This is a genomic window from Streptomyces sp. NPDC097981 (assembly GCF_040302565.1).
Classification (GTDB): Bacteria; Actinomycetota; Actinomycetes; order Streptomycetales; family Streptomycetaceae; genus Streptomyces.
The window spans coordinates 1-46,875 of sequence record NZ_JBEORW010000042.1; the positions used below are offsets into that span (position 1 = coordinate 1).

General features: G+C 72.6%; 40 protein-coding genes and 3 pseudogenes. 21 read left to right on the top strand and 22 right to left on the bottom strand.

Annotation, left to right across the window (positions count from 1 at the left end):
* The 10 genes and pseudogenes from ABTY04_RS31335 to ABTY04_RS31380 form a co-directional block, all read right to left on the bottom strand.
* Nucleotides 1-362, bottom strand: a pseudogene (locus ABTY04_RS31335) (IS200/IS605 family accessory protein TnpB-related protein); the annotation flags it as partial.
* 456 nt (nucleotides 363-818) lie between these two features.
* Complete coding sequence (locus ABTY04_RS31340) at nucleotides 819-2,039, bottom strand: FAD-dependent oxidoreductase (RefSeq protein WP_352216808.1); 1,221 nt, start codon at nucleotides 2,037-2,039, stop codon at nucleotides 819-821.
* Complete coding sequence (locus tag ABTY04_RS31345; protein ID WP_352216809.1) at nucleotides 2,036-3,448, bottom strand: FAD-dependent oxidoreductase; 1,413 nt, start codon at nucleotides 3,446-3,448, stop codon at nucleotides 2,036-2,038. Before ABTY04_RS31345 ends, ABTY04_RS31340 begins: the two co-directional genes overlap by 4 nt.
* Entirely contained in the window at nucleotides 3,445-5,619 is a 2,175-nt protein-coding gene (locus ABTY04_RS31350; RefSeq protein ID WP_352216810.1) for a molybdopterin oxidoreductase family protein, read from the bottom strand. Before ABTY04_RS31350 ends, ABTY04_RS31345 begins: the two co-directional genes overlap by 4 nt.
* Nucleotides 5,612-7,024: an MFS transporter gene (locus tag ABTY04_RS31355; protein WP_352216811.1), complete on the bottom strand. Its 1,413-nt coding sequence runs from the start codon at nucleotides 7,022-7,024 to the stop codon at nucleotides 5,612-5,614. Before ABTY04_RS31355 ends, ABTY04_RS31350 begins: the two co-directional genes overlap by 8 nt.
* Nucleotides 7,025-7,076: 52 nt before the next feature.
* Nucleotides 7,077-8,516: a nitrosuccinate lyase gene (locus ABTY04_RS31360; RefSeq protein ID WP_352216812.1), complete on the bottom strand. Its 1,440-nt coding sequence runs from the start codon at nucleotides 8,514-8,516 to the stop codon at nucleotides 7,077-7,079.
* Nucleotides 8,513-10,510: an FAD/NAD(P)-binding protein gene (locus ABTY04_RS31365; protein ID WP_352216813.1), complete on the bottom strand. Its 1,998-nt coding sequence runs from the start codon at nucleotides 10,508-10,510 to the stop codon at nucleotides 8,513-8,515. The genes ABTY04_RS31360 and ABTY04_RS31365 overlap by 4 nt, the downstream gene beginning before the upstream one ends.
* The gene (locus ABTY04_RS31370) at nucleotides 10,507-11,712 is read right to left on the bottom strand and encodes an FAD-dependent oxidoreductase (RefSeq protein ID WP_352216814.1); all 1,206 of its coding nucleotides are present in this window, start codon (nucleotides 11,710-11,712) and stop codon (nucleotides 10,507-10,509) included. Before ABTY04_RS31370 ends, ABTY04_RS31365 begins: the two co-directional genes overlap by 4 nt.
* The gene (locus ABTY04_RS31375) at nucleotides 11,712-13,301 is read right to left on the bottom strand and encodes a class I adenylate-forming enzyme family protein (protein WP_352216815.1); all 1,590 of its coding nucleotides are present in this window, start codon (nucleotides 13,299-13,301) and stop codon (nucleotides 11,712-11,714) included. The genes ABTY04_RS31370 and ABTY04_RS31375 overlap by 1 nt, the downstream gene beginning before the upstream one ends.
* 54 nt (nucleotides 13,302-13,355) lie before the next feature.
* Nucleotides 13,356-13,925, bottom strand: coding sequence for an SRPBCC family protein (locus ABTY04_RS31380; RefSeq protein WP_352216816.1), 570 nt, complete (start codon nucleotides 13,923-13,925; stop codon nucleotides 13,356-13,358).
* 163 nt (nucleotides 13,926-14,088) lie between these two features.
* On the opposite strand from ABTY04_RS31380, the gene ABTY04_RS31385 reads away from it, so the two are divergent.
* A complete protein-coding gene (locus ABTY04_RS31385) occupies nucleotides 14,089-14,745 on the top strand; it encodes a TetR/AcrR family transcriptional regulator (protein WP_352216817.1) in 657 nt (218 codons plus the stop codon).
* 155 nt (nucleotides 14,746-14,900) lie between these two features.
* Here ABTY04_RS31385 and ABTY04_RS31390 read toward each other — a convergent pair whose 3' ends face one another.
* On the bottom strand, nucleotides 14,901-15,092 hold the full coding sequence (locus ABTY04_RS31390) for a hypothetical protein (protein WP_352216818.1): 192 nt from the start codon (nucleotides 15,090-15,092) through the stop codon (nucleotides 14,901-14,903).
* Nucleotides 15,093-15,296: 204 nt separating this feature from the next.
* The gene (locus ABTY04_RS31395) at nucleotides 15,297-16,190 is read right to left on the bottom strand and encodes a pirin family protein (RefSeq protein WP_352216819.1); all 894 of its coding nucleotides are present in this window, start codon (nucleotides 16,188-16,190) and stop codon (nucleotides 15,297-15,299) included.
* 271 nt (nucleotides 16,191-16,461) lie between these two features.
* Here ABTY04_RS31395 and ABTY04_RS31400 point away from each other — a divergent pair, with 271 nt between their 5' ends.
* The 6 genes from ABTY04_RS31400 to ABTY04_RS31425 all read left to right on the top strand — a co-directional run bounded on the left by ABTY04_RS31400 (nucleotide 16,462) and on the right by ABTY04_RS31425 (nucleotide 23,540).
* Nucleotides 16,462-17,040, top strand: a complete 579-nt coding sequence (locus ABTY04_RS31400) for an NADPH-dependent FMN reductase (protein ID WP_352216820.1) — start codon at nucleotides 16,462-16,464, stop codon at nucleotides 17,038-17,040.
* 214 nt (nucleotides 17,041-17,254) lie between these two features.
* Nucleotides 17,255-18,238, top strand: a complete 984-nt coding sequence (locus ABTY04_RS31405) for an NADPH:quinone reductase (RefSeq protein WP_352216821.1) — start codon at nucleotides 17,255-17,257, stop codon at nucleotides 18,236-18,238.
* 54 nt (nucleotides 18,239-18,292) lie between these two features.
* Nucleotides 18,293-19,786, top strand: coding sequence for an MFS transporter (locus ABTY04_RS31410; RefSeq protein WP_352216822.1), 1,494 nt, complete (start codon nucleotides 18,293-18,295; stop codon nucleotides 19,784-19,786).
* Nucleotides 19,787-20,067: 281 nt separating this feature from the next.
* Nucleotides 20,068-21,111 carry a hypothetical protein gene (locus ABTY04_RS31415; protein ID WP_352216823.1) on the top strand — a complete coding sequence of 348 codons (1,044 nt, stop codon included), beginning with the start codon at nucleotides 20,068-20,070 and terminating at the stop codon, nucleotides 21,109-21,111.
* Between the two features lie 176 nt (nucleotides 21,112-21,287).
* Complete coding sequence (locus tag ABTY04_RS31420) at nucleotides 21,288-23,186, top strand: C1 family peptidase (RefSeq protein ID WP_352216824.1); 1,899 nt, start codon at nucleotides 21,288-21,290, stop codon at nucleotides 23,184-23,186.
* An 18-nt stretch (nucleotides 23,187-23,204) separates the two neighbouring features.
* Nucleotides 23,205-23,540 carry a protease inhibitor I42 family protein gene (locus tag ABTY04_RS31425; protein ID WP_352216825.1) on the top strand — a complete coding sequence of 112 codons (336 nt, stop codon included), beginning with the start codon at nucleotides 23,205-23,207 and terminating at the stop codon, nucleotides 23,538-23,540.
* Here ABTY04_RS31425 and ABTY04_RS31430 read toward each other — a convergent pair.
* On the bottom strand, nucleotides 23,503-24,696 hold the full coding sequence (locus ABTY04_RS31430; RefSeq protein ID WP_352216826.1) for a DUF418 domain-containing protein: 1,194 nt from the start codon (nucleotides 24,694-24,696) through the stop codon (nucleotides 23,503-23,505). The two genes, ABTY04_RS31425 and ABTY04_RS31430, sit on opposite strands and share 38 nt — an antisense overlap.
* Before the next feature lie 145 nt (nucleotides 24,697-24,841).
* Between ABTY04_RS31430 and ABTY04_RS31435 the strand changes: the two genes are divergently transcribed.
* A complete protein-coding gene (locus tag ABTY04_RS31435) occupies nucleotides 24,842-25,516 on the top strand; it encodes a GntR family transcriptional regulator (RefSeq protein ID WP_352216827.1) in 675 nt (224 codons plus the stop codon).
* 8 nt (nucleotides 25,517-25,524) lie between these two features.
* Entirely contained in the window at nucleotides 25,525-26,832 is a 1,308-nt protein-coding gene (locus tag ABTY04_RS31440; protein WP_502996753.1) for an MFS transporter, read from the top strand.
* Nucleotides 26,833-26,950: 118 nt separating this feature from the next.
* On the opposite strand, the gene ABTY04_RS31445 is transcribed toward ABTY04_RS31440, so the two are convergent.
* Both ABTY04_RS31445 and ABTY04_RS31450 read right to left on the bottom strand, forming a co-directional pair.
* Entirely contained in the window at nucleotides 26,951-27,970 is a 1,020-nt protein-coding gene (locus ABTY04_RS31445; RefSeq protein ID WP_352216828.1) for an AraC-like ligand-binding domain-containing protein, read from the bottom strand.
* 158 nt (nucleotides 27,971-28,128) lie between these two features.
* The gene (locus ABTY04_RS31450; protein WP_352216829.1) at nucleotides 28,129-28,959 is read right to left on the bottom strand and encodes a maleylpyruvate isomerase family mycothiol-dependent enzyme; all 831 of its coding nucleotides are present in this window, start codon (nucleotides 28,957-28,959) and stop codon (nucleotides 28,129-28,131) included.
* A gap of 149 nt (nucleotides 28,960-29,108) precedes the next feature.
* Between ABTY04_RS31450 and ABTY04_RS31455 the strand changes: the two genes are divergently transcribed.
* Nucleotides 29,109-29,888 (top strand): carbon-nitrogen family hydrolase, encoded by a 780-nt coding sequence (locus tag ABTY04_RS31455; RefSeq protein WP_352216830.1) that lies wholly within the window; start codon nucleotides 29,109-29,111, stop codon nucleotides 29,886-29,888.
* Here ABTY04_RS31455 and ABTY04_RS31460 read toward each other — a convergent pair.
* Complete coding sequence (locus ABTY04_RS31460; RefSeq protein ID WP_352216831.1) at nucleotides 29,885-30,049, bottom strand: hypothetical protein; 165 nt, start codon at nucleotides 30,047-30,049, stop codon at nucleotides 29,885-29,887. The genes ABTY04_RS31455 and ABTY04_RS31460 overlap by 4 nt on opposite strands.
* Before the next feature lie 32 nt (nucleotides 30,050-30,081).
* On the opposite strand from ABTY04_RS31460, the gene ABTY04_RS31465 reads away from it, so the two are divergent.
* The 6 genes and pseudogenes from ABTY04_RS31465 to ABTY04_RS31490 all read left to right on the top strand — a co-directional run bounded on the left by ABTY04_RS31465 (nucleotide 30,082) and on the right by ABTY04_RS31490 (nucleotide 34,790).
* The gene (locus tag ABTY04_RS31465; RefSeq protein WP_352216832.1) at nucleotides 30,082-30,885 is read left to right on the top strand and encodes an ATP-grasp domain-containing protein; all 804 of its coding nucleotides are present in this window, start codon (nucleotides 30,082-30,084) and stop codon (nucleotides 30,883-30,885) included.
* Nucleotides 30,886-30,913: 28 nt separating this feature from the next.
* Nucleotides 30,914-31,435, top strand: coding sequence for a DUF4240 domain-containing protein (locus ABTY04_RS31470; RefSeq protein WP_352216833.1), 522 nt, complete (start codon nucleotides 30,914-30,916; stop codon nucleotides 31,433-31,435).
* A 243-nt stretch (nucleotides 31,436-31,678) separates the two neighbouring features.
* Nucleotides 31,679-31,906, top strand: a complete 228-nt coding sequence (locus ABTY04_RS31475; RefSeq protein WP_352216834.1) for a hypothetical protein — start codon at nucleotides 31,679-31,681, stop codon at nucleotides 31,904-31,906.
* A 43-nt stretch (nucleotides 31,907-31,949) separates the two neighbouring features.
* Entirely contained in the window at nucleotides 31,950-32,393 is a 444-nt protein-coding gene (locus tag ABTY04_RS31480; protein ID WP_352216835.1) for a DUF6879 family protein, read from the top strand.
* A gap of 81 nt (nucleotides 32,394-32,474) precedes the next feature.
* Nucleotides 32,475-32,696: pseudogene (locus ABTY04_RS31485) on the top strand (transcriptional regulator); the annotation flags it as partial.
* Between the two features lie 246 nt (nucleotides 32,697-32,942).
* Nucleotides 32,943-34,790: an NHL domain-containing thioredoxin family protein gene (locus ABTY04_RS31490; protein WP_352216836.1), complete on the top strand. Its 1,848-nt coding sequence runs from the start codon at nucleotides 32,943-32,945 to the stop codon at nucleotides 34,788-34,790.
* Between the two features lie 90 nt (nucleotides 34,791-34,880).
* Here ABTY04_RS31490 and ABTY04_RS31495 read toward each other — a convergent pair whose 3' ends face one another.
* From ABTY04_RS31495 to ABTY04_RS31505, 3 genes are all read right to left on the bottom strand, one after another.
* A complete protein-coding gene (locus ABTY04_RS31495) occupies nucleotides 34,881-36,173 on the bottom strand; it encodes a M18 family aminopeptidase (RefSeq protein ID WP_352216837.1) in 1,293 nt (430 codons plus the stop codon).
* Nucleotides 36,174-36,273: 100 nt separating this feature from the next.
* A complete protein-coding gene (locus tag ABTY04_RS31500; protein ID WP_352216838.1) occupies nucleotides 36,274-37,023 on the bottom strand; it encodes a hypothetical protein in 750 nt (249 codons plus the stop codon).
* Nucleotides 37,024-37,297: 274 nt separating this feature from the next.
* Nucleotides 37,298-39,124, bottom strand: a complete 1,827-nt coding sequence (locus tag ABTY04_RS31505) for an acyl-CoA dehydrogenase (RefSeq protein ID WP_352216881.1) — start codon at nucleotides 39,122-39,124, stop codon at nucleotides 37,298-37,300.
* A gap of 106 nt (nucleotides 39,125-39,230) precedes the next feature.
* Here ABTY04_RS31505 and ABTY04_RS31510 point away from each other — a divergent pair, with 106 nt between their 5' ends.
* Both ABTY04_RS31510 and ABTY04_RS31515 read left to right on the top strand, forming a co-directional pair.
* A complete protein-coding gene (locus ABTY04_RS31510; RefSeq protein ID WP_352216839.1) occupies nucleotides 39,231-39,431 on the top strand; it encodes a DUF397 domain-containing protein in 201 nt (66 codons plus the stop codon).
* Between the two features lie 48 nt (nucleotides 39,432-39,479).
* Nucleotides 39,480-39,938: an SseB family protein gene (locus ABTY04_RS31515; RefSeq protein ID WP_328926694.1), complete on the top strand. Its 459-nt coding sequence runs from the start codon at nucleotides 39,480-39,482 to the stop codon at nucleotides 39,936-39,938.
* Nucleotides 39,939-39,993: 55 nt separating this feature from the next.
* On the opposite strand, the gene ABTY04_RS31520 is transcribed toward ABTY04_RS31515, so the two are convergent.
* The gene (locus ABTY04_RS31520; RefSeq protein WP_502996754.1) at nucleotides 39,994-41,712 is read right to left on the bottom strand and encodes a helix-turn-helix domain-containing protein; all 1,719 of its coding nucleotides are present in this window, start codon (nucleotides 41,710-41,712) and stop codon (nucleotides 39,994-39,996) included.
* A 191-nt stretch (nucleotides 41,713-41,903) separates the two neighbouring features.
* Here ABTY04_RS31520 and ABTY04_RS31525 point away from each other — a divergent pair, with 191 nt between their 5' ends.
* Together ABTY04_RS31525 and ABTY04_RS31530 are read left to right on the top strand one after the other, a co-directional pair.
* Nucleotides 41,904-42,323: a hypothetical protein gene (locus ABTY04_RS31525; RefSeq protein ID WP_352216840.1), complete on the top strand. Its 420-nt coding sequence runs from the start codon at nucleotides 41,904-41,906 to the stop codon at nucleotides 42,321-42,323.
* A 247-nt stretch (nucleotides 42,324-42,570) separates the two neighbouring features.
* The gene (locus ABTY04_RS31530) at nucleotides 42,571-43,557 is read left to right on the top strand and encodes a pirin family protein (RefSeq protein ID WP_352216841.1); all 987 of its coding nucleotides are present in this window, start codon (nucleotides 42,571-42,573) and stop codon (nucleotides 43,555-43,557) included.
* Nucleotides 43,558-43,685: 128 nt separating this feature from the next.
* Here the strand turns inward: ABTY04_RS31530 and ABTY04_RS31535 are convergent.
* Nucleotides 43,686-43,987: pseudogene (locus ABTY04_RS31535) on the bottom strand (phosphatase); the annotation flags it as partial.
* A gap of 115 nt (nucleotides 43,988-44,102) precedes the next feature.
* Here ABTY04_RS31535 and aspS point away from each other — a divergent pair.
* Nucleotides 44,103-45,920, top strand: a complete 1,818-nt coding sequence (gene aspS, locus ABTY04_RS31540; protein ID WP_352216842.1) for an aspartate--tRNA ligase — start codon at nucleotides 44,103-44,105, stop codon at nucleotides 45,918-45,920.
* A gap of 81 nt (nucleotides 45,921-46,001) precedes the next feature.
* Here aspS and ABTY04_RS31545 read toward each other — a convergent pair.
* Nucleotides 46,002-46,875: VWA domain-containing protein (locus ABTY04_RS31545; protein WP_352216843.1), on the bottom strand; the 874-nt coding region annotated here is incomplete at its 5' end.

Genomic DNA, 46,875 nt, shown 5'->3' on the forward strand with positions numbered 1-46,875 from the left:
AGGTCGAAGTGGAAGCGGCGCGGACTGCCGGTCGGGTTTCCGTGCCGGTCGAGGCGCCAGGCGGCGAGGTGATCGGCGTTGGTGTCCACGCCGATGACACCGTGCGCGAGAGCGGCCTCGATCGGGATTGTTTTGGCCGGCGCGTACTGCCACGAGGCGGTCAGGTACCAGCGCCTGCGCTGCACGTCGTGGTGGATGCGGTAGGCCACGGCCCGGTTCGCTTCGATCCGGTCGGCCCACTCCGTGCCCCGGTGCGGGAAGCGCGCCTTCGCGGCGAGGACGTACCGGCCGTGTTTCGCGTTGGCCAGGTGGGCGAGCGGGGCGGGGAGCTTGATGCTCACCTCGCCGTCCGGCGTGACACGTGTCAGCACACCGCGTCTTGAGGTCCTTCGAGGCGAGGGCGCCGAGGTGCGCGCCGACCAGGGCCAGCACCTCCTCATCCCGCGGCAGAGGTCCTTCAGCCGGGTCCGCACCGCGACTCCGGTGGGCCCGAGCGCGACGAACGGCGCCGACAACTCCCGCAGCCCGCCCACCCCTTCTCACCCCCTCGCACACCGATCAACCCGCCCCCACGCCCAACGACCACCACCAGCGAAGGTCACCCATTCGACGCAGGAACCCCCATTCCCACCCGGCATCGACCCACGGCCACAGACCAGGACGAGGCACTCGCTCATACACGCCAGAACACACCCAAACCCAGCCAACAGGCAGCAGTTCCAACCCCCACAGCTTCCCGCCGCGCCGCCCCACCGGCCCGGTCCCGCGCCGCCCTTCGGGTTCCCGGAACCCGGAGGGCGGTGTCGTGCGCGTGCGGCTCAGGCCGCGGGGGCCAGCAGCCGGTGCCCCGCCGCCGGCAGGCCCCGGCCGACGTACGGCAGCAGCTCGCCGTAGGCGCGGGCGTCACCGACGAGGATGCCGCCGAGCAGGGTGCGGCAGTCCGCGTCCAGCACGAGCTTCGCGTACGTCCCCGCCGCCTCGTCCAGCCGGCTCAGCTCCACCGCGCCCACGGCGGCCGCATGGGCGTCGCCGAAGCTCGCCACCTCCACGCCGAGCAGCTTGAGGCGGGTGGACAGGTCCGCCTCCCCGAACGGCTCCCCGCCCTCGCCCAGCAGCTGCCGGGCCACGGAGGCAGCCATCCGGTACCCCGGTGCGGCCAGCCCGTGGCAGCGCCCCGACACGGCCGCGCATTCGCCGATCGCCCAGATCCGCTCGTCCCCCGTCCGGCACAGCTCGTCGACCAGGAACCCGCCGCGCTCGCCGGTGGCCAGGCCCGCCGGGCCCGCGAGCTCGTCCCGAGGCCGCACTCCCGCCGAGAACACCACGACGTCCGCGTCGAGGGTGCTGCCGTCGGCCAGGGCCACCGAGGCCACCGCGCCGTCCGGGCCGGCTTCCAGCGCCGCCGTCGCCACACCGCAGTGGACCCGCAGCCCCCGCTCCGCCACGCGCCGGCCGAGGACACCGCCGCCGGCCGCATCCACCTGCAACGGCATCAGCCGCGGGGCGAGTTCCACCACGTGCGGCTCCATGCCGAGCAGCCGCAGCGCGTTGGCGGCCTCCAGGCCGAGCAGCCCGCCGCCGATCACCACGCCGGGGCGGCCCGGCACCGCGGCGGCGCGGATCGCGTCGAGGTCGCCGAGCGAGCGGTAGCCGAAGCAGCCGGGCAGGTCGTGGCCCGGCACGGGCGGGATGAACGGCCGCGAGCCGGTGGCCAGGACGAGAGCGTCGTAGGCGACCGCATCGCCGGCTGTGGTGGTCACCGTCCGCGCCGCCCGGTCCACGGCTGCCACGCCGGTGCTCAGCCTCAGCTGCAGCAGCGGGTCGTCCCGCAGGCCCGGCCCGGCCAGGGCGAGGTCCGCGGCGCTCTTGCCGTCGAGGTACGAGGACAGCGCCACCCGGTCGTACGCGGGGTGCGGCTCCTCCCCGAGGACCACGATCCGCCAGGAGCCGGCGGCATCGAGGGAACGCAACTCCGCCACGAGGCGGTGCCCGGCCATGCCGTGCCCGGCGACGACGAGAGTACGAGCGGTACGGGTCATGACGTGCTGCTCCCTTCGGTACCCACGGATCCGCACAGGGCGCGGACGGCGTCCGTGCAGCCGCCGCAGCCGGTCGTGGCCCGGGTGGTCGCGGCGATCCGTGGCAGGTCGGCGGCGCCGGCCCGGCAGGCCTCGGTGATGGTGTGCTTCGTGACGTTGTTGCAGCGGCAGACCACCGCGTCGTCGGGGAGCTCCTCGGCCCCCGGCGCGGCCGGCGCGATGCCGAGCAGGAACTCCAGCCGGCCGGCCGGCACCGGCAGGCCGAGCTCGTAGAGCCGGCTCACGGCGGCGATGGCCCGCGGCAGCCCCAGCAGCACCGCCCCGGTGATCCGCCGGCCGTCCAGGGTGAGACGGGCGTACCGGCCGCGTGCCGGGTCGGCGAAGGCGACCACCTCCGCGCCCTCGGGGGCCGGCCCGCCCCGCCCCAGGCGGACGAGGTCGATGCCGGGCACCCGCAGCCGGGTGATCTGCCGGGTCCCGGTGTGCCGTACGGGGGCCCCGGTGAGATGCCGGGCCAGCGACTCCGCCTGCGCCCACGCGGGTTCGAGGTGCCCGGCGGCGTCCTGCGGGTGCTCGGCGCAGTCGCCGATGGCGTGGATGTGCGGGTCGTCGGTGCGCAGCAGGTCGTCGACGACCACGCCGGAGCGGACGGTGAGCCCGGCCCGCCGGGCGAGCCCGGTCTCGGGGACGGCGCCGGTGCACAGCAGCAGCGTGTCGGCCGCGAGGACCAGGCCGTCGTCGAGGGTGAGTTTGCCGGTGCAGTGCGCGACCGCCGTGCGGCCCGCGTGGACCTCGACGCCGAGGCTTTCCAGGCTCCGGGTGAGCAGCGCGCCCGCGGCGGCGTCCAGGTGCCGGTCCAGCGGATGCGGTCCGCGGTGGACGAGGGCCACCTCGTGCCCGGCCCGGCGCAGCGAGGCGGCCGCCTCGACCCCGAGCAGCCCGCCGCCCAGGACGACGGCGGACCCCGGGGGCTCCGCCGCGCACCGCTCGGCGTCGGCGAGGGTCCGCAGCGCCACCGCGCCCTCCGCACCCCCGGGCTGCGGGAGTTCCGGGAGCCCCGGGATCCGGGGGACGGCCGGGCGGGACCCGGTGGCCAGGACCAGCGTGTCGTAGCGGTGCACGGAGCCGGCCGTGCCGTCGGTGGAGTGGACGAGGCGGCGCGCGCGGTCGATCCGGGTCACCGTGACCCCGGTGTGCAGGCGGGTGCCCTCGGGCAGTGCGGGGAGGGCGAGGGCGGGGGCCGGCAGTGTCCCGTCCAGGACGGAGGACAGCAGCGGCCGGTGGTACGGCGCCCGCGGCTCGGCGCCGAGGACGGTCACGCCGCCCCGGTGTCCGTGGTGGTGCAGCCGTTCCACGAACCGCTGCCCGGCCGGGCCGGCGCCGACCACGAGAACCTCGCCCGCGCTCACGGCGCCACCTCTTCCGCGGGCCCGGCCACCGGCTCGATCCGCACCGCGCAGACCTTGAACTCGGGCATCTTGCTGCGCGGGTCGAGCGCCGTGCCGGTGATCAGGTTGGCCCGGCCCGCCCCGGCGAAGTGGAACGGCAGGAACACCGTGTCCGTCCGCAGCGAGGGGACCAGCCGGACCCGTGCGAGCGTGCTGCCGCGTGCCGAAGTGACCCGCGCCGCCCCGCCGTCGGCCAGCCCGTACCGCGCGGCCGTGTCGGGGTGCACCTCCACGAACGCCTCGGGCGCGGCCGCGGCCAGCTCCGGGACCCGGCGGGTCTGGGCGCCCGACTGGTACTGGGCGAGCACCCGCCCGGTCGTGGCGTACAGCGGGAACGCGGCACCGGGCGTCTCGGCGCCGTCGCGGTGCTCGACCTCGGCGAAGCGGGCCAGCCCGTCCGGGTGCGCGAAGGCGTCGAGGAACAATCGCGGGGTGCCGGGGTGCGCCGCCTCGCCGTCGGGGGTCTCGGGGCACGGCCAGTGCAGGGCCTCGCCCGCGTCGAGCCGTTCGTAGCTGATGCCGGAGTAGTCGGCGCGCCCGCCCTGCGAGGCCCGCCGCAGCTCCTCGAAGACCTCCCGCGGTGCGGTCGGGAAGCGGCCCGCGGGCTGGCCGAGGCGGACCGCGAGGCCGTGCAGCACCTCCAGGTCGCCGCGTGCCTCGCCGGGCGCGGACAGCAGCCGCCGACGGCGCAGGATCCGGCCTTCGAGGCTGGTCATCGTGCCCTCCTCCTCGGCCCACTGGGTCACGGGGAGGACGACGTCCGCCATCTGCGCGGTCTCGGACGGCACGAAGTCGGCCACCACGAGCAGGTCCAGGGACTTCAGCCGCTCCCCGATCCGGGCCGCGTGCGGCGCCGAGACCACCGGGTTCGAGCCGAACACCAGCAGGGCCCGCGGCCCGCCGTCCGTGCCGAGCGCGTCGAGGAGTTCGTACGCGCTGCGGCCGGGGCCGGGCAGCGCATCGGGCTCCACCCCCCACACCGCGGCGACATGGGCGCGCGCGGCCGGGTCGGTCAGCATGCGGTAGCCGGGCAGCTGGTCGGCCTTCTGGCCGTGTTCGCGGCCGCCTTGGCCGTTGCCCTGGCCGGTCAGGCAGCCGTAGCCGCCGCCTTCGCGGCCGGGCAGGCCGAGGGTGAGGGCGAGGTTGATGAACGCGGCGACCGTGTCGGTGCCCTTGCTGTGCTGCTCGGCGCCGCGCCCGGTCAGCACGTACGCCCGCTCCGCGCCGGCCAGCAGCCGCACCGCGTCGCGCATGTCGGCGACGGGGACCCCGGTGACCCGCTCCACCCGCTCGGGCCACCAGGAGGCGGCCCGCGCCCAGGCGGCGTCGAAGCCGGTGGTCCGCTTGTTCAGGTAGCCCTGGTCCGCGTGGCCCTCGACGACCGCGAGGTGGAACAGCCCCAGGGCCAGGGCGAGATCGGTGCCGGGCGCCGGCTGGAGGTGCAGGGCGGCGCCCTCGGCGGTGGGGGTGCGGCGCGGGTCGATGACGATGAGCCGGGCCCGGTTCAGGTGGCGCATCAGCGGCGGCATGGTCTCGGCCGGGTTGGCTCCGGCGAGCAGGATCACGTCGGCGTCGCCGAGGTCGGTGACGGGGAACGGCAGGCCCCGGTCGAGTCCGAAGGCCGCGGAGCCGGCGGCCGCCGCCGAGGACATGCAGAACCGGCCGTTGTAGTCGATCTGGCTGGTGCCGAGCGCGACGCGGGCGAACTTGCCGAGCTGGTAGGCCTTTTCGTTGGTGAGCCCGCCGCCGCCGAACACGCCCACCGCGTCGGGGCCGTGCGCGGCGCGGATCTCCCGCAGCCGGGCGGCGATCGTGTCGAGCGCGGTCTCCCAGGTGGCGGGGGCGAGCCGGCCGTCTGCGCCGCGCACCAGGGGCCGGGTGATCCGCCCCGGGGTGTCGAGCAGTGCGGGCGCCGTCCAGCCCTTCTGGCACAGGCCGCCCTGGTTCACCGGGAACGTGGTCGGGGCGACGGCGGTGCGCCCGCCCTGGTGGGTGAGCCGGGTGCCGCACTGGAGGGCGCAGTACGGGCAGTGGGTGGTGACCTCACCGGCTGCGGTGGCGCCGGTGAGCTCGGTGGCCGGGGTGGTCCCGGTGGCATGGGCGGTCTCGGTGACCTCGCGGGGGTCAGACACGGGAGGCCTCCGCGCGGACCGTCGCGGCGGCCGTCGTTCCGCCGGCCGTTCCGTCGGCCGCCCCCGGGCCCGGGCGGCGCCGCAGGTACACCGCCCAGGTGACCAGGACGCACACCAGGTAGAAGCCGAGGAAGGCGACGAAGGCGGGCTCGCCGGACTGCTCGGGGCCGCTGTAGGCGCTGCGGAAGAGCAGGTTGACGCCGACTCCGCCGAGGGCGCCGACCGCGCCGGCGATGCCGATGACCGCGCCGGAGAGCCGGCGGGCCCTGGCGAAGGCCGCAGCCGCGTCGTGGCCGGAGGTGACGTCGTCCTGGGCCTGCCGGGCGAAGACCGCCGGGATCATCTTGTACGTGGAGCCGTTCCCGATGCCGGTCAGGACGAACAGGGCGGTGAAGCCGGCGACGAAGAGCCCGAAGGAGCCGTTCGCAGAGGCCAGGAGGAGCACGCCGGTCCCGGCGGCCATCGCGCAGAACGCGGCCAGCGTGACCCGGGCCCCGCCCCACCGGTCGGAGAGCAGTCCGCCCACCGGCCGGAACAGGGAGCCGAGCAGCGGTCCGAGGAAGGTGTACGAGGCGGACTGGAGCGGGGTGGCGCCGAACTGGCTCTGGAGCACGAGGCCGAAGGCGAAGCCGTAGCCGATGAAGGAGCCGAAGGTGCCGACGTAGAGAAGGGAGATGAACCAGGTGTGCGGGTTGCGGGCGGCCTCGCGCTGGGCGCCGGGCGCGCTGCGCACCACGGCGAAGTTGTCCATGTACAGGGCGGCGAGGAGCGAGGCCAGCACGATCAGCGGCAGGTAGAGGGCGATGACGTACGCGGGGTGGGTGCTGCCGGCGGTGGCGATGACCAGCAGGCCGATCAGCTGGACCGCGGCGACCCCGAGGTTCCCGCCGCCCGCGTTGATGCCGAGGGCCCAGCCCTGGAGGCGCTGCGGGAAGAGGGCGGTGATGTTGGTCATCGAGGAGGCGAAGTTGCCGCCGCCTACCCCGCCGATGGCGCCGATCAGCAGGAACACCCACAGCGGGGTCCCGGGTCTCTGTACGAAGTACAGGGCGGCGAGGGTGGGGACGAGCAGGACGGACGAGGCGAACACGGTCCAGTTGCGGCCGCCGAAGCGGGTCACGGCGTAGCTGTAGGGGAGCCGGAGGGCGGCGCCGACCAGGGTGGGGACCACGACGAGCAGGAACTTCTGGGCGGGGGGGAAGCCCAGGCCGATCGCGGGTGACATGAAGAGCACCAGGACCGACCACATGCTCCACACCGAGAAGCCGATGTGCTCGGAGAGGACGGAGAGGATCAGGTTGCGGCGGGCGGTCAGTTTGCCGGAGCGCTGCCAGAACTCCTCGTTCTCGGGGTCCCAGTCCTCGATCCAGCGTCGGGTGGCGGGCCGTGCGGGCGGCGGCGTCATGGCTCCTCGGCTTTCTGTTCGGCGGCCAACTCCGTGAACTATACAGTTCAGTTCAGTTGAGGCGCAACGGTTCGGCCGGCCCGGCCAGCGCGGCGTCCACCAGCGGACCCGCACCGCCCGTGTACGTACCGGGATCGCACAGCCGCTCCAGCTCGTCCTTGCTCCGGCGCCCGCCCAGCACCGGCTCCTCGGCGAGCAGTTCGTACAGGGGCCGCCCGCTCTCCTCGGCCGCGGCCGAGACCCGGGTCAGCAGCTGCTTCGCCGCGGCCTTGCCCAACTCCGGTGCGAGCACGGCCGCGATCCGCTCGGAGACCACCTGGCTGCCGGTCAGCAGCAGGTTGGCCCGCATCCGTTCCGGCCGGGCGGTCAGCCCCTCGGCGAGCTCGACCGCGGTGTGGGCGGCGCCGCCGACCAGCCGCAGGGACTCGCGCAGCAGCTGCCATTCGGCGTGCCAGGCCCCGGCCGAACGCTCGTCCTCCGAGATCAGGCACTGCACGAGCCCGGTGGCGAGGACCGGGACCTGGAGGGCGGCGCTGCGCAGCAGCGTGCTCAGGACCGGGTTGCGCTTGTGGGGCATGGCCGAGGAGCTGCCACGGCCGGACACGGCGGGTTCGGCGACCTCGGCGACCTCGGTCCGGGCCAGGTTCTGCACGTCGACCGCGATCTTCCCGAGGGCCCCGGCGGTGAAGGCGAGCGCGGCGGCGAGATCGGCGATCGGAGTGCGCAGCACGTGCCAGGGCAGTGCGGGGCGGGCGAGTCCGGTCTCGGCGGCGAACGCCCCGGCCAGGTCGTCCAGGTACGCGCCCGGCTCCAGGGGGCGGTCGGCGCCGTCGATCCGGGCGTATTCGAGGTAGCCGGCCAGCGTGCCCGCCGCACCGCCGAGGGACACCGGCAGCCCGCCGTCCTGCACCCGGGCCAGGCGCCGGTCGGCGTCCAGGACCAGTTGGCGCCAGCCGGCCGCCTTCAGCCCGAAGGTGGTGGGTACGGCCTGGAGGGCCAGCGTGCGTCCCGCCATCGCCGTGTCCCGGTGCTCGCCGGCCAGCCGGGCCAGGGCGTCGGCGGTGCGGGCCAGGTCGGCCCGGATCAGCTTCAGGGTCCGGGCGGCCACCAGCATGGCGCCGGTGTCGAAGATGTCCTGGCTGGTGGAGCCGCGGTGCACGTACTCGGCTGCCCCGGTGCCCTGTGTGTCCTGCTCCGCGACCACCCGGGTCAGCGCCTGCACCAGCCCGACCACCGGGTTCGCGGTCTCCCGGGCGGCCAGGGCCAGGGCCCGCAGGTCGAGGTGCTCGGCCCGGGCCGCCCGGGTGATGGCTTCGGCGGCCGCCACGGGGAGGGTGCCGAGTCCGGCCTGGGCCCGGGCCAGTGCGGCCTCGGCGTCGAGCATGGCCTGGAGCCAGGCCAGGTCGCCGACGGCCGCCTCGGCGGGGGTGCCGGCCCGTACCGGCGACAGCAGCCCCGCGTCGGTGAGCTCGTCCCGGTCCGCCCGGCTCATACGAGGACCCCGGTGAGGTCGGTCTCGGCCGGCAGCGGCGCGACACCGGTCGGGACCATGCTCGTGGCCGGCAGGGCCAGCACGGAGCGGGCGATGGCGTCGGAGTCCCCGAGGGTGACCGAGTCGACGCCCGGCCGGATGCCGGCCGCGGTGACCCAGTGCACGGACTCGGTGGGCACCCCGTACGCGAACCGGCGCGGGTGGGCCCGGCCGCGGGCGTCGAGCAGCCGGTACGGGCGCTCGGTGACGGCGAGGCCGCCCGACTCGTAGCTGCTGCCGTCGGAGCCGGCGATCCGGTACGTGGTGCACTGCTCGGTGTCGAGCAGGTGGCGCAGCAGCGGGTCGTCGGTGCGCCGCAGGTCGGGCTCGGGCAGCCGGGCCTCGATCAGGACGGTGGCGCGGACCGCCGGGCCGGGCACGGTGCGGGACTGCGCGATGAAGGTCGCGTCGTCGCCGGCGGCGGTGTCGACGCGGATCTCGGTTCCCGGACCGGTCAGGACGAGCACCCCGGCGTCGATCAGGGCGATCATCTCCTCGATGCGGGAGGCCGGCGGGCCGATGGAGAGGAAGGCGTTGAGCGGGGTGTACCAGCCTTCGAGGTCGTCGCGGTGCGAGTCGCCGTCCAGACCGCCGTGGTCGACGGCGAGGCGGATCTCGTTGCGCAGGTCGCGCATCACGTCCAGGGCCGCCTTGAGCGGGCCGCTGAGGTTGCCGGCCCTGGCCTCCGCGACGTCCTTGGCCAGGTACCCGACCAGCCAGTCCCGGAACTCCTCGCGGCTGGTGAACTCGCGGTCGCCGTACGGGCGGGAGAGCTTCTCCCAGTCCCAGCGGTGCTCGTCCTCGATGCCGTAGACGTCCAGCAGCGAGCCGCGGTCCTCGGCCGACTCCAGCGACAGGAACCGCTTGGTGAAGCCCTCGCGCTCGGCGCCGCGGCCACGGGCCTCCAGCAGGGTGCCGTAGTACACGCTCTCCGTCTCGCGGGAGATGAGCGGCCACAGGTCCTCGGAGAAGCTGATGCCCTCGCCGTCCTCGGAGCGGCGGCGCATATCGGCGATCTTCTGCGGGGTGAGCAGGCGGGGCAGGTAGCGGCCGTACGCGCCCTTCTCGTTCTCGCCGCGGGCGTGGTACGGGATGCCGCGCCGGGAACTCGCGTACAGGACGGGCTCCTTGCCGGAGGCCCGGTAGACCAGGCGGCCGTCCTCGGCGCGGACGAAGGTGCCGCCGCGGCCGGCGGTGAAGAGCGCCATGTGGTCGAAGAAGTTCAGGCCGAGGCCGCGCAGCAGGACGTTCTCGCCGGGCCCCACGACGTTCAGGTTCAGGTCCGCCGGGTTGGCGGGCGTGACGTACGTGAGGTGGTGGATCCGGGCGAGGCTCGCGGTCTTCGCCTCGCGGGGGGTCAGCCGGGCCGGTACGTGCCCCTGCGCCATCACGATCGCGTCGAGCTTGTTGAGCCGGGTGCCGTTCTCCAGGCGGACGCCCTGCTGTCCGCCGGGGGTGCCGTGCGTGTCGGCCATGGCCACGGCCCGGGAGCGGTGCACCTCGATGCCGACGTGGGCGGGGGCGTTGCGCACGACGCGTTCGAAGGTGGCGCGCAGGTAGCTGCCGTAGAAGGCGCGGGTCGGGTACGTGTTCGGGCCCAGCCGGCGGGCCTCGGCGAGGGTCGCCTCGTCCGCGGAGTCGCAGGCGATGTCCTTGGCCCATTCGTACAGGCTCGGGCCCGGCTCGATGGGGCCCTCGGTGCGGACGCTGTCGTCGGTGTAGATGGTGATCTGGGAGGCGACCGTGTTCATCAGCAGGTGCTGGGACTGGTCGGAGCGCCAGACCTGGCCGGCGCCGGGCGCCGAGGGGTCGACCACGTGGACGGTGACCGCGGAGTGGGTGGGGTTGCGTCGCTCGTTGGCGCACAGCCGTTCCAGGACCGACAGGCCGCGGGGGCCTGCGCCGATGATGGCGATCTGGATCCGTCCGGCCTTCTTCGCCTGGTCCGCGTTCATCGCTGCTCTCCGTCCGGGGTGGTGTTCTCGTCGAGGGTGCGGGCGCCGTGCATCCAGGCCACGTAGTCGTGGAGCTGGTCGGGGGTGAGGGCCGAGAGGTACTCGTTGCGGGCGGGGACTGCCTCCCCGGCGGTGTGCCAGAGCTTGATGCTCTCCCTGGCGAGGAGCTGGATCTTCGCGGTGCGCTCGCGCCGCTCGGCATTGAACTTCTCGAAGCGCTGCGGGAGTTCATCGGAACCGCAGTCGAGCAGGTCGCCCAGGACCACGGCGTCCTCAAGGCCCTGGCAGGCGCCCTGCGCCACGTAGTGGAGCATCGGGTGGGCGGCGTCGCCGAGGAGGGCGACCCGGCCGTCGGTCCAGGTGTCGACCGGGTCCCGGTCGACCAGGACCCAGGACTTCCAGCCTTCGCCGAGGGCCAGCAGGCGCTGTGCGTCCTCGCCGAGGGAGGCGAACTCGCGGCGGATGTCGCCCTGGGCGGCGGGGACGCCGGCGAGGGTGTCGGTGGCGTGGTTGTCGCTGCTGGCCGCGAGGTTGAGGTACTTGCCGCCGGCGATCGGGTAGTGCACGAAGTGGCAGTGCGGCCCGGTCCACCAGGTCACCGAGGTGAGGTGGCGCAGCTCCTCGGGGACCTGCTCCATCGGGATGATCGCCCGGTAGACGGTGATCCCGGAGTTGCGGGGCGCGCCGTCGCCGACGAGCTGGGCGCGGATCGCGGAGTGGATGCCGTCGGCGCCGATGAGGGCGTCGCCGGTGATCCGCTCGCCGTCCTCCAGGAGGACCGTGGCGCCGGTGGCGTCCTGCTCGTACCCGACGGCGACGGCGGCGCTGCGCAGTTCGATCGCATCGGAGGCCTGGCAGGCCTCCAGCAGCCTGGTGTGCAGCTCGGCGCGGTGGACGACGGCGTACGGGTTGCCGAACCGTTCGCGGTAGCGCTCGGTCAGGTCCATGCTGACCACGTGCCGGCCGGTGACCCCGTCCATGAACCGGAGCTCGTCCATCTGTACGGCGGTGGCGCGGACGGCGTCGCCGAGGCCGAGGCGGTCGAGGGCGTGCAGGCCGTTGGGGGCGAGCTGGATGCCGGCGCCGATCTCGGCGAACTCGGGGGCGCGTTCCAGGACGAGGACGCGGTGGCCCCGGCGGGCGGTGGCGAGGGCGGCGGCCAGGCCGCCGATTCCGCCGCCGACGATGATCAGCTTCGACATCAGACCTTCTCCTCGGTGCGGTCGGCGGTGGCGCCGGCGGTGAGCAGCCGTGCGAGTTCCAGACGCTTGATCTTGGTGGTGGCGGTCTGCGGGAGGTCGGACTGGCGCCACTGGACGGGCTCCGCCATCGGCGGCAGTCCGGCGACGGCGGCCTGCCAGGCCTTCGAGTCGAGGGGCTTGTCGTCCTTGGTGCAGACGACGGGGACGGCGCGGCCGCTCTCGTCGGGGATGATGATGACCTCGGCGAGCTCGTCGAGCCGGGTGAAGAGGGTGTCCTCGGCGGCGAGGGTGGAGCCGAAGCCCTCGATCAGGTCCACCTCGCGGTCGAGCAGGTGCACACAGCCCCACTTGGTGCGGTAGCCGACGTCGCCCATGCGCCACCAGCCGTCGTTGACCTGCTTGTTATAACGTTCCTGCTCGCCGAGGTAGGTGACGATCCGGCCGTCGCTCTTGACCTCGATGAATCCCGGGTTGGTCTCGGAGGGCGGCAGCCCGTTGCGGCTGACGACCCGGACGTCGGTCATGCCGGGGAAGGGCATGCCCACGCAGCGGCCGTCGGCGTCGAGCCCGCGGCGCCTGGAGAAGGAGCGGGCGACGGCCGGGCCGATCTCGCTCTGCCCGTACAGCTGGCCGAAGACCGGGGCCTTGCGCTTGGTCGCCCTGAGCAGCCGCTGAACGGTGCGCGGGTGGATGGCGTCGAAGGTGCTGCTGAAGAGCTTCACGTTCGACAGCGGGCCGCGGGGGTCGTCGGCCAGTTCCTCCCACTCCATGAAGGAGTTGGGGTGGGCTTCGAGGATGCCGGGGCGCAGCCGGGCGAAGAGGTCGGCGGCCTGGCGGGGGTCGGAGTCGGCGAGGACGACGATCGGGAAACCGCGGAAGAGGGAGATGGCGAGGGCGGTGATGAGCCGCGAGTGGACGAAGGAGACGTGCATGGCGATGGTCTCGCGGCCCGGTATGAGCGGCTTGGTGATCGCGGCCTGCGGACGGTAGCGCGCCTGGAGGGTGGCGCCGGTGTGGACGGCGAGCTTCGGGGTGCCGGTGGTACCGGAGGTGTGCGTGATCAGGGTCGGGTGCTCGGGCGGCATGGTGACGGCGCGGACCCGGGGGGACCCGGCGAGCGAGGCGAGTCCGGTGGCCTCCTGGTAGCTGCCCGAGGTGAGCAGGACCTGCTCGGCCTCCTCGAAGACGGAGGCGGGCAGTTCGGTCTCCAGCTTGTCCTGGTCGGTGAGCAGGTAGGGCTGGTCGGTGCGCCGTACGAGTTCGGCGACGGTCTCGCCGTCGAGCTTCGGCGACAGCAGCACCGGGACGGCGCCGATGCGGGCCACCGCGCAGGCCAGCAGGGTGATGTCGAAGCCGTCGGACTTGTAGACGACGACCCGGCGGCCGGGGCGGACCTTGGCGGCCCAGAGCCGGGACGCGAAGTCGTCGATCAGGTCGGCGACCTCGGCCACGGTCGCCCGGCGCCCCAGGCCCGGGGCTATGTCCAGGTCGTGATCGAGGATCACGACGTTCGTCGGGTGCTTTCTCGCGGCCCGCTCGAAGAGCGTCCCCAGTCGGATGCCCTTGTTCCCGATGCGCTGCAGAATCATCGCCCAGCCCTTTCCGAGTAAGTTGCAATTGCGGTGAGTTGCCCGGCCGGGAGCTCAGGCGGCGTTCGTCCCGGCGAGGTCCTGCTGCGCGCGGTCCCCCGCGATGACGACCTTGATGCGCTCCAGGGTCGTGGCGAGGTCGCCGGCCACCTTCTCGCCCCACTCGGCGAAGAACTGCTGCTTGCGGTCCTCGTCCATTCCGGCGGTGATGCCGGTGATCCCCTCGGTGGCGGCGCCCATCCGGAAGTGGTGGACCAGGAGGCTGCCTTCGCCGTCCGCCTCGATGGAGAAGCCCCAGACGCTGTCCTGCTTCTCGCCGGAGCTGTTGTGCATGGCCCACTGGAAGGTCCGGCCGGGCTCGGCGGCGACGACCTCGGCGTACGTCGTCCACTTGCCGCGCACCACCGGCGCCCAGGAGACGACGTCCTCGCTGCGCTCGTTCTCGCCGCGGAACACCGAGCCGACCGCGCCGGGGGCCCCGGTGGTCCACTCCCCGCCGAGGCACTCGGGGCTCCACTCGCCGCTGCGGGCCAGGTCGCTGACGACGGCGTACACCTCGGCCGGGGTGGCGGAGACCTGCACCTGGGCTCGCGACCGGAAGAGGGGGGTCTGGGTGGCGCTCATGGAAGGGACCTCCTGTTGCCTGGAATGTCTTCAACTGCGCTGCTCGGCGCCCCGTTTGGCGTCTCCAGCTAGATGAACCATACAGTTCAGTTCAATTGAACGCAACGGTACAGTTCAGTTGGGTCCTAGACTGGGCCTGCAACCCCGAGGAGTAGGGATCGACATGACCGCACGGACCAGCGCCAACGAAGCCCGGCAGGCCGTTCCCACCGGGGCGCGCGCAGCGCGCAAGCGCGAGGCCATCCTGGAAGCCGCGCGCACGGTGTTCCTGCGCGAGGGCTTCGGGGCCGGAGTGGACCAGCTCGCCGCCGAGGCGGGCGTCTCCAAGGTCACCGTCTACAACCACTTCGGGAGCAAGGAGAACCTGTTCAACGCCGTGATCGGGCAGACGCTCGACGAGGCGCTGGAGGTGGCCCAGTCGGTGATCCAGGCCAAGCTCGCCGAGTCGGACGACGTGCGCACCGACCTGCTGGAGGCCTGCCGCACCTGGGTCGCGGGCCTGACCACCCCGGAGGTGCTGGCCCTGCGCAACGTGATCGCGGGCGAGCGCCACCGCTTCCCGGAACTCGGGGCCACCTGGCAGGAGGAGGGCCCCGGCCGCCAGCACGCGGCCCTGGCCGCGGCCCTGGGCCGGCTCGACGAGCGCGGCCTGCTGCGCATCCCGGACATGGAGCTGGCCGTCCTCCAGCTCTCGGGCCTGGTCCTGTCCCCCCACCTGGTCTACGGCGCGTACGGCACGGCCCTGGACGAGGACCTGGCGGAACGGCTCGTCCAGGGCGGCGTGGACATGTTCCTCCGCCAGTACGCCGTGAACCCGTAGCCCGCGCCGGTCCTACCGGCACCGCGCCGCGCGCCGGAATCCCGGCGCCGGTCCGGCGGCGGCGGCCGGTACGGCCCGTGTGGCGCGTACGGCCCGTGTGGCGCGTACGGCCCGTGTGGCGCGTGCGGCCCGCCCTGCGCGTGCGGCCGGCCGGGTCAGTGCGTGGCCAGCCAGGCGATCCCGGCGGCGCCCACCGCCGTGCCGGCGGCCAGGGCGGCCAGGCTGGAGCGGCGCAGGGTGTACGCGAGCAGCAGGGCCGTGATGAGGACGGCCAGCGTGCCGACGACGCCGCTCAACAGCCCCTGGCTGTAGCCGAATTCCTCGAAGTGGCGCGTGAGCCACAGCAACCAGGCAAACCTCATGACAACCCCCCGTTTGTGATCTCGAGGAGGGTATCCCGCGCGGGCGGGCGCCCGGCGTGATCACGCCACGGGCCGGTCGCGGGCGCCCGGACCGACGGCCGCCGGGCGGGAAAAGACACCGGGGGCACCCGCCGGTGTCCGGCGGGGTGCCCCCCGTTGTGGTCTGCGGTGCAGGGATCGGTCCCCGTGTCAGTCCTCGTAGCGGCCCAGGCGGTCCGCCGCGTAGTCGTCGAAGGCCTGGTCGATCTCCTCGGGGGTGTTCATCACGAACGGGCCGCTGCGGAACACCGGTTCGCCGATCGGCTCGCCCGAGAGGAAGAGGAGGTCGGCGCCGATCGGGCCGCCCTCGACGCGGACCGTGTCGCCGTCGTCGGCGAGGACGGCCAGCTCGCCGTCGGCCAGCTCGCTTGACGCGACCTTGCCGCTGCCGGACAGGACGTACACCGCCGCGTTGCGGCCCGCCGGTGCCGGCAGCTGCGCGCTCGCGCCCGGGGCGATCGAGGCGTGCACCACGGTCACCGGGATCTGCGTGTCGAAGGGGCCGGTCACGCCGAGGGCCGAGCCCGCGATGACCTTGAACCAGGATCCGTCCAGGTTCCGGACCACCGGGATCTCTTCCGCGGCGCGGTTCTGGGTGCGCGGGCGCAGTTCCTTCAGGGCGGCGGGCAGGTTCACCCAGATCTGCAGGTTGTGCTGGAGCCCCCCGGCCGCGCGGAAGGCGTCGGTCGGCTGGGCCGAGTGCACCACGCCCGCACCCGCGGTCAGCCACTGGACGGCCCCGGGCGGGACGACGCCGCGGTTGCCGGTGGAGTCGGCGTACTCGATGTCGCCCTCCAGCACGTACGCGATCGTCTCGAAGCCGCGGTGCGGGTGGTCGGGGGCGCCCTTGGGCTCGCCCGGGCCGAGGTCCACCGGGCCGACCTGGTCGACCATCAGGAAGGGGTCCAGCTGCGGGATCTGCGGCGTGGGGAAGGGGCGCCGGACAGGGAAGCCCTCGCCCTCCAGCGTGTGGACCGGCTGCAGGACGTCGGCCACCGAGCGGATCGCGGTGGCGGTGTCGATAACGGAACCCAGCGTGGTCATGATGTCTTCTCTCGTCGTTCGCGGTCGTCGCTCTCTCGGCGAAATGAACCATACGGTTCAGTTCAGTTCGATGCCAGTTATACGGGAGGGGCCGTCCCGGATCAAGTCCCGCGCACCGACCCGCCCGTGGACAGATGACAGATCCGGCCCACCGCCGTTGTCGGCTCATCCCGTGCGCGGACAGACTCCTGCCATTCCCCGACGTTCACCTCGCAGGGGCATGCCGGACACGGCATTCGCTGCGCATGTCACCCTTGCGGAAGGACAGTTCATGCCCGAGCTCAAGATCCTGGCCATCTCCGGCAGCCTGCGCGGCGCCTCGTACAACAGCGCACTCGTGCGCGCCGCCCAGAAGTTCGCCCCCGGTGACCTGGCCATCGAGATCTACGAGGGTCTGCGCGACATCCCGCCCTACGACACCGACCACGACATCGACCCGGCGCCGGTCGCCGTGGCCGATCTGCGTCGCCGCATCGCCGAGGCGGACGGCATCTTCATCGCCACCCCCGAGTACAACTACGGGATCCCCGGTGTCCTGAAGAACGCCCTGGACTGGGCGAGCCGCCCGGCCCTCGACTCCTCGCTGACCGGCAAGCCGGTCGCGATCGCCGGCGCCGCGCCGACCAACTTCGGCACCGTCCGCGCCCAGCTCGCGCTGCGCCAGATGTTCCTGTGGACGGACTCCAAGGTCGTCGGCAAGCCCGAGCTGCAGATCTTCCGCGCCCACGAGCGCTTCGACGAGCACGGCAACCTGACCGACGAGACCACCATCGAGATCCTCCGGCAGCTGCTCACCGCGCTCGGCACGAAGATCCGCGAGACCCGCGCCATCGCCGACGCCAACCTCTGATCCATCGGCTGCTCGGTCCCCGATCCCCCCGCCGGGCGGAGCCGCCGACACCGCACGACCCCCCGTCTCCGAAGGGCCGCTCACACCCCCGTAGCGGCCCTTCGGCCTGTTCGGAGCCCGTTCCCCGCGGGATCCCGCCGGACCCGGCCAGGGAGTTGACGAAGCCTTCGCGGCGCGGTGCGCGAACCGTGCGGACCCGGGCGAGGATCGCCCCATGCGTGCAGCTTTCATCGAAGAACTGGGCCCCGCCGAGAACATCCGCTACGGCGAGATCACCCCTCCGAGCCCAGGCCCGACGGATGTCCTGGTCGAGGTCGAGGCCGTGTCCGTCAACCCGGTGGACACCTTCGTGCGGTCCGGGCTCTTCCGCACCCCCGTCGAGTTCCCGTTCGTGATCGGCCGCGACCTGGTGGGCACCGTCGTCGAGGCCGGCCCCGGCGCGGCCGGCTTCGCCGCCGGGGACCGCGTCTGGTGCAACAGCCTCGGCCACGGCGGCCGCCAGGGCGCCGCCGCCGAACGGGCCGTGGTCCCGGCCGACCGCCTCTACCGCCTGCCCGCCGCCGTCGACGCGGCCGAGGCCGTCGCCGTCGTACACCCCGCAGGTACCGCGTACCTCGCCCTGTTCACCCACGGCCGGGTGCGCCCCGGCGAGACGGTGCTCGTCGCCGGAGCCGCCGGGAACGTGGGCAGCGCCCTGGTCACCATGGCCGTCGAGGCCGGCGCCCGGGTCGTGGCCACCGCAGGCGCGCGCGCCGCCGAGCACTGCCGGGCGCTCGGCGCGGCGGCGGTCCTCGACTACAAGGACCCCGAACTGGCCGACCGCATACGCGAGTTCAGCCCGCACGGCGTCGACGTCCACATCGACACCTCCGGTACGAACGACCTGGCCGCCGCCGTCGGACTCCTCGCGCCCCGCGGCCGGATCGTGCTCCTCGCCGGCGCCCGCTCCCAGCCCGTCCTGCCGGCCGGACCGCTCTACATGAAGGACGGCTCCGTCGTCGGCTTCGTCATCTCGCACGCCACCTCGGCCGAACTCGGCGAGGCCGCCGGCGCGATCAACCGCCTGCTGGCGAACGGCAGGCTGCGCGCCCGCTCCGTCGAGCGGGTCCCCCTGTCGGAGGCGGCCCGTACGCACCGGCGCATCGAGAACGGCGAACTGCACGGCAGCCGCGTCGTGTTGATGCCGAAGCAGACCTGACGGACTGGCCCGCCGGCCGCGCCGGCCGCCGTCGGCGGCTGGAACACTCGCGGCATGGACGATTCCCCGGAGGCCCGGGCCCTGGCCGCCCCGCCGAACACCTGGGTGCGGTTCGCGATCCTCGGCGCCGTGCAACTCCTCCTCAACGCCTCGGTGTCGGTGACGTTCGCCGCCGGTCCGGCCATGCAGCGGGAACTCGGCCTCAGCCGGATCGACCTCATCCTCGACAGCGCCGCGTACGGCCTGTCCTTCAGCGGGCTGCTGCTGCTCGGCGGGCGGCTCACCGACCGGATCGGGCAGCGCCGGCTGTTCACCCGGGGCACGGCCTTGTTCGCCGCCGCCTCGCTCGCCGCAGCGCTGGCCCCCACCTCCCACACGGTCCTCGCCGCCCGCTTCCTCCAGGGCTGCGGGGCCGCCCTCGCCGCCCCCGCGGCCATGGCCCTGCTGCGGGTCGTCTTCCCCGAGGGCAGGGCCAGGGCCGCGGCCCTGGCCCGCTGGGGCCTGCTGGCCAGCCTCGGCGCCGCCGTCGGCATCGTGCTCAGCGGGGCGCTCGTCACCTGGCTGACCTGGCGGTGGAGCTTCGGCCTGCTCGCGGCGGCAGCCGTGGCCGTGCTGGCCCTCACCCCCCGGTCGCTGCCGACCGGGCCCGCGCCCGTGCGGGTCCCCGTGGACCTCGTCGGCGCGGTGCTCGGCACCCTCGCGCTCTCCACCCTCGGCTACGGCTTCGTGATGGTCGGCCCGCACGGCTGGGCCGCCGCCCAGGTCCTCGCCCCGCTCGCGCTCGGCGCGGTGCTGCTCGCCGTGTTCGCCGCCGCCCAGCGGCGCGTCCGCGCCCCCCTGCTGCCGCCCGGCTTCCTCGCCTCGCGCCGGCGCGCGACCGCCCTGGTCTGCGCGCTGCTCGGCCCGGCGATCGGCGCGAGCACCGCCTTCCTGCTGGCCCTCTACTTCCAGCAGGTGCGCGGCTATTCGGCGCTCCAGAACGCCCTGGCCTTCATCCCGTACAGCGCGATGCTGCTCGGTGTCGGCTTCGTCGCGGGCCGGATCGTCGCCCGCCACGGCGTCCGCGCGGTCGCGGTGGGGGGACTGGCGGTCATCGCCGCCGGGCTCTTCCTGATCGGCGGTGTGGGGCTGCGTACGGGCTCCACACCGTGCGTCCTGGCGGGCCTGGTCATCCTGTCGGCCGGCATCGGCACGCTGATGTCCGCCGCCGTGGTGGGGGCCGTCAGCGGGGTCCCGGAGGAGCAGTCCGCCCTGGCCGGGGCGGTGGTCAACACGGCCATCCTGGCCGGGCCGACCATCAGCCTCGCCCTGATCACCTCCGCCGCCGACGCCCGGACGGCGTCCCTGATGGCCGCCGGGGACCCGGCGGCCACCACGAGCGGGTACGCGTTCGCCTTCGAGGCGGCCTGCGTGGTGTTCCTGCTGGCCATCGGCCTGGCCGTGTACGGGCTGGCGCCCAGCCGCCCGGTCCGCCCGGTCCGCCCGGTCCGCCCGCCCGGCCCGAGGACCGCCGACCGGCAGGCAGAACGCTCCTCCACTCCGGCCTGACCAAGGGGGGCAGGCCGGGGTGGAGGTCCCGTAGCCGCGGTGACCACGCAGAGTGATGGAGTCACGAGGGTGCAGCACAGCTGAAGAGTGAAGTGATCTGTGCAGGTAAAGGCGGGTCACGGGGTGGATCCGGGGTGCGTTTCAGGGGTCCGGTGGCCCGGTCTCCGGTTGCCGAATGTGACGGGGTGGCCGTGAGTGGGACAGGGGCAGGTCCCACGCCCCCGACATGTCCGTGACCCACGTCCCATGTCACCTCTGTACCTCTGAACAGGAGAGAGATCTTGCACCGCATCACCCGTTACACCCTCCCCGCCGCCCTCTGCGTGACGCTGCTGACCGTGTCCCCCGGTCTGGCCGGTGCGGCCGACGCCCCCGCCAAGCCGTCGACGCCGGTGGCGAAGAAGGCCCTCCCCGGTGCCGAGGCGCTGACCGCGCAGGTGGAGTCGCTGGGCTCCGCAGGCAGCCTGATCACGCCCGTAACCAACTTCCTCGGAGAGGTCCTGAAGTCGCCGGACGGAAAGCTCCCGGACGCGGACCTCGCCGTGCACAAGCAGAAGATCGATGCGGCGCTCGCAGGCCTGAAGAAGACGTTCGCGGCGGCCGCCCCGGCCGCGCCCACCACCCCCGGGGCCGGGGCCGAGCACCCGGCGGCCCTGGTGGTCCTGCCCGAGCCGCCCGCGGATGCGCCGAAGCCCCCGGTGGACGGGGCCAGGCCTCCGGGCCACACCGCGAGGCCTCCGGCCGACACCGCGAAGCCGCCCGCGGAAGCGGCGAAGCCCCCGGTGGAGGTGGCCAAGCCGCCGGCCGACACCGCGAAGCCTCCGGCCGACACCGCGAGGCCGCCGGCCGACGCCGCGAGGCCGCCGGCCGACGCCGCGAGGCCGCCGGCCGACGCCGCGAGGCCTCCGGCCCACGCCGCGCGGCCGCCCGCGGATGCGGCGAAGCCCCCGGCCGCGGTGGCCAAGCCGCCGGCCGACGCCGCGAAGCCGGCCGAGGCGGCCAAGCCGCCCGCCGGGCTGGCCCAGCCCGTCACGCTCCCCGTCGCGGTCCCGGCCCACGCCCCCGGCGCCGTGAAGCCCAAGGCGGCGGCCCCGCTGGACCGCGTCACCGCCGCGGTCGACCACCTCAAGGCGTCCGTCGACGAAGTCGCCAAGGCCGCCGGCCCCTGCGACTGCACGATCGACGCGGCCAGGGTCACGGACGTCGTGAACGACCTGGGCACCACCGTCGTCGCCCTGTTCTCCGGCCTCGGACTGCCCGGCATGCCTGCCGCCGCCCCGGACTCCGCCGCCCCGGCGGCCCCGGCACCCGACCCGGCCGAGTAGGCCCGCGCCCGGTTCTGCCCGCCGCCCCCGGTGTCCCTCCGGCACCGGGGGCGGTCGCGCGACCTCGTACGACCCCCCGTGCGCCCGCGCGACCGCGCAGACACCCTTGACGAGCCCCGCCGCGCGATGGACGCTCCCGGGTCTCGCATCCGAACGGTTGCAGCTGGGGGGCCGGTATGCCGGAGCAGTCTGTCGAGTCTGTCCAGACGGTGGGGGAGCTGCGCGCACAGCTCGTGGAGCACGGAGCGCGCTGGTCCGTCATGGAGCACCTCGCCGACGAGGAGGCCGTGCCGCGCCCCTCGCTCGGCATGGAACCCGGGGCGAACCTCACGCCCGCGCAGGAGATCGGCGCCGTCGACCTGCAGGGGCTCATCGGGCGCGAGAGCGGCAATCCGCACCTCACCCGGCGCCGGGCCGCCCACGGGCTGCTGCCCGGTACGCCGGGGCCGGTCGTCGGAGCCCGCCCCGCCGCCGTCGACTGGCGTGTTCGCTGGGGCTGGCCCTGGATCACCAAGGTCAAGGACCAGAACCCGTGCGGCTCCTGCTGGGCGTTCGGGGCCGCCGGCCTCGTCGAGTCCATGGCCCGCATCGAGCACAACGTCTGGGCGAAGCGGTCCGAGGGGGACGTCCACGACGGTCTGAAGTTCACCTGCGGCCAGGGCTCCAACCCCGAGACCGCCCTCGACTGGGTCAAGGCCAACGGCGGCCTCGCCGATCCGGACTGCTGGCCCTACTCCCCGCCCCCGTCCACGGTCCCTGCCGACCGCCGCGACGCCTGGCGCGCCGAGTACACCCCCAGCTGGGACCGGTCCGGCCGCACCGTCCGGATCACCGACTACGTCCGCCTCGGCGACGTGGAGCAGCAGAAGGTCTGGCTCGACACCGTCGGCCCGCTGACCGCGTGCTTCGACGTGTACGACGACTTCTTCGGCCTCGGCTCCGGCGTCTACCACCGCACCAGCGACCACCTCGCGGGCGGCCACTGCGTGCTGATCGTCGGCTACGACGACGCCGCGGGCTGCTGGCTGTTCAAGAACTCCTGGGGGCCGGGGTACCACGTCGGCGGGTACGGCCGGATCGCCTACGGCGAGGTCAAGATCGACTACTGGGCCAAGTGCGGCCTGCGCGGCACCAACGTCGACCCGTGGAGCAAGCGCCGCCTGCACGCCGGCAACGTCTACGAGAGCGGCAACGGCCGTGCCCACCGCAACTTCGAGATGCTCGCCACCGCCGGCGGCGGCCGCCTCCAGCACTGGTGGCGCGAGGGCGACGCCCCCTTCCCGTGGGCCCGCGCCCAGGCCTACGCCAACGACGCCTCCGGGCAGCCGGCCTTCACCGGGACCACGTACAACCGGAACATGGAGTCGCTGCACGTGACCACCGGCGGCCGGCTGCGCCACTGGTTCTACGATCAGTCCGGCGGGGCCTGGCGCGACGGCGGCGCCTTCGGGCCGGGCGACGCAGCGATCGGGTCGACCCCGGCGTTCATCCAGAGCGACTACGGCAAGCCGGGGAACTTCGAGGCGGTCGTGCGCACCGCCGACGGCCGCCTGGGCCACTGGTGGCGGATCAACGGAGCCCCCTGGACCTGGAACGACGGCGGCCGCTTCGCCTCCGGCATCGCCCATTTCGGGCCCGCCCTGGTCCAGACCCGCAGCCGCCACCTCGACCTCGTGGCCACCCGTACGGACGGCCGGATGCAGCTGTGGTGGCGAGATGACCCGAACGGCTTCGCCTGGTGCCCGGGGGAGGTCTTCGGCAGTTCGGTCACCTCCGCGCCCTGCCTGATCGAGGCGCAGTACGGGGCGGTGGACGAGGACACCGCCGGGAACTACGAGCTCTGCGTGGCCGTCGCCGGCGGGCACGTCGAGCACTGGTGGCGGGGCAACGCCTCCGGCTCCGCCTGGAGCCGCAGCGCCGTCTTCGGCCACGACGCGCTCGCCGTCACCGGGATGCTCCAGGGCAGTTTCGGGTTCAACCTGGAGGTCATCGTCCTGCGCACGGACCGTCAGCTGCAGCACTACTGGAGGGACGGCGCGGGCTGGCACGAGGGGCCGGTGATCGGCCCCGCCTGAGCCGGGAGGTCGTTGCGGGTGGAAGTGCGCAAGGTCGCCCTCGGCGTCGGTGAGTCGTACGAGCTGCGGCTCACCGGGCGCGGGGCGCGCGGGTACGTGTGGACCTGGCAGGTCACCGGGGATGCGGACGCCGTCTCCGTGGACGAGGCCCCGCCCCTGCCCCCGCCGGTCCAGGTCCTGCCCGGCGCCCCGCTGGAGCGGACGTACGCCGTCCGCGGCCGCTGCCCGGGCGGGCGGGCCCGGATCCGCTTCGCGCAGATCCGCCCGCCCTACCCGCAGGAGGCCCCGTACGACGAGTTCGTCCTGGAGGTGGAGGTCACCGGCGCGGCTCAGGGCGCGGCCCCCGCCTCCTGAGGGCCCAGTGCTGTACGGCCTCCAGCGGGCCCCGGTCGAAGCGGCGCAGCCAGAGCCGGGACGCGGTGACCAGGGTGAGGCCGACCGCTGCCCACAGGCCCATCACCCACCAGGGCCCGCTCCCGCCGAGCCGGTCGGCGAGCCCGAGCCCGATGCCGTAGCAGAGCAGCATGCAGAGCAGGTTCTGGCCGACGTAGCAGGACAGGGCGGTGCGTCCGACGGAGCCGAGGGCGCCGGCCCCGGGGACCCGGAACCGGTCGAGGGCGCACCCGATCAGGCCGATGTACCCGACGGCGACCAGCGGGGCGATGCCGTAGCGCCCCAGGACGAAGAAGTCGTGGCCCCCGAGCGCGGCGGCGGCGCCGGCCGGCAGCCCGAGGCCGAGGCCCAGGGCGGCCATCCGGACCCGGATCCGGCGCCCGCCGGCGGTCGGGGAGAAGGCGCCCGCGCGGTGCAGCCGGACGCCGAGGAGGAAGAGGAACACCAGCAGTCCGAAGGAGAAGACGGGCTCGATGCGCAGCGCGAGGGCGTGGTCGAGCCGGAAGGCGATCTGTTCGAGGTAGCCGCCGTGGGCGTACAGCCGGGCCGCGGCGGGATCCGGAGTCGTGGGCCCGGAGTCCGGCTTGGCCAGGTCCCCGAGCGTCACGAGGCCGATCAAGGCCAGGTGCACCCCGCCCGCGACCCACATCGTGACCCGCCGCACCCGCTCGGAGCGGGCCAGCAGCCAGGCCACCAGGAGGGCGGTGACGGCGTACCCCATCAGCACGTCCCAGGCGAAGACCAGGACGAAGTGGACGGTCCCTTCCAGGAAGAGGAACGCGGCCCGCCGTGGGTAGCGCCCGGGCCAGGGCTCGCCGCGGCGCGCGGCGGAGTCGTACTGGATGGCCAGGCCCACCCCGAACAGGATCGTCAGAAGGGACAGGAACTTCCCGTCGGCGAGGAACCGGAACACGGTCTCGGCGATGCTGGCGGCGGACGGGTCGGCGACCGGGTCGGGCAGGTCCAGGCCGCCGAGCACGCTCCACTCGGAACCGGGGGAGGCGAAGATCCAGACGTTGGTCATGAGCGTGCCGAGGATGGCGGCGCCGCGCAGGACGTCGAGGAGCGGGAGCCGGGTCGAGGTCACCGCGGGGGCGGCGAGGGTGGTGTGGGCCATGACTTCAGCGTCCCGGCGCGCGGAGCCCGTTGCGTCCTGCGCCGAGACGAAGCCCGGGTACATCCTTCGATGCAGCGGCGCGGGGAAGCGGTCCACATCACGGACGGGGTGACCGGTGCACCCCTCATGTATCTATCCTGTGCGCATGCCGTCCGCAGCCCCTCCCGCCCCGACCGCCGCCGCCCCCGTGACCGCTGCCGAGCGCGTGTACCGACACGTCAAGCAGGCCGTGCTGGTGGACCGCCGCTACGAGGGCGGCACCCTCCTCACCGAGGGCGAACTCGCAGAAGCCGTCGGGGTGTCCCGTACGCCGGTCCGCGAGGCGCTGCTGCGGCTGGAGACCGAGGGGCTGCTGAAGCTGTACCCGAAGAAGGGCGCGCTGGTGCTGCCGGTCTCCGCGCAGGAGATCGCCGATGTGATCGAAACCCGGCTGCTGGTCGAGGAGTTCACCGTACGCAGGGCCGTGCCGGCGCCGCCGGGCCTGCTGGAGCGGCTCGCCGGGCTGCTGGAGGAGCAGCGCCGGCACGCCGCCGACGGCGACCTCGCGGCGATGATGGCCGCCGACCGGGGCTTCCACGCCGCGATCGTGCAGAGCGCCGGCAACCAGATCCTGAGCCGGCTCTACGACCAGCTCCGCGACCGGCAGCTGCGGATGGGCGTGGCCCTGCTGCACGCCCATCCCGAGAGGGTGGAGCGGACGCTGGCCGAGCACGCGGAGATCCTGGACGCGCTGCGGGCCGGGGACGCGGAGACCGCTGCCGCTGCCGTACGGGGCCACGTGGGCCGGGTCGAGGCGCTGGTGCGGGGGCCGGGCCGGTGAGCGGGCGCGTGGTGTTCAGGGATCCTCCGGGCGGCCGGAAGGCGGTGGCCGTCTGGTCGATCGGCGTCGCCGTGTACTTCGTCGCGGTGATCTTCCGTACGAGCCTGGGCGTGGCCGGCCTGGAGGCGGCGGACCGCTTCCGCGTGGGCGCCTCCGCGCTCTCGACCTTCTCCCTCCTCCAACTGCTGGTCTACGCGGGCATGCAGGTGCCCGTGGGCCTGCTCGTGGACCGGCTCGGCACCAAGAAGGTGCTGACGCTGGGCGCGGTCCTGTTCACGTCCGGCCAGATCGGCTTCGCGCTCTCGCCCACGTACGGGACGGCCCTCGCGGCGCGCGCCCTGCTGGGCTGCGGCGACGCGATGACCTTCATCTCCGTCCTGCGGCTGGGCACCCGGTGGTTCCCGGCCCGGCGCGGTCCGCTGATGGCGCAGCTGGCGGGGCTGGTCGGCATGGCCGGCAACCTGGTCTCCACGCTGGTGCTGGCCCCCGTCCTGCACGAGGTCGGATGGGTCCCGGCGTTCGCGGGCAGCGCGGTGGCGGGCCTGGCCGTGCTGGTCCCCCTCGTGCTGTTCCTACGGGACCACCCGGAGGGCCACGAGCCGCCGCCGGTGCGGCGGGACGGCGGCGCCGGCTTCGTCCGCCGCCAGATCCGCGACTCCTGGCGAGAGCCGGGCACCCGGCTCGGCCTGTGGGTGCACTTCACCACGCAGTTCCCGGCGATGGTGTTCCTGCTGCTGTGGGGCATGCCGTTCCTGGTCGAGGACCAGGGGCTGGCGCGGACCACCGCGGCCGGGCTGCTGACGCTGGTCGTGGCCTCGCACATGGGCTTCGGCCTCGTCTACGGCCAGCTCATCGGCCGCCGCCAGTCGGCACGGATACCGCTGGCGCTGGGCACGGTGACGCTGACCGCCGCCCTGTGGGGCTCGGTGCTGGCCTACCCCGGCGCCCGCGCCCCGATGTGGCTGCTGACCACGCTGTGCGTGGTCCTGGGTACGTGCGGCCCCGCCTCGATGATCGGCTTCGACTTCGCCCGCCCCGCGAACCCGGCCGAACGCCAGGGCACCGCGTCGGGCATCACCAACATGGGCGGCTTCCTGGCGTCGATGACGACCCTGCTGGCGGTCGGCCTCCTGCTGGACGCCACCGGTGACGACTACCGGATCGCCTTCTCGTCGGTCTTCTTCGTGGAGTTCCTGGGGATCACGCAGATCCTCCGCCTCCGCGGCCGCGCGCTCACCGCCGAACGCAACCGGCTCCAGAGCGCCCCGCTGCCGGGCCGCCCCGGCGCCCCGGCCCCGGCCGCGACTTCGGCCTGATCCGGACGACGGGCTCCGGGCATGCGGCCGGGCGGGACAGACCCCCGTCCTTTCCCGCCCGGCCGTCACACGGCGCAGGCTTCCGGCCAACGGTTGTCGAGCTTATGGCCGGACACCGTCAGTGCCGTTCACCTCCTGCGCACATCTCGTTGATGTTGAGCGCAAGGGCCTCCTGCAGCGCCTGGTGGCGCAGCTCCGTGGGGCTGGCCCCGTACGCCTCGCGGAACATCCGGCTGAAGACCGCGGCGTTGGTGAACCCCCAGCGCCCGGCCACCACGTGCACGGGCCGGGTCAGCAACGCGGGTTCCGACAGCTCGGCCCGGCACCGCTCCAGGCGCCGTCGGCGGATTTCCGCAGCGATCGTCTCCCCCCGCTCCCGGAAGAGCAGCTGCAGGCGGCGCAGTGACATGCTGTGCCGGGCGGCGACGGCGGCCGGGGTCAGCTGCGGGTCGCCGAGGTTGTGGTCGATGAAGGCGTCGATCCGCTCCAGCAGCGCACGGTTGCGGGCTTCGGCGGTCAGCTTGTCCTCGGCGCCCAGCTGCCCGGCGAGGCAGGTGCCCACCAGGTCGAGGGCGACCGTCCCCAGCCGGTTCAGCTCCGCCGGCCCGCAGTCCGCGGCGTGCGCTGCCAGCGAGCGCATGTACTGCGCGAGGATCGCCCCCATGCCGTGGCCCCCGGGGATGCGCTGAGCGAGCATCCGCTCGATCCGGGCGCCGCGCAGGGGCATCGCATGGCGCGGGAACGACAGCGTCACGGCCCGGATCAGCCCCCCGTCCCCGGGAAGCGCCACCGACTCCATGGGCCGCGAGGTGTCCCAGAGGACCATGTCACCGCTGAACAGACCCGAGTCGAAGCGGTTCTGGGTGAGGGACATGGCTCCGTCGGCGACCAGCCCGATCTGGTACTGCTCGGGGTCGCTGCGCCGGACGTGGGCGGCCGTGCGCCGCGAGTGCAGCGAGGTGAAGTCGAACGTGGACACCTGCACGACGCCCAGGTCCAGAACGGCGGCCTCCGCCCAGAACCTCCCCGCCTGCTCGCTCCGGATCGCCGTGGGCACCAGTTCCTGCGCGACGATGTCGGTGAACCAATCGAGCCGCTCCGCCTCCGGCACGGCAGCGGACGACAATCTGGACCACACTTCCGGGAACCTCCTCTGCTGCGCCTGTTCCGCCCGTGACAGGGACGAGAAACCGCGCACGCCGGTTCTCGGATCCGGGATCCGCGATCCGCCCGCGCCGGCGCGAGGCGCCCCGAACCGGACGTACTGCCGGACGCGCCGCAGCAGCAGGCCCCGCGCTACGGGGTCACAGCGAAGTTCGCCAGGATCGCGGCCGCCAGCTCGGGGTCGCCCTCGACCTTCACCCGGTCGGCCACCGCGCCCGGCCGGACCCGGCCCGCAGCGAGCCGGACGTACGTCTCCCAGTCCGTCGTCAGCGTCACCGCCGGCCCGAGCGAGGGCGCCTTGTCGACCGTCCCGCGGCCCTCGGCGTCCACACGCACCGTCCGCATGAACTCCACCGGTCCGTGCACGTCGATGACCACCGCCGAGTTCGCCGGTGCTCCCGCCAGCTTCGCGACCACCTTCGGCAGTCCGGCGATCAGGATGTCCCGCGCCACGTACGCGCCCGGCGAGTCCCAGTTGCCCGGCACGCCCAGCGCCGCCCGCAGGTCCTGCTCGTGGATCCACACGTCGAACGCCCGCAGCCGCAGCGCGAACTCCAGCGTCACCTGGTCGCCCAGCGGCCCCCGCACCATCGTGGCCGGATCCCGCTTCTCGTTGCGCAGCTGCCGCGACCGCCGGATGACCGTGTACTCAAGCTCCGAGGTCATCTCCGGCGCGGTGTGGTGGCGCCGGACGTCGACCTGCACCTCCATGTACCGGCTGAACTCGTCGACCACGTGCCGCAGGTCCCTCGCGACGGTGTGGATCGGCCGCGGATCCCCCAGCTGCTCGCACTCGATGCCGATGATGTGTGACACCACATCGCGGACGGACCAGCCGGGACACGGTGTCGCCCGGTTCCACTCGCCCTCCGTCAGGGGGAGGACCAGCTCGGATATCGCCTCGATGGAGTGCGTCCACGCGTCGGCATAGGGCTGGAGGCTGGGATGCGGCTGGACGGTCAACGGGACCCCTCGCGTGCTGTTCAGTGGCGCATTTTCTGGCAACGTGTGGACTGTTTCCAAAACTACGCTGCCGGTGAGCACCCCGGCAGTGCTTTCGTGTGACGATCGTAGGCCCGAGTTGACGGCTTGAATGCCAGGACGGTGGTACTGTGCGCGCCTCGCTGATCCAAATCGCTGTGACCGACGGGGAGCCGGTCGCCTCACGCCGTGCCCGCGTGGCCGATCTCGTACGTGATCAGGCCGGCTCGGATCTGGTGGTCCTGCCCGAACTGTGGACGGTGGGTGCCTTCGCCTACGAGCAGTTCGAGACCGAGGCCGAGCCGCTGGACGGCCCGACGTACGAGGCGATGTCCAAGGCGGCGAGCGACGCCGGGGTCTGGCTGCACGCCGGTTCGGTCGTGGAGCGCGCGGGCGACGGCTCGCTCTACAACACCGCCCTCGTCCTCTCCCCGTCCGGCGAGCTGGCCGCCACGTACCGCAAGATCCACCGCTTCGGCTTCGACCAGGGCGAGGCCGTGCTGATGACGGCCGGCGACTCCCTGACCACCGTGACCCTGCCGGAGCAGACCCTCGGCATCGCCACCTGCTACGACCTGCGCTTCCCCGAGCTGTTCCGCGGCCTGGTCGACGCCGGGGCCACGACGCTGGTCGTGGCCGCGGGCTGGCCGGCCCGCCGCCGGGCCCACTGGACCCTGCTGAACCGGGCACGGGCCGTCGAGGACCAGTCGTACGTCCTCGCCTGCGCACTGGCCGGCACGCACGCGGGCGTCGAACAGTCCGGGCACAGCCTGGTGGTGGACCCCTGGGGCGAGGTCCTGGCCGAGGCGGGCCCCGGCGAGGACGTCCTCACCGTCGACCTGGACCCGGCGAAGGTCGCCGAGACCCGCGAGCAGTTCCCGGCCCTGAAGGACCGCCGCCTGGGCCGCTAGCGGGCCGACCGCCTCCGGGGCACCTCCAGGGCCTGCCCCTCCATGCGGATCAGGCACACGGCGACGGCGATCGGCAGCGCCGCGTCCTCGTCCACGTCCTCGTCCTTGATCCGGCAGTCGTCCCCGAAGGCCGGCACTTTGTCCCGAACCGGGTATTTCATTCCCGGACCGATGCCCGCGATAGGTTGCCGCCATGCCTCTGCTCTATGTGACCGACCTGGCGTACCCGGCGCGCGGCCGCCGCTACTGCGACGAGGACATCCTCCTCACCTCGCGCCTGCGCGAACACTTCCCGCTCGCCCTGTGCCACCCGCTGGACGCGGAGGGGATGATGGCGGACTTCGACGCGGTGATCGTACGCAACAGCGGCCCGGTCCTGCACTACCAGGAGGCGTACGACTCCTTCCGCGCGGCCGCCCTCGCCGCCGGCACCCGCGTCTACAACCCGCTCACGGGCCGCGGCGACATGGCCGGCAAGCAGTACCTCCTCGACCTCACCGCGGCCGGCCACCCGGTGATCCCCACGATCGACGACCCGGCGGACCTCGCCCTGCTCCCCTCGGCGCCGTCGTACGCCGTGAAGCCCAAGCAGGGCGCGGACTCCATAGGCCTGACCTTCACCCCGCACCCGGCCGGCCCGGCGGGCGAGCACCTCATCCAGCCGCGCATCGACTTCGCGTACGAGGTGTCCTTCTACTTCGTCGACGACGCCTTCCAGTACGCCCTCCACGCCCCGGACCCGGCCCGCCGCTGGGAGCTGGAGCCGTACGAGGCCACGGCGGCGGACCTCGACTTCGCCCGCGGCTTCATCGAGTGGAACACCCTCTCGCACGGCATCCAGCGGGTGGACGCCTGCCGCGCCCCCTCCGGCGAACTCCTCCTGGTCGAGCTCGAAGACCTCAACCCGTACCTCTCGCTGGACCTCGTGCCCCCGGCGACGCGGGATGCCTTCATCACCGCTCTCACCGAATCCCTTCACTCCTTCCTCACCGTCTGATGTCAGAGGGGGGTGCCAGGCTTCCCCCATGGACAAGCACACGTTCTGGAAGCTGATCGAGACGGCCCGCTCGCAGGCCGCTCCGGATCAGGTGGCGGCGCGCGCCTCGGAGTTGCTGGCGCGCTGCCCCGAGGCCGAGATAGCCGCGGCCCAGCAGGTCCTGTGGGACCTGCTGGCGGAGTCCTACCGCAGCCCCCTGTGGGCGGCGGCCTACGTGATCAACGGCGGCTGCTCGGACGACGGCTTCGACTACTTCCGCGGCTGGCTCCTGACCCAGGGCGAGGAGGCCTTCGCCCGCGCCCTGGCCGACCCGGACTCCCTCGCGGACCACCCCGCGGTCCGAGAGGCGGCGCAGGAGGGCCTGGAGCTGTGGGACGAGGAGGCCCTCTCGATCGCCTGGACGGCGTACGAATCGGCCACGGGCCGCGAACTCCCGTCGGACTCCTTCACGATCAGCTACCCGCCGCTGGACCCGTCCTGGGACTTCGACTTCGACGACACCGAGGAAACCTCCACCCGCCTGCCCCGCCTGAGCGCGCTGTTCGACTAGAAGATGACTGATTCTTCCGCGCTGACCTGGCGGAACCCCCTCGGTGGGGGGCGAGAACGACCCCGTTAAGCCCTTCCGAAGCCCGCTGAACACCCCTTGAGTCCCGTGCTCGTCACCCTGACCAGGACGGCGGGCGGGTGGGGGGCTTTGGCCCGTAGAAGTTCGTGCAAGTTGCTGGCAGGCTCGCGTGATCCGGCGCAAGCTCGTTCGTGTTGATCGCCACCCAAGCGACCGGAGGACACCATGGCGTTGCACCGGCTTGGCAAGGACCCCGAGAGCCCCAACAACGGTTCCCCTACCGTCTACTTGGACGACGAGACCGGGAACTGCATCCTGCAAGGGTGGCGTGCGACGGACGCGGAGCGGCTGGCTCAGATGGACATCCCGGCCCATGAGACCGTCATCGAGTTCCCGCAGCGCATGATGCAGTTCTTCCCGGAGGTGAACGGTGGCGACGGAGCCGACGTTTGAGGACCTGTTCCGAGCCACGAAGCGCAGCGCGTACCACCTGGAGATGAGAGACGCCTACGCCCTGGATCAGGACTGCGCCGAGTGGACGTCGGGCAAGCGATTCGACCCGGCGGAACGCTGGCCCTGGTGGGCCGAGCTGGTCTCCGCGTCCGTGGCTCGGGGGGTTGACGTCCGCCGGGCGCGCATCGTCTCCGAGCCGATCTCCCCGTATGTGCGCTACGAGTACGAGCTGACCAGCGGCCACAACATCAAGGCGGGTGAGTCCGTGCGCTGGCTCCCGCGCCGGGAGGCTTCCGTCCTCGCCCTCCCCGGCAACGACCTGTGGCTCTTCGACCGCTCTTCGGTGCTCTTCAACCACTTCGACGGCAATGGAGAGATGACCGGTGAAGAGCTGGTCACCGATCCCGTCGTAGTGGATCTGTGCGCGTCCGCGTTCACGGCTGTCTGGGAGCGGGCCAGGCCGCACGAGGACTACCGGCCGGTCTGATCCGGAGCAGCCCGGCATGAGTTCATCGTCGAGTGTTCAGCAAGCCCGGGAGGCACTGGGCAAGCGACTGCGCGAGATCCGGTCCCGCTGAGCGCAGACCGTACGGCCTTGTGGCCGGTAGAGGACTTCTGGGTCTTCGATGAGGCACAGGTCAACGTCGAGTTGGTCGCTGCGTTCCTCACGATCACCCAGCCCCACGAGATCGGCATGTACGCCCGCACCTTCGCCAACCTGGCAGAACTGGCCGTCTACGGCGCCCCGGCCCGCGCGCTGATCACAGCAGCCATCGATTCTCTCGGGTGATCGGGCGCAAGTCTGCGCAAGTTCGTTGAGGCCCCTCCGCGCCGTTCCTAGCGTGGTTGTCAGACGGATGACATGAGGAGCAGGGCCGTGAAGCCGATCACCGGCCTGTGCATCCAGCACACCGGCCGGACCGGTCACATGACCTTCCTCCGGGAGTTCTCGGAAGTAGCCGTGGTGGAGCGGGTGCCCTGAGCCGCTTCGTACGGGCGTGATCCCGCCTTCACAAGCGGATGGCAAGCTTGAAACATGAACGATGCTGCCTCGGCGCCCACCCCCGCGCCCGCGCCCCGCCGTGCCCGTGTCCGTGCCCCCGAGCTGATCGGCAAGGGGGGCTGGATCAACACCGGTGGCAAGGATCTGAAGCTCGCCGACTTCCGAGGTCGCACATTGATCCTCGATTTTTGGACCTTTTGCTGCATTAACTGCCTGCACGTCCTGGACGAGCTGCGCGAGCTGGAGGAGAAGCACCGCGACACTGTCGTGATCATCGGGGTGCACTCGCCCAAGTTCGTGCACGAGGCCGAGCACGCGGCCGTCGCCGATGCCGTCGAGCGGTACGAGGTGCACCACCCCGTGCTGGACGATCCCGAGCTGGCCACCTGGAAGCAGTACGCCGTACGCGCCTGGCCGACGCTCGTCGTGATCGACCCCGAGGGGTACATCGTCGCGCAGCACGCCGGTGAGGGGCATGCGCATGCCATCGCGCGGCTCGTGGAGGAGCTGGAAGCCGAGCACGAGGCCAAGGGGACGCTGCGGCGCGGGGACGGGCCGTACGTGGCGCCCGAGCCGGTGGCGACCGACCTGCGGTTCCCCGGGAAGGCGCTCGTGCTGCCGACCGGGAACCTGCTCGTGTCGGACTCGACGCGGCACCAGCTCGTGGAGCTGGCCGCCGATGGCGAGAGCGTCGTACGGCGCATCGGCAGCGGGGAGCGCGGTTTCGGGCCGGACGCCTTCAGCGAGCCCCAGGGGCTGGCGCTGCTGCCCGACGGGTCCGTGATCGTCGCCGACACCGTCAACCACGCGCTGCGCCGCTTCGACCCCGCGACGGGCGCCGTCGAGACCGTCGCCGGGACCGGGCGGCAGTGGTGGCAGGGGTCCCCGGCCTCCGGGCCGGCCCTGGAGGTGGACCTGTCCTCGCCGTGGGACGTCGCCTGGTGGCAGGGCAAGGTGTGGATCGCCATGGCGGGTGTGCACCAGCTGTGGACCTGGGACCCGGAGGCCGGGACCGTGGCCGTCGCCGCGGGGACGACCAGCGAGGGCCTGCACGACGGTCCTGCCCTGGAGGCCTGGCTCGCGCAGCCGTCCGGGCTGGCGGCGGCGGGGGACCGGCTGTGGATCGCCGACTCCGAGAACAGCGCCCTGCGGTACGTGGAGCCGGACGCCGACGCGGACGGCGGGTACGCCGTCCGGACCGCCGTCGGGACGGGGCTGTTCGACTTCGGGCACCGGGACGGCGACGCCGGCCAGGCGCTGCTCCAGCACCCGCTCGGGGTGACCGCGCTGCCCGACGGCTCGGTCGCGCTGTGCGACACGTACAACCACGCACTGCGCCGCTTCGACCCGGCGACCGGCCAGGTCTCCACGCTGGCCACCGACCTGCGCGAGCCCAGTGATGCCGTGCTGGTCGGCGAGGACATCGTGGTCGTCGAGTCCGCCCGGCACCGGCTGACCCGGCTGCGGCTGCCGGAGGAGGCGGTACGGGTGGACGCCGTCGCCCACCGCACCCAGCGGGCCGCCACCGAGGTCGCCCCGGGCACGCTCCGTCTCGACGTGGTGTTCCAGGCGCCGGCCGGGCAGAAGCTCGACACCCGCTACGGGCCTTCGACGCGCCTGCTGGTCTCGTCGACCCCGCCGGAGCTCCTGCTGGAGGGCGAGGGCGCCGGGACGGACCTGTTCCGGGAGCTGGCCCTGAACCCGGACGTCACCGAGGGGGTCCTGCACGTCTCCGCCATGGCCGCGTCGTGCGACGACGATCCGGCCAACGAGTACCCGGCCTGCCACGTGCACCAGCAGGACTGGGGCGTGCCGGTGACCGTCACCGCGGAGGGCGCCACCCGCCTCCCCCTCGTCCTCGCCGGGCTCGACGCCCAGTAGGACGACGGCGTCCGGCCGAAGCCGCCGACACGCTGGTCCGCCCGCCGGGTACTTCGCCGGCGGGCGGATCCGTACGCGGGACTCGGCGACTCAGCCCTCCAGGAAGGCCACGAGCGCGTTCGCGAGCAGGTACGGGTCGTCCGCGCCGCACAGTTCGCGGGCACTGTGCATCGAGAGGATCGCGACGCCGATGTCCACCGTCTGGATCCCGTGGCGGGCGGCCGTGATCGGGCCGATCGTCGTGCCGCAGGGCATCGAGTTGTTCGAGACGAAGGTCTGCCACGGCACCCCGGCCCGCTCGCACGCCGCTGCGAACACGGCGCGTCCGCTGCCGTCGGTCGCGTACCGCTGGTTGACGTTGACCTTCAGGATCGGGCCGCCGTTGACGTGCGGGTGGTGCGAGGGGTCGTGCCGCTCCGCGTAGTTGGGGTGCACGGCGTGGCCGGTGTCCGAGGACAGGCAGATGGTGCCCGCGAAGGCCCGTGCGCGGTCCTCGTACGTGCCCCCGCGCGAGAAGACGGAACGTTCCAGCACGTTCCCCAGCAGCGGGCCGTCCGCACCCGTGTCCGACTGCGAGCCGTTCTCCTCGTGGTCGAACGCGGCCAGAACCGGGATGTGGTCCAGCTTGTCGGCGGTGGAGGCGGCGGCCAGCGCGGCGACGCCCGCGTGCACCGAGATGAGGTTGTCCATCCGCGGTCCGGCCACGAGCTCGTGGTCGCGCCCCAGGTACGACGGCGGCTCGATCGAGTGGACCATCAGGTCCCAGCCGGCCACCGAGCCCTGCGGCAGGCCCTCTTCCTCTTCCAGGAAGGCGATGAGGTCGCCCTCCTGGACCTCGCCCAGGCCCCAGATCGGCTGCATGTGGCGCTGCTTGTCGAGCTTGAGGCCGTCGCTGTTGACCGACCGGTCCAGGTGGACGGCCAGCTGCGGGACGCGCAGCAGCGCGCGGTCCACGTTCACCAGCCGCTCGCTGCCGTCGCGCAGGCTCAGCCGGCCCGCCAGGCCCAGGTCCCGGTCGAGCCAGGTGTTGAGCAGGGTGCCGCCGTAGATCTCGACCGCGATCTGCCGCCAGCCCTGTGAGCCCGTGTCAGGAAGCGGCTTGACGCGCAGGTTGGGGGAGTCGGTGTGCGCGCCGACGATCCGGAACGGGGTGTGCGCGGTCGCGCCCTCCGGGACGAACCAGGCGATGAGCGCGCCGCCGCGGAGGACGAACCGGCCTCCGGTGCCCGAGTCCCAGGCGTCCGTTTCCGACAACTGCCTGAAACCTGCCTTCTCCAGCCGCTCGGCCGCGTTGGCGACGGCGTGGTAGGCCGACGGACTGGCCGTCAGGAAGGTCATCAGATCGTCGGTGTGGCCGCGGTCGAAGCGGGCGGGAGAGCTCATGTGGTTCACCTTAACGACGGTCGTGTTCGCCATGGTCGGGCTACGGCGGATAGCCGAAACGCCGGGTCGCGGGCGGTGTGGTCCGCTTCCCGGCGGCATTTCAGCCCGGCGGGCGCTCGAATCGGCGCTGCAGCTGCCTGCGCTCGCCCCGGCGGATGCGCGGGAGCATCTCCGGGGTCGTCGCGGAGCGCTGCGCGCGTCTCTTGCGTCCGGCGCAGAAGATACAGGCCTCACCGGGCGGCGCGTCCGGATCGATGGGCGCGCCGGGGTGCTCGGAGCAGCCGGAGGCGCCCCGCGGCCGGGACAGTTCGCGGGCGACGATGAACGCCCGGTGGAGATCGTCCGCGATCCGTACGAACTCTTCCGGGGGGGAGGAGAAGCCCAGGTGGAAGCGGCGGTCCTCGACGGTGCGGAGGTGGTCGCGCAGGGCCTGGAGGGTGTACGGGGGGTCTGGTACGGGATAGCCCAGCCGGCGCTGTCCCCCGGCGGGCGGGGCGGCGGCGGCCGCGCGGGCGCCGCGGACGCCCTGGGCGCGCAGGCCGAGGCGGCGCCGGTCGTTGCAGATCAGGCAGCGGCCCCAGCCGTCGGGCGCCTCCGGGTCGAGGGCGCCGTTGGGGTGCTCGGGACAGCCGGTGTAGCTCTTGGCGGGGGCGAGCCCTGCGGCGGTCTGGAAGGCGGTGTAGAGGGCGTCGGCGACGGCCTCGTACTCCGCGGGGTGGGCGCCGTCGTACAGCTCCCGCAGATGGTCGCCGAGACTGCCCAGGGCAGCCTGCAGCTCCTTGAGGGCGTACGGCCGCCCGGTCGGGACGGAGTACCCCCTGCTGTTGCCGTGCTGCTCTGCCGGGCTCATGCCGTACAGCGTCCCACGCGGGACCGACAACCGGGGAATGCCGGTGCCCGCGGGCGGCATGCGAGGCCGGTCGGCGCCGCCACCGGTGTGCCGGACCCGTGGCCGGCACCGGGAGCCCGGCCGGGGCACCGGGGCGGCGATCCCACGCGCACCGGCGCCGCGATGGCGCCCGTGGCGGCGGGCCCGGGCACGCCGACGGCCGGGCCCTCCGGGGAGGGTCCGGCCGTCGGGTGTACGTACACCGCGTACAGCTGTGGGGGCTGGGCGCCGCAGGCTAGAAGGCGGCCTCGTCGAGCTCCATCAGGGTGTTGTCGACGGACTCGGCCAGCGCACGGGCGACCGAGACGTTCGGCAGGATCTGCGAGGCGAAGAACTTCGCGGCCGCGATCTTGCCGGTGTAGAAGGGGACGTCCTTCGCGGAAGCCGTCGCGAGCTTCTCGGAGGCCACGGCCGCGCCCTTGAGCAGCAGGTATCCGACGACCACGTCACCGGACGCCATCAGCAGGCGGGTGGTGTTCTGGCCGACCTTGTAGATGTTCTTGACGTCCTCGCCGGTAGCGGTGAGGTCGACGATCATCTGGCCGACTATGGCCTCCAGGTCGACGGCGGCCTTGGCGAGCGCGTCGCGGGCGCCGGCCAGCTCCTCGCCGCCGACGGCCTCGGCCAGGAACTTCTTGATCGTCTCGGAGAGGACGTTCAGCGAGGCACCCTGGTCGCGGACGATCTTCCGGAAGAAGAAGTCCTGGCCCTGGATCGCCGTGGTGCCCTCGTAGAGGGTGTCGATCTTGGCGTCCCGGATGTACTGCTCGATCGGGTATTCCTGCAGGTAGCCGGAGCCGCCGAAGGTCTGCAGCGACTGGGCGAGCTGCTCGTACGAACGCTCCGAGCCGTAGCCCTTGACGATCGGCAGGAGCAGGTCGTTCAGGCCGATCTCGGCGGAGGCGTCCTCGCCCGCGGCCTGCTTGAGCTGGATCGCGTCCTGGACGGAGGCGGTGTACAGGACCAGGGCGCGCATGCCCTCGGCGTACGCCTTCTGCGTCATCAGCGAACGGCGCACGTCGGGGTGGTGCGTGATGGTGACCTTGGGCGCGGTCTTGTCCATGAAGTTCGCGAGGTCCGAACCCTGCACGCGCTCCTTGGCGTACTCCAGGGCGTTCAGGTAACCGGTCGAGAGCGTCGCGATGGCCTTCGTGCCGACCATCATGCGGGCGAACTCGATGATCATGAACATCTGGCGGATGCCGTCGTGCTTGTCGCCGATCAGCCAGCCCTTGGCGGGGTGCTGGTCGCCGAAGGTCATCTCGCACGTGTTGGAGGCCTTGAGGCCCATCTTGTGCTCGACGTTCGTCGCGTAGACGCCGTTGCGCTCGCCGAGCTCGCCGGTCTCCCAGTCGAAGTGGAACTTCGGGACGAGGAAGAGGGACAGGCCCTTGGTGCCCGGGCCGTGGCCCTCGGGGCGGGCGAGGACGTAGTGGAGGATGTTCTCCTCCATGTCGTGCTCACCGGACGTGATGAAGCGCTTGACGCCCTCGATGTGCCAGGAGCCGTCCTCCTGCTGCACGGCCTTGGTGCGGCCGGCGCCCACGTCCGAGCCGGCGTCCGGCTCGGTGAGGACCATGGTGGAGCCCCAGCGCTTCTCGACCGCGATCTGCGCGACCTTCTTCTGCGCCTCGTTGCCCTCTTCGAAGAGGATGCCGGCGAACGCCGGGCCGGAGGAGTACATCCAGATGGCCGGGTTCGAGCCGAGCAGCAGCTCCGCGTAGGCCCAGATCAGAGAGCGGGGCGAGGTGGTGCCGCCGATCTCCTCGGGCAGGCCGAGCCGCCAGTACTCGGAGTCCATGAAGGCTTCGTAGCTCTTCTTGAAGGACGCCGGGACCGGCGCGGTGTTGGTGGCCGGGTCGAAGACCGGCGGGTTGCGGTCGGCGTCCGCGAAGGAGTCGGCCAGCTCGTTCTCGGCGAGGCGGGTCAGCTCGGACAGGATGCTCTTGGCGGTCTCGGCGTCCATCTCACCGAACGGGCCGGTGCCGTACAGCTTGTCGCGACCGAGCACCTCGAAGAGGTTGAACTCGATGTCTCGGAGATTCGACTTGTAGTGCCCCATGGCGACGGCTCCGTTAAGGCTCGGGAAGACAGGTTCCTCGTACATACCAATCGGTAACAACATGATGCTACCCGCCAGTAATAAGGGCAACCCTTCGGTCCCGACTGTGACCAGGGTCAAAGCTCGCACCAGACGGTCTTGTTGCAAGAGCAGTTACAGCAACGGCACGGGTGGCGACTGCGTCGAGGTGGCCGACGGGCTCACCGGGGTCGTCCCCGTGCGGGACTCCACGGTTCAGGACGGGCCGGTCCTCCTGCTGTCGGCCACGGCATGGGCCCCTTTCGTCGAGGCCCTCAAGACCGGCTGACCGGAACTCGACGCCTCGGGCCCGCCGGGCCTCGGTAGGCTGTCGGCCATGTACGGCTATGACCAGAACCCGGGTGCCCAGCAGCAGTATGCGCAGCAGCCCCCGCAGGGCTACGCGCAGCAGACGCCGCCGCTGTACCCCGAGCCGTCCCCGCCCTCCCTCGCGGACGCCGTACGGGCCTTCACCACCGGCTCGCTGTCCGCCGAGGACTTCCAGCAGATCTTCGCCACGTCGAAGGTCTACTGCCCGCGCGGCGAGACCCCGGGCTTCCTGGCGCTGCACAACACGCAGCAGCCGGTGATCCCCATGTTCACCACGCTCAAGGAGCTCCGCCGGTACGCCGGCAAGGAGTCCAAGTACTTCGTGATCACCGGCGCGGAGGTGATCGACCTGCTGCCGACCGGGTACGGCTTCGTCCTCGACATGGAGGGCGACCACCGGATGGTCTTCGACGCGAAGGCCGTCGAGCAGATGGTCGACTTCGCGATGCGCCGCATGTACGGCTAGCCGGCACGGCACGGCGCGGGCGGGCAGTGCGGGGGACCGGCGGATCCCCCGCCCTTCACGGTGTAGGCGTGAGCAGTACCGGCAGGGCCGTGACCTCGACCGCGGCGTCGGGGCCGACCGGCGAGGTCGTGTCGTCGAGGTGGCGCACCGCGGTCACGCCCCGGGGCGCCTTCAGGCGGGACGTGCCGGTGGGGTTCCAGACGATCGCCAGCTCGGCGCCGTCGCGGTCGAACCGGCACTGCCAGACCCCGTCCGGCAGCCCGGCGGCGACACCGTTGCCGCAGGAGTGGATCCGGGTGCCGTGCACCCAGCGGCGCAGTTCCTCCACGTACAGGGCGGCGCGGGTCGGCGGCTGCCCGTCGGGCTGCATCACGATGGGGATCTTGCTTCCGCCCCAGTTGTAGAAGTACATGCGCTGGTAGCGCGCGTACAGGCCGACGAGGAAGAAGCGGACGGCGTTCGCCGAGGCCACCGGCTCGTCGAGGGGCTTCTGGAGCGGGATGTCGTACGTGGTGCCCGTGCTCCACAGCTTGGGGTGCGAGCCGCCCCGGTGGAAGGCGCGGTCGATCTCGCCGACCAGGCCGAGCATCTGCTCGGGCGGGTCCGAAGCGGTGCGCTGGTACAGCTTGACCCCCGCGACGTCGCACGAGTCGTACCCGCGCAGCTCGGAGAACCGCTCCAGGGCGCGCATGCCCTCGGCCTCCCAGAGACGGCCCATGGACGGGCAGACGACGGTGGCGTCCGGGTCGACGGCGTCGAGGACGGCCTTGGCGCCGCGGGTCATCTCGACCAGGGTCTCCAGGCTCCCGCTGAAGTAGCGGGTGTCGTTGCCCATCACCCAGAGCTCGTACGCGTCGATCCGGCCCCGGTAGCGGCTCGCCACCGCCGAGACGAAGGCCGTCCAGTCGGCGAGGTCGTCGGGCGGGCTGGTGCGCGATCCGTCGTCGTACGCCGTGTGCGGACCGTTCGGGCTCGCCCAGTCGGGAGTGCCGCCCATGGTGAAGACCACGGGCAGGCCGGCCTGGTTCGCGGCGGTGACGAGCCGGTCGAGGATCGACCAGTCGTACACGCCGCGCCGGGGCTGGATGTTCGACCACCGGGTGCGGCTGTCCCAGAGGCGGACCGTGTCGATCTGGAAGGTGGGCATGGCGCCGGTCGAGGAGTTGAGCGTCATGCCGAAGATGCCGTTCGGCACGGGGGTCGGGGCCTGGGTCCAGGGCGTGGCCGCGGTGGTGGCGGCCGCGGCGGCCGGGCCCGGTGCGGTGGAGTGCGTGGAGCCGCTCAGCGAGACGACGCACAGCAGGATGAAGGCGAGCGAGGCGACGGCCGCGCGGGCGCCGCCGGCCGCGGCCGGGCGGGGTGCGCCGGGTGCCGGGGCGGGGGCCGTGTCACCCGACGCTGCCGCTGCGGGCACCGCCGCGGCAGGGGGTGGGGCTGCGGGCGCGAGGGGCTCTTCCTGCCCTGCGGCCGCATCGGGATCCGGAATCGAAGCTGCCGCCCAAAGGCGGTACAGGTCGGACAGCTCGCGGGTATTCGCGCCGCATAATCGGGCGATTCGCTCCGCCGTGCCGAACTCGACGGGAACGATGATTCCCCGGCAATAGCGATGCACCGAGGAACGGCTCATATGCGCTTTGCGGGCGAGCGCTTCGTAGCTGTAGCCGCGCCGGTCTTTCAGTGTGGTGAGCAGATCTGCGAATTGCTGCCGGGCTCTGGCCGCTGCGGCCGGTCCCGGGTATTTCGGTGGCGTATGCCCTTCGGGCAAGTCGCTCATGAAAGATCCCCCTCAGTGCCGGACGCCCGTCCCAGGACCCGGCATCTCCGCAGGTCGGGATGGGTGAACCATCCCAGCGTCCCAGCTTAGTCCACGCCGTTGCGGGGCGGCCCGAGCTTTTTGCAGGCTGTGTCGCAGCGGGGGTCGGAAGTCGCCCCGGAACAAACGGTTACATCGGAGGAATGTGAGACATGTCTGTGCGTAATATGCGCCGCTCGGTGAAAGCCGCTCTGGTCGCTGCGGTCGCTTTCACGGGTCTTTCCGTCGTGGCCGCCCAGCCTGCTGCGGCGGCCGGTGAGGGAACCACGGGCAGGGACTGTTCCTGGTTCTGCGGAAAACTGACGAACAATACGTCCCGGGGTCTCTGGGCCACATTGGAATGGGGTACCAGCGACGCTGAGCGCTGGGGTGCGAGGGAATGGGTCCCGGCCGGCACGTCCATGGGCGGCAACGCCAGCCGGATCGACGTCGACGGCGTGCTGATCCCCGGTGGGTGCACGGCGTACGGGGTGGTCCTCGGCGGGGCCTACCAGTACCCCGTGGCGTGGGGCGGCGGCTGGCACAAGATCTCGGGCAACGAGGCCGCCGTGCTCGCCGGCATCTCCTGCTGACCTCGGCGGACGGCAAGCGGAAACCGGCACGCGGCAAACGACACACGGCCGGGGAGATGCAGCCGCCCGGCACCACGTGGCAGGAGAACCTCTCCCCCATGAACTCGATCAAGCTGAGCCCCAGCTAGTCCTGGTGGTGGACGGTGTCTGAAGCCCGGGGGAATTCCCCCCGGGCTGCTTCTGTTCTGCCGGGTGTGGCAGAAAGTTCGAGTTTCAACTAAACTCGACGCAGAAGGAGGTTCCGACCATGCCTGCAGTGACTGTGGAGAACCCGTTGACGCTCCCCCGCGTCGCCGAGCCCGCCCAGGAGACCGCCGCCCGCAAGGTGCTGGCCGTCACGACCGCACCCGGTGGGTTCGAGGGCGAGGGGTTCCCGGTGCGCCGCGCGTTCGCCGGGATCAACTACCAGTACCTCGACCCGTTCATCATGATGGACCAGATGGGCGAGGTGGAGTACGCGCCGGGCGAGCCCAAGGGCACCCCCTGGCACCCCCACCGCGGCTTCGAGACCGTCACGTACCTGATCGACGGCACCTTCGTCCACCAGGACAGCAACGGCGGCGGCGGAATCATCAACGGCGGCGACACCCAGTGGATGACCGCCGGCTCCGGCCTCCTGCACATCGAGGCCCCGCCGGAGTCCCTCGTCGTGTCCGGCGGGCTCTTCCACGGCCTCCAGCTGTGGGTGAACCTCCCCGCCTCGGACAAGATGATGCCCCCGCGCTACCAGGACATCGGCGGCGGCCAGGTCCAGCTGCTGTCCACCCCCGACGGCGGCGCCCTGCTCCGCGTCATCGCCGGTGACCTGGACGGCCACGCCGGCCCCGGCATCACCCACACCCCGATCACGATGATCCACGCGACCGTCACCCCGGGCGCGCAGATCACCCTCCCCTGGCGCGAGGACTTCAACGCCCTCGCGTACGTCATGGCCGGCCGCGGCAGCGTCGGTACGGACCGCCGGCCCGTGCACACCGGCCAGACGGCGGTCTTCGGCGAGGGCGGCTCGATCACGGTGCGGGCGGACGAGTCCCAGGACTCGAACACCCCGGACCTGGAGGTCATCCTCCTCGGCGGGCGCCCGATCCGGGAGCCGATGGCGCACTACGGGCCGTTCGTCATGAACAGCCGACAGGAGCTCCAGCAGGCCTTCGACGACTTCCAGGCGGGCCGGCTGGGGACCATCCCCACCACCGCCCGGGAGCGCACGAAGTCGGCGGAGCAGCACTCCTGACGTAGCGGCACCGCCGGTGGCGCAAGGCCTCCCCGGGCCGTGCCCGGGAGGCCCGCCAGGCCGGACACGCCCGTCGGGGCTGAAGCCGGGCATCGAGAGCGAGGCGGCGACCCGCAGCACCTCGGCCGGCGGCTGCGTACGGTCCGGAGCACCCGCCCGTCCTCGCCCGTGATCCGCAGCCGGTCCCCGGCAAGGGTGTCCTCGGCCACCGCGAGGTTGACGATGCCGTTGACCTCGTTCCAGTCCACCGGGTGAAACCGCGACCGTACGGCGACCTCCGGCAGGACCGCGGGCTCGGCGGGCAGGCCGAGGAGCCGGGCGGCCCCGCCGTCGGGAGCGACCGTTCGGAGGTGTTGTCCCAGCACCACAGGCCTGCCGCGATGGCGGCCAGGACGTCCTCGGTGCGCCCCCGGTCACCTTTACGGGTCATCCCATCGGCGTGCCTGTTCGCGGAGGCCGCAGGGCACGCCAGCACGGCCGCCTGCCCGGACGGTAACCTTGTGAGGGTTGAATCCACCCTGGTATCGCGAAGAACTGGATGACTGATGCATCGGTACAGGTCCCACACCTGCGGCGAGCTCCGCGCCTCTGACGTCAACACCGACGTCCGGCTGAGCGGCTGGCTGCACAACCGTCGAGACCTGGGCGGCATCCTCTTCATCGATCTGCGCGACCACTACGGCATCACGCAGCTCGTCGCCCGCCCCGGCACCCCGGCCGCCGAGGTCCTGGACAAGCTCTCCAAGGAGACCGTCGTCCGCGTCGACGGCAAGGTCGTCTCCCGCGGCGCCGAGAACATCAACCCCGAGCTGCCCACCGGCGAGATCGAGATCGAGGCCGCCCAGGTCGAGGTGCTCGGCGCGGCCGCCCCGCTGCCCTTCACGATCAACACCGACGACGGTGTGAACGAGGAGCGGCGCCTGGAGTACCGCTTCCTCGACCTGCGCCGCGAGCGCATGCACCGCAACATCATGCTGCGCTCGGCCGTCATCGCCTCCATCCGCTCCAAGATGGTGGCGCTCGGCTTCAACGAGATGGCGACCCCGATCCTCACCGCGACCTCCCCCGAGGGCGCCCGTGACTTCGTCGTCCCGTCCCGCCTGAACCCGGGCAAGTTCTACGCGCTGCCGCAGGCCCCGCAGCAGTTCAAGCAGCTGCTGATGATCTCGGGCTTCGACCGCTACTTCCAGATCGCGCCGTGCTTCCGCGACGAGGACGCCCGTGCCGACCGCTCGCCGGGCGAGTTCTACCAGCTCGACGTCGAGATGTCCTTCGTCGAGCAGGAGGACGTCTTCCAGCCGATCGAGCGCCTGATGACCGAGCTCTTCACCGAGTTCGGCAACGGCCGCGAGGTCACCTCGCCGTTCCCGCGGATCCCGTTCCGCGAGTCGATGCTGAAGTACGGCAACGACAAGCCCGACCTGCGCGCCAAGCTGGAGCTCGTCGACATCACCGACGTCTTCGAGGGCTCGGAGTTCAAGGCGTTCGCCGGCAAGCACGTGCGTGCGCTGGCCGTCCCGGACACCGCCGCGCAGCCGCGCAAGTTCTTCGACGGCCTCGGCGAGTACGCGATCTCGCTGGGCGCCAAGGGCCTGGCGTGGGTCCGCGTGGGCGAGGACGGTTCGCTGACGGGCCCGATCGCCAAGTTCCTCACCGAGGAGAACATCAAGGTCCTCACCGAGCGCCTGGGCCTGCTCCCCGGCCACGCCGTGTTCTTCGGCGCCGGCGAGTTCGAAGAGGTCTCCAAGATCATGGGCCCGGTCCGGGTCGAGGCCGCCAAGCGCGCCGGCCAGTTCGAGGAGAACGTCTTCCGGTTCTGCTGGATCGTCGACTTCCCGATGTACGAGAAGGACGAGGAGACCGGCAGGATCGACTTCTCGCACAACCCCTTCTCCATGCCGCAGGGCGGCATGAAGGACCTGGAGGAGAAGGACCCGCTCGACATCCTGGCCTGGCAGTACGACATCGTCTGCAACGGCATCGAGCTGTCCTCCGGCGCCATCCGCAACCACGAGCCCGAGGTCATGCTGAAGGCCTTCGAGATCGCCGGTTACGAGGCCGAGACCGTCGAGCGCGAGTTCGCCGGCATGCTGCGCGCGTTCCGCCTCGGCGCCCCGCCGCACGGCGGCATCGCCCCGGGCGTGGACCGCATCGTGATGCTGCTCGCGGACGAGCCGAACATCCGCGAGACCATCGCGTTCCCGCTGAACGGCAACGCGCAGGACCTGATGATGGGCGCGCCCACGGTCCTGGAGGAGTCCCGCCTGCGCGAGCTGAACATCGCGCTGCGCAAGCCGGTGGAGGCGAAGCCCGTGGACGCGAAGCCGATCGCCGAGGCCGTCCACCCGGACGCCTCGCGGTAATCCGTAGGCTGCCGTACGAGCACGAGGAAGGGCCCGGGATCGTGATCCCGGGCCCTTCCGGCGTTCCTGCGGTGCTGCGGGTCAGAACCGTTCGAGGAGGCCCTTGAGGAGCGCGGCGGAGGCCAGCTCGGTGGGGGCGGGGCCGGCGTGGAAGAAGCCGGCGTTCACGGCGTCCAGCTTGCGCAGGAAGTCGAAGGCCTTGGCGTCGTGGTCGCCGAAGGCGACGAACTGCCAGTGCACGTCGGGCGCGGTGGCGGCCGCGTCGGCGAGGGCCTGCTTCGCGGGCTGACGGTTGTCGGGGGCGCCGTCGGTCTGGAACACCACGAGGGCGGGGCCTTCGCCGCCGTCCTTCTGGTACCGCTCGACGACGGCCTCCACGGCCACGTGGTAGCTGGTGCGGCCCATGCGGCCGAGCTCGGCGTGACGGGCCTCGACCCAGGAGCCGTCGTGGGCGTCGAGGGTCAGGTCGGCGGTGCCGTCCACGTCCGTGGAGAAGAACACGGTGTGCACGGTCGCCTCGTCGTCGAGGTGCGCGGCGAGGGCGAGGGCGTGGTCCGCGAGGTGCTGGGCGCTGCCGTCCTTGTAGAACGGCCGCATCGATCCGGACCGGTCCAGGACCAGGTACACCTTGGCCCGCGCCCCGGCCTTGTCCTTGCCCCGGAGCACCTGCCCGGCGGCCTTGTAGGCCCCGGCCACCTCGGGAGCCCGCCGCTTCACGTCGGCCAGCACACGCGCCGGCCCGTCGCTCACACCGACGCCCTCGGGCTCCGGCTCGTCGGCCTCTGCCTCTGCCTCGGCGGCCACGGTCTCGGCCACCACCTCGGCCGCGGGCTCCGGCTCGGTGGCGGTTTCCTCCGGCTCCGGCTCGGCCTCGGCGGTCTCGGCCTCGGCCACCGGCTCGGCGGCGGCTTCTTCCGGCTCCGGCTCGGCCTCAGCAACGGCCGCGGTCTCGGCC

Bases quoted from the DNA above. Each gene is read 5' to 3' on its own strand.
- ABTY04_RS31400 (WP_352216820.1), top strand. From the start codon at position 16,462: ATGCCCGAGCTCAAGATCCTGGCCATCTCCGGCAGCCTGCGCGGCGCC.
- ABTY04_RS31470 (WP_352216833.1), top strand. From the start codon at position 30,914: ATGGACAAGCACACGTTCTGGAAGCTGATCGAGACGGCCCGCTCGCAG.
- ABTY04_RS31480 (WP_352216835.1), top strand. From the start codon at position 31,950: ATGAGAGACGCCTACGCCCTGGATCAGGACTGCGCCGAGTGGACGTCG.
- ABTY04_RS31530 (WP_352216841.1), top strand. From the start codon at position 42,571: ATGCCTGCAGTGACTGTGGAGAACCCGTTGACGCTCCCCCGCGTCGCC.
- ABTY04_RS31435 (WP_352216827.1), top strand. From the start codon at position 24,842: ATGCCGTCCGCAGCCCCTCCCGCCCCGACCGCCGCCGCCCCCGTGACC.
- ABTY04_RS31355 (WP_352216811.1), bottom strand. From the start codon at position 7,024: ATGACGCCGCCGCCCGCACGGCCCGCCACCCGACGCTGGATCGAGGAC.
- ABTY04_RS31495 (WP_352216837.1), bottom strand. From the start codon at position 36,173: ATGAGCTCTCCCGCCCGCTTCGACCGCGGCCACACCGACGATCTGATG.
- ABTY04_RS31525 (WP_352216840.1), top strand. From the start codon at position 41,904: ATGTCTGTGCGTAATATGCGCCGCTCGGTGAAAGCCGCTCTGGTCGCT.
- ABTY04_RS31385 (WP_352216817.1), top strand. From the start codon at position 14,089: ATGACCGCACGGACCAGCGCCAACGAAGCCCGGCAGGCCGTTCCCACC.
- ABTY04_RS31380 (WP_352216816.1), bottom strand. From the start codon at position 13,925: ATGAGCGCCACCCAGACCCCCCTCTTCCGGTCGCGAGCCCAGGTGCAG.
- ABTY04_RS31515 (WP_328926694.1), top strand. From the start codon at position 39,480: ATGTACGGCTATGACCAGAACCCGGGTGCCCAGCAGCAGTATGCGCAG.
- ABTY04_RS31475 (WP_352216834.1), top strand. From the start codon at position 31,679: ATGGCGTTGCACCGGCTTGGCAAGGACCCCGAGAGCCCCAACAACGGT.
- ABTY04_RS31370 (WP_352216814.1), bottom strand. From the start codon at position 11,712: ATGTCGAAGCTGATCATCGTCGGCGGCGGAATCGGCGGCCTGGCCGCC.
- ABTY04_RS31505 (WP_352216881.1), bottom strand. From the start codon at position 39,124: ATGGGGCACTACAAGTCGAATCTCCGAGACATCGAGTTCAACCTCTTC.
- ABTY04_RS31405 (WP_352216821.1), top strand. From the start codon at position 17,255: ATGCGTGCAGCTTTCATCGAAGAACTGGGCCCCGCCGAGAACATCCGC.
- ABTY04_RS31340 (WP_352216808.1), bottom strand. From the start codon at position 2,039: ATGACCCGTACCGCTCGTACTCTCGTCGTCGCCGGGCACGGCATGGCC.
- ABTY04_RS31410 (WP_352216822.1), top strand. From the start codon at position 18,293: ATGGACGATTCCCCGGAGGCCCGGGCCCTGGCCGCCCCGCCGAACACC.
- ABTY04_RS31465 (WP_352216832.1), top strand. From the start codon at position 30,082: ATGCCTCTGCTCTATGTGACCGACCTGGCGTACCCGGCGCGCGGCCGC.
- ABTY04_RS31420 (WP_352216824.1), top strand. From the start codon at position 21,288: ATGCCGGAGCAGTCTGTCGAGTCTGTCCAGACGGTGGGGGAGCTGCGC.
- ABTY04_RS31365 (WP_352216813.1), bottom strand. From the start codon at position 10,510: ATGAACGCGGACCAGGCGAAGAAGGCCGGACGGATCCAGATCGCCATC.
- ABTY04_RS31360 (WP_352216812.1), bottom strand. From the start codon at position 8,516: ATGAGCCGGGCGGACCGGGACGAGCTCACCGACGCGGGGCTGCTGTCG.
- ABTY04_RS31460 (WP_352216831.1), bottom strand. From the start codon at position 30,049: ATGAAATACCCGGTTCGGGACAAAGTGCCGGCCTTCGGGGACGACTGC.
- ABTY04_RS31520 (WP_502996754.1), bottom strand. From the start codon at position 41,712: ATGAGCGACTTGCCCGAAGGGCATACGCCACCGAAATACCCGGGACCG.
- ABTY04_RS31490 (WP_352216836.1), top strand. From the start codon at position 32,943: ATGAACGATGCTGCCTCGGCGCCCACCCCCGCGCCCGCGCCCCGCCGT.
- aspS (WP_352216842.1), top strand. From the start codon at position 44,103: ATGCATCGGTACAGGTCCCACACCTGCGGCGAGCTCCGCGCCTCTGAC.
- ABTY04_RS31430 (WP_352216826.1), bottom strand. From the start codon at position 24,696: ATGGCCCACACCACCCTCGCCGCCCCCGCGGTGACCTCGACCCGGCTC.
- ABTY04_RS31375 (WP_352216815.1), bottom strand. From the start codon at position 13,301: ATGATTCTGCAGCGCATCGGGAACAAGGGCATCCGACTGGGGACGCTC.
- ABTY04_RS31500 (WP_352216838.1), bottom strand. From the start codon at position 37,023: ATGAGCCCGGCAGAGCAGCACGGCAACAGCAGGGGGTACTCCGTCCCG.
- ABTY04_RS31395 (WP_352216819.1), bottom strand. From the start codon at position 16,190: ATGACCACGCTGGGTTCCGTTATCGACACCGCCACCGCGATCCGCTCG.